We start from the raw sequence: 57,671 nt of genomic DNA, 5'->3' as shown, positions 1-57,671 counted from the left end.
GCGGTTCGAATTGGCTTGAACCGAGTAGGCCGGTTTGCTCTCCGGGTAAAATATATGACGTCACGCCCAACATGAGTGGTACATAAACACCGGTTATGTTTTCGAGAAGCGTCGATAACGGAAGCAGCACTAAGTGCGAGTGCGCCGCGCTGTTTACTGCATCGGCGAGCGACTTCGCCACCAAACACAAATGATCATTGCTTAAACACACGCCTTTAGGCTGACCAGTCGAGCCAGACGTAAATGTGATTTTTCCGGTTTCTGGTAGATAAGCTACCTGTGTACCTTCATCTCCCAACTGGTTACGACGCAGCAAAGGCAAATTTGCAATGGAAAACGGATGGTCTTGCTGGTTAAAGCTTTGCTTAGGATGAGAAGCCAACCATGCTTGCCAATCGCCAACTAAAGCATCGACGCCTGATTGCTCTAACGTATGTTCAACTTGTGCATCAGAGAAAAAAGTCGGAATAGGTACGACGACTATGTCTGCCGCCATCGCCGCCAAATCAACAATGGCCCAATTGATGCTGTTTTCTGCGCGTAGCGCGAGTGATTTGATGTTCTGTGCAATAAGCTCGGCGGCAACGAGTTCGATCTTGTTTAACAATTCAGAGTAAGTCAGTTCAACCGTTTGATTCGCTTCGTAGCCGACAAGTGCTACTCGATCTGGTGTCGTTTTTGCCCATTTTGTAATGGCATCGAGGAGAATATTCATACATCACCTATATTCTGGCGTTGTGTTTAACCAAGTTGTTCTGGCTGTGTTTGCGGTTTTAACGACGTTTACTTTTCTATCTAGGCTTGTTTGCGTTTTCTTTCTTGGACTAATCGAAGGCGCTCTAGTCCTTTTTGCAAATTACCAGCTAACACACGCGGTTGATGTTCGTAGTACGAACCCCAAGTGGACTTGGCATAGGGGACTTTATTTTGATCGGCCTGCGCGATGATATGAGGCTCCAATCCTAGACGCGCCATCATTGCGTGAAGAGGGTCTGTCGCGGTGAAGATGCACCATTCAAAACCGAGATTGACCAGCATTTCTGCGATCAGGTAGAAGTGCAGAGATGACATGCCCTTAGCGAAAGATGCCAAGTGACCAAACTCCACTAAGTTCGAACGTTTTACGTCGCAGTTAAATACGTTAGAAACCAGCTTTTGAGCGTCGTCTTCTAAATACTGTTCAAGGAACAAGGGCTCATCTTCGGCGATGCGAAAGCCGCATACGGAAATAATTTGAGCGCCTTCAATGAGGGTTAAATACGCCGGCATAAATTGTTTCAGCTCGGCAAAGAATGCTTCTTGATAACGCTGAGAAACATGCTCGATAACTTGGCTCCAAAGCGGATGCATTGGATAGACGATGTCTAAAGTAAAGCCATCTGCAGAAATTTGTGCATGGTGTTTCATGAGCGCTTCCTTTGTTTGATTGGTTATCAACAAAATAAAACGCGAAACTTAAGAAATTCTTAAGGAATGAAATTAAGTAGAAACTTTAAGAAAATACTGAGGAGCAAGGCTCAGTATTGTTGCAATCCTTTTTACTAATGTGAATAAAATAAGAGCCAACCGATGTGATCGGTTGGCTCTAAAGTTAGGTGTCACGTATTTTAATGGTCGTGCCGATTACATGGCTGCTTTTTTAGCTTCGTCTACCCATGCGTCGAACTTTTTCTGGTTCGCTTTAATCCAGCCATTTACATGAGACTCGATGTCTGCTGAGCTGTTCTTACCTTGGCTCATCATCATATTCTGCGCACTAACATCATTGATGTTTAGCTTGATGATTTCAAACAGCTTCGCTGCTGCTGGGTTCTTTTCAGTAAACTCTTTGTTCGCAACGATGCGCATAGAGTTCATCTCAAAGCCGTAATTCTTACCGTTCTCTAGCGTTGTGTCGATGTCCTTACGCTCACCAGGAAGTGAAGAGAATGGCACTTCTAACCACACAACATCTTTACCCGGAACTAAGACGCCACTTACCCAGTAAGGTGTCCAAGTGTAGTAAAGAATCGGATCGCCTTTTTTGTAACGAGAAATCGTGTCAGCGATAATCGCAGCGTAGTTACCTTGGTTGTGCGTTACTGTGTCACGAAGCTTGAACGCATCCAACTGATGCTCAACGACCATTTCACAACCCCAACCTGGGTTACAACCTGTTAAGTCCGCTTTACCGTCACCGTTGGCATCGAAAAGCTTCGCCAGTTTTGGATCTTTTAATTGACCAATATTTGTGATGCCATATTTTTCAGCGGTTTTTTTATCGATCAAGTAACCTTGCGCAGCACCACTTACATATTGACCTTTGCGGAAAAACTTATCATCACCGCCAGACATTGTGTACTTATCGGCGTGAAGAGGGAACCAACCTACTGCTAAGAAAGTAGCGTCGCCTTTAGCAATAGAGGTATAGCCTACGTTGTAATCCACTTCTTTAGTTGGTTTTACATCGTAACCAAGCTCTTCAAGTGCACGGTTTACGATCAATGTTTGAAACGTTTCCTCTGCAACGGTTGATTGAACTGGCTGAACAGTCACACCTTCACCCGGTAGTTCGCTTGCCACACCATAAGTTGAAAATGCGATAGTACTTAGAGCTCCAACAGAGAGCGCTTTCTTCCATGAATTATTCATTGATGTTTCTCCTAAGTTTTAGATCGTCTTGGTTCGTCTTTGTTTTCAGTTTTAATAGGTATGAAACAGGACCTGTGTGATACCAGCGAAGCTTGGTGTTACCCGCATTAACCCCTAATACTTGGGTAATACGGTCTAATAAAATGGCAAGAATTACGATGCCTAAGCCACCGACGGCAGCAAGACCCATATCAAGTCGGCCGATACCACGAAGTACCATTTGGCCCAAGCCGCCAACCGCAATCATTGAAGCGATCACGACCATAGAAAGTGAAAGCATCAAGGTTTGGTTTACCCCTGCCATAATCGTTGGTAACGCCAATGGCAATTGGATGCGGTAAAGCATCTGTTTTTTGTTTGCCCCGAAAGAGTGGCCCGCTTCGATTAGCTCTTCAGGTACTTGCTGAATCCCTAAAATAGTCAGGCGCACAACGGGAGGCAGTGCGAAAATGATGGTTACTACAACGCCAGGAACGTTACCAATACCGAATAGCATAACGATTGGCACTAGATAAACGAACGCGGGGGTCGTTTGCATTGCATCGAGTATTGGTCTAACAAATTTGGCTGCGGTTTGGCTTCTCGCCAACCATATCCCCATCGGTAGCCCGATAAGCAAACAGAAGAAGACGGCGGTTAAAACCAGTGCGAGCGTTGTCATCGCCTGTGACCAAGCACCAATTAGGCCGATAAAAACAAGGGATACAAGCGTTGAAAAACCGAGTTTTACATTGGAAAACTGCCACGCCAGCAAAAATAAAATGAGCACCATGATGGGCGCAGGTGTGGACACCAAAGCAGTTTCAAACGAGGTAAGAATAAAGTCGATTGGAACTCGAATTGCTTGGAAAACAGGGCGACCATGTTCCACCAACCAGTTCAATCCCGATTCTACCCAGCTATCAAGTGGTAGAACCGCATCTTGGAATGGGTTCATAATGTCGAATGGCGCTTGCTCTACAGTTTCTGAGCTTAACCAGTCATTACTTGGGGCAGCGTCAGCACCTGCACCTTGTGACCAAGGATCATCTTGTGCAGGAGCGGTATTCGACCAGGGATCATTGTTAGTTTGCTCTGAAGACATCGTGTTAATCCTTATCTAGTGTTTGTAGAAGACGTGATTTAGTCACGACACCAAAGTAAGTACCTTGCTCATCAACGACAGGTACGGCATAAGGAACGCCTGCAACTAGCCCCAAAATGTCATTGATTGACTGCTCTGGCTGAAGAGTGACTTCATCCGTCAATTGAGCACTGGCTAGAGAGCGGTTTTCTTTGTGAGCCAAACGTAGTGAGTCAAGAGACACGATGCCGGAGTATCGGCTAGATTTATCGACGACAATGCCGTAATCACGGTCATGATCCATTAGAATCTGCATCGCAGAGCCCGGGCCATCATTTTCCGATTTCTTAAAGACGGCGGCTGGTTTCTTGCGAGCGATATCTTTTGCTGTCAAGACACTTGCGATGTTTACGCCGCGGAAAAACGCTTCGACATAATCATTTGCTGGGCTGTGCAATATTTCATCAGGCGTGCCAACCTGAACAACCTCACCGTTTTGCATGATGGCGATACGATCACCAATACGCATTGCTTCATCCAAATCATGAGAGATGAAGACAATTGTGCGTTTGTCATCGTTTTGTAGACGAATAAGCTCATCCTGCATCTCAGAACGGATTAATGGGTCTAAAGCGGAAAACGCCTCGTCCATTAATAGAATGTCTGGGTCACAAGCCAATGCCCTTGCTAAACCCACGCGCTGTTTCATACCACCGGATAACTCGTCAGGGAAAGATTCTGCATAAGGGTCTAAGCCAACTCTTTCCAAGGCGGAAAGGGCACTTTTCTGACGTTCATTAACATCAATGCCAGCAAGTTCTAAACCGAATGCAGCGTTTTCGATCACCGTCATGTGAGGCATAAGTGCGAAACTTTGAAACACCATTGAGATATTGTTGCGACGAACTTCTCGAAGTTCGTCTTCAGAAATATGGGCAATATCTTTCCCTTTGAGATAAACACTGCCTTTCGTTGGCTCAATGAGTCGGTTTAGGAGTCGAACGAGAGTAGATTTTCCCGAACCAGAAAGCCCCATGATTACGAAAATTTCACCTTCGTTAATGGTGAGAGATACATCGTTTACGCCGACTGTTAAACCTGTCTGTTCAAAAATACCGTCCTTATCGATACCTTTTTCGATAAGCGAGAAGGCTCTTTCTGGGTCTTCTCCAAACACTTTATACAGTCCCTTAACTTCCAGTATGGGATCCATGTTATCTGTCCTTTTTTGTGTGTTTATAACTGTTTAACGATTTGTACTCTAATTAATTTTAGTTCAACTTTCAACGAATGGGGTTCGGTTAACTGGATTTTATGTGCATACAATGAACAATGAAGGAGGTGTGGTTAAATAGTATCTTTATTAACAAAAATAGATGCTTATGGTTTGTTTTTCCTTTGTCTAACTTTTCCATGACATTGGTTTGAATTTATTTTGAAGTTTTTAGTACATTTCAACTCAGCCCACCTGCATAGCTATAAGGAGAAATAGATTAGAGGTCTATATTTAAAAACATTAGAGCTCTAATTTTTGGTTGGAGTTTTATTCTGTGAACTAGGTTAGGTGTTGTTATTCTTAGATTTATTCATTGATTGATTTCAATCTTGGTGATATTTATCGCTGTAGTTTAGGCAACGTATGGAATAAAAGATGGAAGCCGAACAGTTAGAAGTGCTCAACTTCATTAGCCAGTACCCACCTTTCGATGATCTACCCGAAGAGCAGTTAAAAAAGATCGCTCTAAATGCCGAGGTTGCATACTTTCGGCAAGGCACAGAGATACTCAATTTTGGAGACACGATCCGCGACTTATATATGGTGAGAAGCGGCGCTGTGGAGATCTACCGACGTAAAGGCGAACTCTATAACAGGATTGACGCTGGTGGACTGTTTGGACAGATGGGGTTGTTAATGAACAACCGTGTGCGTATGCCTGCCAAAGCGATAGAAGACACCTTGGTTTACTGTATTCCGGAGGATATTTTCAACGAGCTTTGTGACGAGTTTGAAAACTTTGCTGACTACATGGAACTGGAAGACAGCGCGCGCTTGCGAAGCGCAATATCCAGCCGCTCAGAAAGCAATGACTTTACCACTGCCAAGGCACGTAAGATCTTAGCGAGAGATCCGGTAACGTTGGAGGCGACGGCATCGATTCAAGAAGCCGCGATACTGATGGCGGAGGAAAATGTCACCTCTTTGCTTATTGTTCGCCCAGCAGAAGAACTCACAGAAGAAGACGATGAACAACTACTTGGAATATTGACTGATCGCGATCTATGCATTCGCGTATTGGCTCAGGGCATTGATACCAATATTCCAGTGAGTGAGGTCATGAGTTATGACGTGGTGTCTCTGGATTACAACGCTTATGTCTTTGAAGCCATGTTAACCATGTTGCGCTACAACGTGCACCATCTCCCAATTTTAAAAGATAAAAAGCCGATAGGAATTATTGGCATGACGGATATTGTCCGTTATGAATCTCAAAACAGTTTGTTACTCGTTAGCTCTATCTTCCAACAAACCAGCGTTGAAGATCTCAAGCAAGTTTCTGAACAAGTGAAAGACTGCTTTGTACGAATGGTGAATGAAGATGCCAACGCTCATATGATTGGTCGAGCCATGTCGGTCATTGGTAGTAGCTTTAAACAGCGTTTGGCTGAATTAGCAGAGCAAGAGCTTGGCCCTGCGCCAATTCCGTATTGTTTGGTCGCTATGGGATCGATGGCCAGGGATGAGCAGTTAATTGTAACGGACCAAGACAACGCCCTTATTCTCGACAACAGTTATGATGTTGAGATGCACGGGGAGTACTTTGAAAAGTTTGCCAAATTTGTTTGTGATGGTTTAGCAGCATGCGGCTATGCTTACTGTACTGGCGACATTATGGCAACCAATCCAGAGTGGCGAAAAACCCGAGCGGAGTGGGAGGAGTGCTTTGGCAACTGGATAGATAACCCAACTCCTGAAAGGTTGTTAAACAGTAATATCTTTTTTGATTTATTAGGTGTTCATGGGCGAGTGAAGTGGGCGGAACAATTAAGCAGCTTTATTGTTAGGCGCGCGAAAAGAAACAACCGCTTCCTTGCATGTATGGCTTACAACGCGATACGTCGTACACCGCCATTGGGCTTCTTCAAAGATTTTGTTATGGAAAAAGATGGTCGTCACCGCAATTCTATTAACTTGAAAAGAAGAGGTACTGCGCCATTGGCAGATTTGATTCGAGTACATTCATTGGCAATTGGTTCCCGTTCGCAAAACTCGTTTGATCGATTAGACGATATTAATGATGCGGGCATTTTACCTAAAGGTCGAGGAATGGACTTGAGGGATGCAATGGAATTGATCTACATGGTTCGAATTCGTCATCAAGCACTCGATATCGAAAATGGAGATGAACCAGATAACAACATTGAGCCAGAGAACATGTCAGAGTTTGAGCGCCGAAACTTAAAAGCTGCTTTCCAAATCCTTAGTAATGCACAGAACTTCATCAAGTTCCGATACCAGAGAAGTAGCAAATAATGTGGTTCTCAAAAAAGGCAGCAAAAGATCAGCCGTTGTTGGATACGTCTCGGACGCCAGAGTGGTCAACGTTATTCAAACAGCTCGCGAAAGAAGCAAGAGACGAGAGGCTCAAACGTTATTACTCGACACCGATGGTTAATGGGGAAACACCAATTGAGGAAGTGCCATTTGTCTCGGTAGATTTTGAAACGACAGGTTTGAATGCGGAAGAGGATGCAATTCTCACGATTGGACTTGTGCCGTTTACCATTGATCGTGTTCAATGTAGTGGCTCTGCGCATTGGGTTGTTAACCCTAATCGTGAGTTAAACGAAGAGTCAGTCGTGATTCATGGCATCACTGATTCTGAAGTCAAAAACGCGCCCCAATTAACCCACATTTTAGGGGAAATATTGGATGCGCTGTCAGGCAAAGTTGTGCTTGTTCATTATAAAAATATCGAAAGGCAGTTTTTTAATAACGCGTTGCTAAATAGCATTGGGGAGGGGATACAGTTTCCCGTTGTCGATACGCTAGACATTGAACACGCGATACAGCGCCGTGAATGCAGTGGCCTATTCAATAAGTTAAAAGGTAAGAAGCCAGGCTCTGTCAGGCTGGGGCATGCTCGTGAAAGGTATCACCTTCCTGCTTATCAACCTCATCATGCTTTGACCGATGCGCTGGCAACTGCTGAACTGTTTCAAGCACAGTTGCAATATCATTTTACTCGAAGCATGCCAATCTCTTCGATTTGGCAATAAGCGTTGTTTATGATGAAGACAATAAAATGCAATGAAAGGTAGGGGGCTTTGCGATTATGATGGCGGACTGAGTAACCGCTTATAAGAACTATGTTTTTTGAACATGTGCTTGGTAGTGATGGGAGGTTTCATCACTCAAACTCCGACGAAAGTAATTTAAATTTGGTCACGTATTTTTAAGGAGATTATCCGTGAGCACCGATAATAACGGTGGCATTCAACGCCCCGATGGAAAGGTAAACGCGATAGACACTGACTATCAAATTGGTCAGGATAACGTCGCGTTAAAAGTAGGCCCGTTTGGCCTTGATATTCATAACCGTGTTTTTGCAATTTCTGGTTTAGCAATCATCCTATTTGTTGTAGTAACACTATTATTTCGAGAACAGGTAGAGCCGTTTTTCGCAGATCTAAGAGCGGGTTTGTTACACCATTTGGATTGGTTCTTTCTCGCATCTGGTAATATTTTTGTCATTGTCTGTGTTGGGTTGATTTTTACACCGCTAGGTCGTGTACGAATCGGCGGTACAGAAGCGACGCCAGATTATTCCTATGCGGGTTGGCTGGCAATGCTCTTTGCAGCAGGTATGGGTATCGGTCTGGTGTTCTTTGGTGTATCAGAACCTATGTCTCATTTTAGTTCTGCTATTGGTGGCGTGAACGTTGAGAATGGTGTTCGTACTGACTGGGCCCCTCTAGGTGGTGCAGAAGGCGATGCAAGTGCTGCATCTGCACTAGGCATGGCGGCGACGATTTACCACTGGGCGCTTCATCCGTGGTCAATCTATGCGCTATTGGCTCTTGGTTTGGCGATTTTCTCGTTTAACAAAGGCTTACCACTTACCATGCGATCCATTTTTTACCCACTGTTTGGTGAGCGTGTATGGGGTTGGACTGGTCACATTATCGACATTCTTGCCGTTGTCGCGACAGTTTTTGGTCTGGCAACGTCTCTAGGTTACGGTGCGTCTCAAGCCGCAACGGGTTTGAACTTCCTGTTTGATGTTCCAATGACGAATACTACGCAGGTACTATTGATTATTGGCATCACCGCACTCGCTTTAATCTCAGTTGTTGCGGGACTAGACAAAGGCGTGAAAATCTTATCTGAGATCAACATGGGTCTCGCTGCGCTTTTACTGCTTTTTGTTATTGTTGTCGGCCCGACGATCGCGATTTTAACGGGCTTCTTCGAAAATATAGTGTCATATGTGGCTAATATTCCTGCCCTATCAATGCCATTTGGACGAGAAGACGTAAACTATTCTCAAGGTTGGACAGCATTCTACTGGGCTTGGTGGATTTCTTGGTCACCATTTGTAGGTATGTTCATTGCGCGTGTATCTCGTGGTCGTTCAGTTCGTGAGTTCATTATTTGCGTTATCCTTATCCCTTCTTCTGTTTGTGTGTTATGGATGACCGCTTTTGGTGGTAACGCTATAAGCCAATACGTGAGCGATGGTTATGAAGCCGTGTTCAACGCGGAATTACCGTTAAAACTATTTGCCATGTTAGATGTGATGCCTCTAGCTGAAATTACATCTTTCGTCGGTATTATTTTGGTGGTGGTATTCTTCATTACCTCTTCAGACTCTGGTTCACTGGTTATTGATACTATTGCTGCGGGCGGTAAGGTCGATGCGCCAACGCCTCAACGCGTGTTCTGGTGTACGTTTGAAGGCTTAGTTGCGATTGCATTGATGCTTGGTGGTGGCCTAGCGGCAGCTCAAGCAATGGCCGTGACCACAGGCCTACCATTTACGATTGTTCTGCTTGTTGCAACGGTTTCCCTAGTAAAAGGCCTGATGGATGAACCTCGTCCAAAAGCGGTTTCTAAGAAGAAATCGAAATAACCAACATCAGCAGTTAAATATTTGAATAAAGCGGCATGCGAAAGCATGCCGCTTTTTTTTATTTTTGAATTTTTGCTGAGAAATGAAGACCATGGAGGACAGTTTTCTCTGTTCGTTTTTTATACTTATTCTTTAAGTGATTTTTTAATAAATTAGACCTCGAACTATTTTAAGATTTGGTTAAATGGCATATTATTGTGATCTCTATCACAAAAATATCGATAAAAAGGCGGATTATTTGATTTTTAGTCGCGAGGAATGCCCATAATAAAAAGGAAATTTAATTAGACCTCAAAGGATATGTATTTCCACATGATCACATCAGCACCTTGGGTTCTTTATCCAGAGATTGGAGAAGACTCAAGTAAAAAATGGATTTTTCGTGAGCCTAAAATCTCTGATGGTGACGACATTTACAGCTTAATTGCAGACTGTCCTCCATTGGACATGAACTCATCTTATTGCAATTTCCTACAGTCTACGCATTTCAGCAAAACCAGTATTTTGGTTGAGCAAAAAGGCGAAATCGCAGGTTTCATTTCCGGTTATCAGAAACCAGACGAGCAAGACGTTTTATTTGTCTGGCAAGTTGCAGTCTCACCTCGCTTTAGAGGTCACGGTTTAGCATTCCGTATGTTGAAAGAACTTCTCACCCGAGAGGAATTGGGCGGTGTTAAATCGGTAGAAACTACCATCACTGAAGATAATAAAGCCTCTTGGGCATTGTTCAAAAAGTTAGATGCGATGAACGGCAACTCTGGCCAAGTAAGCACATTTTTGGATGAAGAAGCCCACTTTAAAGGCAAACACGATACAGAATATTTGTATCGCATTCCTCTCAAATAATCCTCAAACAATAGGAATTAAAAACGGTCTCATCATGGATATTTTCAAAAAGCAGGAATCCAACGTACGCTCATATTCAAACAATTTCCCAGTCGTTTTTCGTAAAGCGAAAGGCTGCTGGCTGGAAACAGAACAAGGTGAACGATACTTAGACTTCCTTGCTGGAGCGGGATCTCTAAATTACGGCCATAACAACCCAGTACTTAAGCAAGCACTGCTTGAGTACATTGAGATGGACGGTATTACTCACGGTTTGGATATGCACTCAGAAGCGAAAGCATCGTTTCTTGAAGCGTTGGATACTTACATCCTTAAACCAAGAAACTTGGACTACAAAGTTCAGTTTACTGGCCCAACCGGTACTAACGCCGTTGAGGCAGCACTTAAGTTAGCGAAAAAAGTAAAAGGTCGCGACAGCGTCGTTGCATTTACCAACGGTTTCCACGGTTGTACAGCTGGCGCTCTAGCTGCAACGGGTAACCAGCATCACAGACAAGGTAACGGTTCTAGCTTAAGTAACGTCACTCGTATTCCATTTGAAGGTTACGCTGGCGTTGATGGTCTAGCATTGTTCGAAACCATGCTAAACGACAACTCTGCAGGTATGGATAAACCAGCCGCTGTACTTCTTGAAACTGTGCAGGGCGAGGGTGGTTTAAATGCTGCTTCAAACGAGTGGTTACAACGTTTGAGCAAAATCTGTAAAGCCAACGACATTCTTGTGATTGTCGATGACATTCAGGCTGGCTGCGGACGTACAGGTACTTTCTTTAGCTTTGAGCCGTCAGGTATTCAACCAGATATCGTGACGCTATCGAAATCGATCGGTGGTTACGGTTTACCAATGGCCGTCGTTCTACTCAAACCAGAGCTAGACCAGTGGAAGCCAGGTGAGCATAACGGCACGTTCCGTGGCAACAACCATGCATTTATTACCGCGGCGAAAGCATTAGAAATTTATTGGGCAAATGATGATTTTGAAACACACATCAAGCAGTGTTCAGACAAAGTAAGTGCTATTATTGATCGCTGCGTTCGTCGCTTCCCACAAATGTTTGTACAGAAAAAAGGTCGCGGCATGATGGTTGGTATTGAGTGTATCAACGGTGATATGGCATCTGAAATCGCGAAAAACTGTTTCGAAAACGGAATGGTAATTGAGACAGCTGGCCCTGACGACGAAGTCGTTAAGTTCTTCTGCCCACTTACGATTAGCGAGTCAGAACTAGACCAAGGACTAAGCATCTTTGAAAGTGCAGTGGAAACCATTGCTGCGAAACATTTCAAACAAGCATCTTAATAAGGATTATTAATTATGATCGTCAGAACACTCGATGAGTGTCGCAACAGTGAGCGACGTGTGGTTTCAGATAACTGGGAAAGTGTCCGTATGTTGTTGAAAGATGACAACATGGGTTTTTCTTTCCACATCACTACGATTTATGAAGGTACTGAAACACACATTCACTATCAAAATCACCTAGAATCGGTTTTTTGTATGAGCGGTGAAGGTGAAATTGAAGTCGTTGGTGGAGAAACTTACCCGATTAAACCGGGTACGTTATACATCCTTGATAAACACGATGAGCACTACTTGAGAGCTTATAAGAACAAAGAAATGGTAATGGCTTGTGTATTCAACCCACCAATTACCGGCGCTGAAGTGCACGATGAAAATGGTGTTTATCCTCTCGTTGACTAAAAGATAGAGGTGGGGTGCTTGTCGCCCCACGATCAACTATCTCTTCTTTTTTCTTTTAAAGTTACCAATCAAAAAAGGCTTATCATGACATTTACCGTAGAAAAAATCGGCGGTACATCAATGACAGCATTTGATGCTGTTCTCGACAACATTATTCTTCGTCCTAAATCGCCATACAATCGTATCTTTGTCGTCTCTGCATACGGCGGTATGACCGACGCGCTACTCGAATGTAAAAAAACCAGTAAGCCAGGTGTTTATCAGCTTATCGCGAAACGTGATGACAAATGGGAAGAAGCGTTAGCATACGTTGAAAGCCGTATGCTGCTCACAAATGAAAATATTTTCGCGGACCCAATGAATCGTATCCGTGCAGATAAATTCATTCGCTCACGTATTGCTGAAGCGAAAAACTGTATTGCGAACATTTTAGAAACTTGTCAGTACGGTCAGTTTTCGCTACGTCAGTATTTGCCTCAAATTCGAGAGTTTCTGTCGTCTATCGGTGAGGCGCACAGTGCTTACAACACGGCACTGAAACTAAAAAATATGGGTATTAACGCTAAGTTCGTTGACCTGTCCGGTTGGGACAATCAAGCGCCAAGGAGCCTTGATGAATCGATCAGTGATGCGTTTGCTGATATCGATGTGTCAAAAGAACTGCCAATCGTTACAGGTTATGCTTACTGTAAGGAAGGCCTAATGCACACTTATGACCGAGGTTATAGTGAGATGACATTTAGCCGAATTGCAGCGATAACAAAAGCGGATTTAGCGGTAATTCACAAAGAATATCACTTGAGCTCTGCAGACCCGCGTGTTGTTGGTCCTGAAAAAGTTTTGCCAATTGGTAGTACAAACTATGACGTAGCAGACCAACTTGCTAACCTTGGCATGGAAGCGATTCACCCAAATGCAGCCGCAGGTTTACGCGAGAGTGGTATTGAGCTACAGATTAAAAATACATTTGAACCTGAACACGAAGGCACTTTGATCTCTTCAAGCTACCGCCCAGGAGAAGACAAAGTCGAAATTATCGCAGGTAAAGAAAAGGTGTTCGCACTGCATTTGTTTGACCAAGCGATGGTGGGAAAAGCCGATAACGTTAGCTACGAATTAATGGAAATTATCTCTGATGCTCGCGTAAGTTTAGTTGGTAAAGAGATGAACGCGAACTCTATTACTTACTATCTAGGTGGCAGTACTGATAGCTTGAACAAAGTATTGTATAAAGCTGAAAAACGCTATCCGAATGCGTCGATTAAAGGCCGTATGGTCGCGCTGATTTCAGCCATCGGTTCTCAAATTGACACTAACAAGACACTAGCGAAAGGTGTACTTTCTTTGATGAATAATGGCGTAACGCCAGTTGCACTTCACTCATCAATGAGAAATGTAAACGTTCAGTTCGTCGTGGGTGATAAAGAATATCAGCGTGCGATTTGCGCGTTGCATGATGAATTCTTTCAGAGCAATAGTTTAACTAAATCGGTTAACGTAGCTTAGTTTATTCACGGTTAAAATATAAAGGAGAGCAGGTTTGCTCTCCTTTTTTGTTTTTCTGTGTTCTCAATATGGGCCCGCTTTGCATGGAGTAAACTACCGAGCTAAGTGTGTTCCCATCCCGAGATACAGATAAGCCAGCAGAACTCTGCTGGCTCAGTAACGCAATCTAGAGTGATTAATTAGATTACTTAACTTTATTCACTTCCTGTTTAAGCATTTCTAACTGCTGCATCTTTTCTTGCATCTGCAAAGAGTCGTAATTTAAAGAAGCAGGGTTCATAGTTGTACCGCGTTGCATTGGGTATTCAGGTAACGTTTTAAAGAAGTCGCCAACAACGTCTTGAATTGGTACAAACAACCACATGTTGTCTGCCATCCAACGTAGATACATTTGTGACTCGCTAGGACCTTTTTCAAATGGGTCAGCGCGTAAGTGAATGATTTTAGGCCAGTTTGGCACAGATCGCACGGCGTCGCTTAGGTTTCCTTCTAGAGTTGCAAAGTGAAGTTTCCAGTCATTCCAGCGTACTGCGTTTAGTTCACCATTTGAGGTGAAGTAGAGCAGAGACTCACGTGGTCCTTTCTCTTCTTTGCCCTCGAAGTATGGCATGAAGTTGTAGCCGTCTATATTGACACGCCAGTCTTTACCATTTGCTTTGTAACCTTCAGCAAGCTTTTCTTTCACGTCAGGAACGCCAGCTGCCGCCAACAATGTTGGCAACCAGTCTTGATGAGCCATCATTTCGTTGATTTTCGTTCCTGGCTTAATGACACCAGGCCAACGCACAAGTTGAGGCACACGCATACCGCCTTCCCAAGTCGTGCCTTTCTCACCGTGGAATGGGGTTGCGCCCCCATCAGGCCAAGTCATGGTCTCTGCGCCGTTATCTGTTGTATAAATAACGATGGTGTTGTCAGCAACGCCTAACTCATCGAGCTTGTCGAGCAATACGCCGACTTGATCGTCATGCTCTAACATGCCATCAGCGTAAATGCTAACACCGGATTTACCTCGGTACTTCTCTTGTAATCGGGTCCACACGTGCATGCGCGTAGAGTTATGCCAGATGAAGAAAGGCTTATCTGCTTTAACAGCTTTCTCCATAAACGATAAAGTGCTTTCGAGGAACTCTTCGTCCGCGTGTTCCATGCGTTTACGCGTCATTGGGCCAGTATCTTCAATCTTACCGTCGGCATAAGATTTAATTACACCACGAGGACCATAGCTTTTACGGAACTCTGGGTCTTTAGGGTAATAGTAGGTTTCGGGCTCTTCTTCTGCATTAAGGTGGTACAAGTTACCAAAGAATTCATCAAAACCATGATTGGTAGGTAGGTGCTTATCTTGATCGCCCAAGTGGTTTTTACCGAACTGAGCTGTCATATAACCTTGGTCTTTTAGTAAGTCAGCAATAGTTGGTGCCCAATCTGGAATCCCATGGTCGGAACCCGGCATACCAATCGTCAGCAAGCCAGTGCGAAATGGTTCTTCGCCAGTAATGAATGCTGCTCGACCGGCAGTACAAGATTGTTGGCCGTAATGGTCTGTAAACAAAGCCCCTTCGTTCGCGATACGATCGATGTTAGGGGTTTTGTAACGCATCATACCTTGGTTATATGCGCTGATGTTCCAGTAACCGACATCGTCACCGAAAATTGCAAGTATGTTGGGTTTGTCTGCCGCCATCGCTGCGCTGGACGTTGCTAACAGTCCGACGCCTACTGCGATTTTTCTCAATTGGTTTGCCATAAAAAACTCCAGGTGGTTGAGAGTAACGAGAAGCACAAGTAAACCTTGTGCTTAGGTGCTGCATAAGTTAATGATGTGTATAGAAAAATCCTCTTATACTCTTTATAACTATAAGTTATTGAGGGTGTTTAACTATTTGTTTCTAAATAAAAATACTTGTCATTCTGATGATTTGGGGAGGTTTTAAAAATAGAGATGGGTCACTAATGAACACCAGAGCAGGTTGCTGGTGAGACGAATAAGGTTTCAGCAAAAACACCGAGATACTCCCTAATCGGGGGACAAAGAATGGAGCACTCATTTTGACGGCCTTTCACTTCTAATTATTTGTATAACCAAGGGGTTAGCGACTATATTGATTCAAGTTGCACCATCTAAATACTAAGGATAGTTATGAGTCAGTGGGCAGGTCGGTTTCGGTGTCTATTTCTGGGCATCGTCATGGTGAGTGGTTCGTTTTTTTCCCAGGCATCAGTGATAGAGAGTCCCCAAAATACCACGAAGCTTGGGTTGGAATATGTTGGCACGCAAACGTGCGCGGAATGTCACCAACAAGAGGTGGAGGCTTGGAAGGGCTCTCATCACGATATGGCAATGAAACATGCAAACTCAGAATCTGTTCAAGGTAATTTTGATAACCGCACAGTGACGCATGATGGGCAACCCAACCGTTTTTTTAGACAAGGCGAGGAGTATTGGGTCAATATTCAAGGCCCTGATGGTCAATGGCATGATTATAAAATTAGCTACACATTTGGCTGGAAGCCGTTACAGCAATATATGGTGGAGTTTGAAGACGGTCGTGTACAGCTCATTCCTTTTGCATGGGATTCAAGGACGAAATCGGAAGGTGGTCAGCGCTGGTTTCACCTCTATCCAGAGACAACAACGACAGATGAGTTTTACTGGACTAACACTGGGCAAAATTGGAATTTCATGTGTGCAGACTGTCATTCGACCAATGTAAAGAAGAACTATGACGCAATCAAAAATACCTACAACACGTCTTGGTCCGAGATCAATGTTGGTTGTGAAGCGTGTCATGGCCCTGCAAATGGACACATCGAGTTGGCGAAAAAGTCCGCATCTACAGGAGGCTCTTTCGATACAGATAGTCACTATGGTTTTGACCGAAATTTATCTAAAGCGGTAACCGATTGGGTATTTGAGAAGGGCCACAGAACGTTACAACCAAAAGCAATCGCAGAAACAAACCAAGTTCAGACGTGCGCACAATGTCACAGTCGTCGAACGCAGTTAAATGAGACAGGTAATCACATTCAAGGCTCATTTTTCGATAAATACCGGTTAAGCCTGATCACTCCAGAACTCTACTACCACGATGGCCAAATTTACGATGAAGACTATGTTTACGGTTCATTTCTTCAGTCTGAAATGGCTGAAAAAGGCGTAACATGCACCAATTGCCACGATCCTCATTCGGCAAAGCTAAACATCCCAGAAGAGGCGGTATGTTCACAATGTCATATTGCGTCAGAATATACCCCGGAAAACCACACCTTCCATGAAGCGGGATCCAAAGCGTCACAATGTACGACTTGTCACATGCCAGAAACGACTTATATGCAAGTCGATCCTCGTAGAGACCACAGTTGGCACGTACCTAGACCTGACTTGAGTAAACACATCGACACGCCCAATGTATGTACGTCTTGTCATGAGGATAAGAATAACCAGTGGGCGGATGCGCAGATAGCCGAATGGTTTCCTCACTCTCAATACCGCAATCAACAACACTTTGCTGTCGCGTTTTATGCCGATGAAATTGGGCACAAAGGGGCGGCGAATGCTCTGGCTTACTCTGCTCAGGATTCATCATTAAAAGACATCATACGAGCTTCTGCATTAGAGCGAATGGGCGGTAATACTGACCAAAATACGACAGTTTCGCTCGCAAGGGCCGTTAAAAATGAGAATGAAATGATTCGGCTCGGCGCAGTCGCTGGCTCGTCTGGTTATGAGTTTCATGATCGATGGCGAATTTTAGAACCACTGCTGGATGATCCCGTACTTTCAGTTAGGGCGGAGGCGGCTTCGGTATTAGTGACCAGCTATGCGCAAATGACGCCGTTACAAAAAGATAGGATTCAACCATCACTTGTAGAGTACATGGACATTCAAAAGTTTAACGCCGATCGTGGTTTCGGCAGAACCAATTTGGCAAATGTATACCGCAGCTTAGGCGAAATCGATAAGGCAATTGCGTTATACCAAGAAGCGATAAGTATCGAGCCTTATTTCGAAAATAGTTACGTGAATTTATCGGACCTGTATCGACGCCTCGGGAAAGAAAAAGCTGCGCTCTCGGTGTTACAACAAGGGATGAAAGCTCAGCCTAAATCCAGCTCATTACCTTACAGTGCCGGTCTTTCTTTGTTACGCCAAGGCAAGGAAGATGAGGCCAAAGCTCTACTTAAACATGCCGCAGAACTAGGAAAGACTAACGCTCACTACTGGTATGTTTATGGTCTGGCTTTGGAAAAAAGTGACGTTCTGGAAGCCAGTAAGGCATTGCAGACTGCGTTTAAAGTTGGTGGGAACCCTCAACATTTATATGCTCAATGCGAAGTTCTAGCGAGAAATCATAAAAAAGGTGCTGTCGCTTTTGCTTTCGATAGGTGTCTAAAAGAGCTGAGTAATTATGCTCCTAAGCAGGCTATTGATCAGCTGAAAGCATCTATTGCGAATCTGTAGAGATTAAACACCAATAGTAAAAAGTGGAGCCTTTATCGCGCCACTTTCTCTACTTAGTTTAGTCTACGTCTTTCGCTAGTCTAAGGCCCATGTCAGACATAATGACGGATTGGCTAGCAAAATCGCGGCGATAGTTTTCAGATTCGTCTGCGTCATAAGCAAAGCTGCCGCCACGTACAGACTTGTGTGCAAGGCTTTCTTTTTCCTCTTTTGCGTTTACCGGATTATCACTGGGCGCTGTTTTGTAATAACCTTCGTCAAAAGCATCAATCACAAACTCGCCTACGTTACCTGTCATGTCGTACAACCCGAGCTCGTTTGGTTGCTTTTGACCTACCTTATGAGCCTTATTGTGCGAGTTATTCGCATACCAAGCCACATCGTCAATATTGTTTGATCCAGAAAAAGTGAAGCCTTTGCTTAAAATTCCGCCTTTAGCGGCAAACTCCCATTCAGCTTCTGTTGGTAGACGGTAATGCTCTCCCGTTTTTTCATTCAATTTCTTAATGAAATAATTGGCTTGTTGCCAACTAATATTATTGACGGGTGTATTTGGATCTCGAAAGTAGCTTAGAGAGGAGCCAGTGACAGCTTCAAAGAGCGATTGAGTTACCTCGAATTTTGACAAATAGAATCCATCAACGTTAACAGTGCGAGCTGGGCCCTCTGACTTTTTGGCTGATGGATTATCTGCGCCCATCGTAAACTGCCCACCTTCGACAAGAACCATATCTTGATCGATTTTCTGAGCGAGAGAGTTTGGTGGGGTTGTTGCACACCCATTAATTATCAGCGTGACCGATATGGCTGAGACAAGGGAAATAATCTTACTTTTGGGATGCTTCATTCGGCAACTCCGTCAACGACTTTGGTCTGAAAGTCTAGCAAGCAAAACCATAACAAACGGTTATACACACTATAACAAGCGCCGAGAATAATTGAACATTATCATCACCCTAGGCGATTAACTCGATGATTAGGTTTGACATCATTGGGGACAGGTTAGCAACTAAGAAGGTGATGAATGCACATAACTCAAGGGCCGCAGTTCAACGGAAAAGCATCTAAGCGTTTACATGTGATGGCAAAGCCCATTGGTGCTGCTTGCAACATCGATTGCACTTATTGTTATTACTTAAGCAAACAAGATTTGTTGGAATATAAGCAAGGGTGCTCGCCAATAATGGATGACGAAACCTTAGAGAGCTATATCCGCCAATACATAGAAGGGCAGAACACACCTGAAATTATCTTCTCTTGGCAAGGTGGAGAGCCGACCATGCTGGGGTTGGATTACTTCAAAAGAATTGTTGAACTACAAGATCAATACCGCCCTCATGGTATTACGATCTCTAATGATCTTCAGACTAATGGCACGCTTCTTAATGATGAGTGGTGCGAGTTTCTAAAAGCGAACCACTTTCTTGTCGGTTTAAGCATCGATGGCCCTGAGATGATGCACAACGCTTACCGAACAAATCGAGCGGGAAGAGGCACATTTAAACAAGTGATGAACGCCGTTGAGCTATTACATAAGCATGAAGTGAAGTTTGCAACGCTCACGTGTGTGAACAACTTGACCAGCCGTAACCCATTGGAAGTGTATCGCTTCTTACGAGATGAAGTACGTTCCCCTCAAATGCAGTTTATTCCGATTGTTGAGCAGAAAACTTTCAGAACAACAGCGCCACAAACTTGGAAGCCCAATGAGCAACTAATGCAAGGTGATAAACGTCTGATTCCCGGCCATAAGGATTCGGTTGTCGAGCCATTTTGTGTGGCGGATGAAGCATGGGGTAACTTCCTTATCGCGATATTCAATGAGTGGGTCGTGCATGATATTGGTAACGTTTTTGTACAGTATTTTGAAGCGAGTTTGGAAACATGGATGGGAAGAAAAAACCCACTATGCACGCTAGGTGAAATCTGTGGCAAAGGTTTAGCAATGGAACCAAACGGTGATGTCTTTGCGTGTGACCACTATGTTTACCCGGAATACAAGGTCGGGAATCTTCACCGTGAAAAACTCGATACTCTCGCTTATAGCCCTGACCAGCAGAAATTCGGGTTTGCTAAAAGTCGTACACTGCCTCAGCAGTGTGTTAATTGCGATTATCAGTTTGCATGCTTTGGAGAATGCCCTAAAAGCCGCTTTATTCGAACCAGAGAAGGTGAGCCCGGCCTTAACTATCTATGTGCAGGTTGGAAGAAGTTTTTTGCGCATGTCGACAAATCAATGGCGTACATTTTACGAGCGATGGGCAACCCTGTGGTACACGGCAAATACAGTGATAAGGCTTTGCACCTGAAAGCGTCTAATCAACCTGTTTTTGACACTAAGTTCTAAGATTCAACTGGTCCAGTTTTATAAAAGTAAGGTCTCATCAATGCAAAAGATAACGCATTTTACGAAGTCACTTTTAACGTTCACGATGAGTGTAGCGTTAAGCCAAGGCGTTTGGGCTCAAGATAAACCTCTGCTCAATTCAGATAAAGTTTCACCCGTTGAGATAGCATCTCAAGAAGAACCAATGACGCTAGCACAGCAAGTCGAAAAGCTGTCTTATGATGCACAAAATAAAAAGTTGTCTTCAGAAAAGCGTATTGATGCTTTACGTGAACTGGCCAACTACCCCAGCCAAAACGCTTTGGTTGCCGTCGCTCGTGGTTTGAAAGATGCAGCTGCTGGAATTCGTGAAGCGGCAATTGTAGGAGCTCAACCCTATATGATAGAGCATCGCTGGCGTCTGGTTTCCCCTTTGCTAAGTGATGACGATGCAATGGTTCGAATTACCGCAGCGATAAACTTGGTTCGAGATTACGCCAGTTTAAGTTCGGAGCAGCAACAGTCACTTGAAGGCGCGGTGACTGATTTAACATCCTACTTGTCGCAGAAAACTGACAACGTTTCTAGATTACTCCTTGCCGATGTATATCGTTGGCATCGAGAGTGGGACAAAGCGGCATTGATTTATCCAGAGCTAACCAAGCTGATGCCAAGTAACCCGCAAGTCTGGTTAAGCTATGCGGACAATTTTCGAGCGCAACAAAAAGATCGGCAAGCTATCCAAGTACTTGATGAAGCAATCACACTTTTTCCTGATAACGCTGCTTTGCATTACTCGAAGTCATTGGCGCTAGTAAGACTTGGTGAGAAGCATGATGCCGCTAGCGAAATTGAAAAGGCCGCTAACATGGCAAAGAACAACAGTTATTTTTGGTACTTGAATGGTGTTCTGCAAGAAGAGTTAGATCTTAAAAAATCTGTGCACGCTTTTGAAAAAGCTTATTTGATCTCTGGCGCGCCGGAGCAGCTTTATGCAGTGTGTGATATCTACATTCGGTACGATAACCCCAAGTCTGAACAGTGTTTAGCGGAACTTAAGAAAGTAGCTCCGGATTACGTGATTGATGAGCTTAATCAGAAAAAGGGACGTCAAAGTACTTCAGAGCAGGTTGACGCCAGCTAACTCAACACTTTATCAGTAAGCTTCTTTAATTAAAGCGTGTTTCTAGTTACAAGGTCACTTTCTGGTGTCGTTACATATGTTGCTCTGAATTGCGCTTGTTAATCGTGAACTATACTTTCATTTGGATTTGCATCCCGTACCTCAATATAAGGAATTAAAATGGCTATAAAGTTAAAGGTGATTGTCCTTGCGACAAGTTTTGCTCTGTCTAGCTATAGCATTGCTGCTGATGTGCAAGATCCTCTGCCGTCATGGAACAACACTGGTGCGAAGCAAGCTATTGTGGCGTTTGTTACTAAAACGACGACTCAAGGCTCGGACGCTTATGTTCCTGAAAGCCAAAGGATCGCTACGTTTGATAATGACGGGACGCTGTGGGCAGAAAAACCCGTTTATCTACAGCTGTTTTTTGCGATCGATAAAGTGAAAGAGATGGCCTCTGAGCATCCTGATTGGAAAACAACAGAACCTTTTGCTTCGGCAATAAAAGGTGACTTGGAGGGGGTTGGCAAGCAAGGCCTTGAAGGTGTGATGCAGCTTGTTATGGCGACTCACTCTGGAATGTCGACTGATCAGTTCCATCAAGAAGTGAAGGAGTGGATGAAAACGGCCGTTCATCCTACGACGGGAAAGCCATACACTGAAATGGTTTATCAACCGATGCTTGAGTTACTCGACTACTTGAGAGCAAATGACTACCAGACCTATATAATTTCTGGAGGTGGCATTGATTTCATGCGTGTTTGGGCACCAGAAGTGTACGGGATCCCAACGCAAAATATCGTTGGGACGACATTAAAAGCGGAGTATCAGGTCGTTGATGGAAAGCCAACGATTCAACGCTTGCCAGAAATTGATTTTGTGAATGATAAAGCGGTGAAGCCTGTCACGATCCAGAACTTCATTGGTAAGCGCCCGGTGATGGCATTTGGTAATTCTGACGGTGACTTACAAATGCTAGAGTGGACTAAAGCGGGGTCTGGCCCACGATTTTCAGCGGTTATCCATCACACGGATGACAAGCGAGAATGGGCGTATGATAAAGACTCTCACGTGGGGAAATTAGACAAATCATTTAAAGTGGGTGAAGAGCAAGGTTGGCTGTTTGTCGATATGAAACAAGATTGGAATCAAGTTTTTAAAGAAGCCATGAAAAAGTAGCGACCCAGCTAACGTAAACATTACACCAAAAAATTTTGTGATAGGGGGTGATGAGCAAAACGCTCTTCATCTCCTCAACTTAACAATTCTGTTTGGTATCAGCATAAGCAAATATTGCGTGCGTCCGTATTGGTTATTTGATTGCTGTGTGGCATTATTGCTTAAAACCACTTAAGTGAATTTAAGTAATGACGCAAGAAGAGCGATTGATAGAGCTCAGAGCCAAGCTAGAGCTACAAAACAAAATAACGTTATCGGAAGTTTGCGAGTATTTTGGCATATCGAGAGATTCAGCGCGTCGAGACTTAGTTAAGTTGAGCCAACTACCGGGATTACAAAGAATCCGAGGTGGCGTCATGCTTGCCCCGATATCTTCCTCTACAGAGGCGTACTCCAGTCGAGCAATTAGCGACACTAAACATCGCCTTGCTCAAGCGGCTGTTAAGCTTTTGGATGAGCGTGACCACCTTGTCATTGATACCAGTACTATCTTATCTCTGCTCCCACTTTACGTAGAAAAAGCACGCTGTGAAGAAGATAAGCTCAACGTGGTCACCAACAGTATTGACGTACTAATCGCTGCTGAAAAAAGTGAATCAATGGACGTCCATTTCTTAGGTGGACACTTTGACCCCTACGCCAGAGCGATCTTGGGTGCACAAGCAGAACAGCAAATGAAGCAATATCATGTGAATAAGGCGTTTATTGGTGTGTGCGCGTTGTCATCCCGAGGGTTGACGACAAATAATGAGCTAGAAGCAACCATGAAACAAACCATGATAGAGCAAGCTCAACAAGTCATTGTCGTTTGTGAATCCCGCAAAATTGGAAGCGACAATTTTCACCATGTATGTGATTTGTCAAAGATCGACGTCATTATTACCGATCATGCTCCTCAATCAGATTTTCAACAACTTCTCGACCACAATGATATTGAATGTATTGTTGTTTCACCGAAATAAGGAATCTTAGTATGGCTTACGATCCCGTAAAGACCGCCGTGATTGGTTACGGATATTCAGCAAAAACTTTCCACTTACCCTTCATTAAAGCACTGCCAAACTTGACGTTGAGCGCAATAAGTTCTCGTCAACAGGAAGCGGTCCAAAATGATTGGCCAGATGCTCAGTGGTTTGCTGATGCCAATACTTTACTCGATGACAGTGACGCTGAGCTTGTGATCATCACTGCGCCAAATGACGTGCACTACGAGCTCGCAAAGCGCGCGTTGAACAGTGGGAAACATGTCATTGTCGAAAAGCCGTTTGTAACGCGCATAGAAGATGGGAATGAGTTGATCGCCTTAGCAGAAGAAAAAGGATTGGTTCTGAGCGTTTTTCATAATAGGCGTTGGGACGGCGACTTTCTCACCGTTAAATCGCTGATCGAACAAGGTAAGTTAGGTGATGTGAGGCTGTTTGAGTCGCACTTTGATCGCTACCGTCCTGAAGTTCGTCAACGCTGGCGAGAGCAGGCTCAAGATGGCGGTGGTATTTTATTCGATCTTGCTCCCCATCTTCTCGATCAGGCCTTGGTGTTATTTGGTTTGCCAGATGCGATAGACGCACAGTGTCGAATGATGCGTCCGGGCGCGACGACGATTGATTACTACAACTTAGTGCTTCATTACCCAGACCATATTGTGCATTTACATTCAAACTTATACAGCCCAGAACCAAACCTGCGTTATAAAGTATTGGGTACTGAGGCTAAATATGAAAAATACGGATTAGATCCTCAAGAAGGTTACTTAAAAGAAGGCCGATTACCGGAGAACGATGCTTGGTCAGAAGAGGACGAGGCGTTATACGGTGTCCGCTACGACGAAGACGGTGCGCAAACTATCAAAACGGAGAGAGGTGCGTATCAAGCTTATTTTGTTGGTGTGGCGGACGCAATTCGCCTGGGTACTGATAACCCGGTTCCTGCCGTTCAAGCAGTACAGAATATCGCTCTGATTGAGATGGCATTGGAAAGCAGTAAAACGGGTAAAACGATTCAGGTGAAATCATGAGCTTAACGCTTGAGCTCGTCGCTCAACAAGAGCATGAGCTTCAATTGAAAGAGTTTAACCATCAAGTTGCGTGGTCTATTGGTTTAGCTTTAAAAGAAGCGGCGGAAGCCTGTGACGCGGCTGTGGCTATTGAGGTCTACGGTTTTGGACAAACGCTATTTCAATACGCGATGACAGGAACGTGCGCTGACCATTTGGATTGGGTTCGTAGAAAGCGAAACTCAGTATTGAGATATGGTCACAGCTCTTACTACCTCTCGCTATACAATAAGCAAAAGCAGCGTGATTTTGAAAATCAGCCACATCTCGATGCGCGTGAGTATTGTGCTCATGGCGGCGCGTTCCCAATTCGAATCTTGGGTTCTGGTTTAATTGGGGTTGTGACGGTATCGGGTTTACCGCAGTTAGATGATCATCAGCTTGTTGTCGATGTATTAAAGGCAATGGTAATGACCAGCACAGAGCTTGCTTAAAGTTGTGCGATATTACAGTGGCACGGCATTTATTTTGTGTCACTGAATTCTCTTATTAGCTCATTTTGCGTTCTATTATGTGAGAAAATATTTAACACTGCTCCCAACTTCCTACCTGAAAATTAAATCAATTTCATATAACCTATACGCTCATTCATACAAAAAGCCATCGAAGCTGGCAGTTGGCAAATGTCCTTTAGAAGAAAAGAAAAACTTAATCTTAGAAACCTTATTGTAATCCTGTGTGTTTTCAGCGTGCTTGTCACTTTGATCAATGCGTTTTATTCGATCTATCGAGTGCAACGAGATCTCATCATCAATAACACGTTAGAGTCCAACCGCGTTTATGCGCAAAAAATGTCAGAAATGACGGACTCTTTCATAGAAAGCTCAATGTCGCAGCTAAAATACAGTGCGAACTTGCTAAAAGATAAGATGCACGATGCTCAGTTTCTTGACGAAGAGGCGGAGAGGCTGAGAAAGCAAACCAAATCATTCAACTCTGTGGTTGTCGTTAATGCGAAAGGCGTCATTATTTCTGTATCACCAGAGACACTTCAGGTTAAAGGTGTAAAGCTCGTTGGTGAAAGAAAACGTCAATCTTTAAATGCTCAAGCGCCCGTTGTCACTGAGCCATTCATCTCACCCGCAGGAAATTATCTGTTAACGATCTCATACCCTATATTTTCTCAGTCCAATGAATATTTAGGCTATATCGGCGGTACTATCTATTTAGAGAAGGATAATATTCTTGCGGAATTACTTAGCCAGCATGCTTACAAAGATGGCTCTTTCCTTTACGTTGTGGACGAAAGCAATACGCTGATCTACCACCCAGATAAATCGCGGGTTGGTGAAGTGATCAACGATAATATGGCAATTAACGCCGTGACAATGGGTCAGCGTGGTAACAAAGAAATTGTGAACTCTCGCGGTGTTGAAATGCTAGCAGGGTATGCACCAGTTGAATCATCAGGGTGGGGAATTGTCGCTCAGCGCCCGAAATCAATGACGTTAATGGTGCTAGATGAGCAGATGTGGAGTGTATTTTTCAAATCGATTCCAATTGGTTTATTAACTCTGCTGTTGATCTGGTTCTTCTCTCTACTTATTTCAAGACCATTATGGCAATTGGCTGGCGCTGTTCGAGGAGTAGAAGAGCACTCCTCATCCATCGATGATTTGAAGCTGGTTAAGTCTTGGTATTTTGAGGCTTCACATTTGAAGCTCAGTTTTCTCAAAGCGTTTGGTATCGTTTCAAAAACCATTGATAAGCTGCAATTGGATACGCTAACAGACGCGATGACTGGGTTGTTAAATCGACGCGGCTTAGACAAAGTTCTAGGCTTGTTTAAGCAAGAAAACACCGCTTTTTCTATTTTAGCTTTGGATATTGATCACTTTAAGAGCGTTAATGATAACTATGGTCATGATGTGGGTGACAATCTACTCAAAGAATTCGCTCAGTTGATGAAAGAGCAAGCCCGAGCGAATGATCATCTTTGCCGTTCCGGTGGGGAAGAGTTCATGATGTTCCTTGAAGCGACGGATGTTCATCACGCGGTTGATGTCGCTGAGCGGATTAGGCATAACGTAGAAAAACACGATTTCATGGTCGTTGGTAAGGTAACGGTATCACTTGGTGTTTCTCACTGGAAAGGCAATGATATGCCAATTGAAGCGGTAATGAAAGACGCTGACAACGCTCTGTATAAAGCAAAGCGCAACGGAAGAAACAGAACCGAGTTGGGTGAAGACGCACAATAGGTATAGTGCTATGCGCTGAACGTAAAACGCGCCAGTTACCAAGCTTTTGTTTTACTCGTTGGCGTAGCCGCTACCAATTGCTCTAAATGGCAAGTCGAGTTCTAACTCCGGAATTTGCTTACCCACCCAAGCCGGGAATGTATTGCTATTTGGTCCTGGAAACAACGTGTATTCTTCAGCCCAAGGGTATTGGTTGATAACGCTTTGTATTTTTGGGATAAGTTTATCGGCTTTTTCACCTTGTATTGAGAGTATTTTTTCTGGCTTCGCACCATACCAGTAGCGATCTGGTGTGCCCGTTTGGTATTGATACAGAGCGGGTTGTCCACGATTCACGCGCCACCCGACCACTTCATACACGGTATATTCGTTCGCATTTTCAGGCTTTATCGCAAACCAAGTGTGCACCGCAAACCAGCCTCGCCAACCAAATGCATCTGCGGCATAAAACTCAATTACGGCATGTTTTACATTGGAAGGGTCGGGCGCGATACCGGCAGGTTCTCTGCTTGCGGTACGCCAATCTCCTTGAGTGCATCCACCCATCAAAGCTGCGATTGATATCAAGCCAACTTTTAATAGATGAGTAAAACTGAGAGAGTTTTTCATTGATCGCTCCTAGACCAACCGATGTTGGAAATGCTTTATTGATTTTAGCTATAAAATAGGTGCAAGCCTTATTGTTAAATCTTCCCTTCGTTAAAAAGAAGGGAAGGCTAGCGCCACAATATCGGATCATACGTAATAATGAGGTAAGCAGATTTGTAACATGTGGCATAGAAAATATTGTCTTTCTCTATTAACTCGCTTAGGTGCGTATGAAAAAGTAAGAGCTTGTACGTATATTGCTTACATTATTTATTACTTTTAAATTAAATAAAAAACAATTACTTGGGTATTGTTTGGGGCGATTAAATAGGCTGGTTTATCCTGAGCTGCATTGTGATTTCCCCATTTTTAGCGGAATTTCATCGTACATCCTTTTACTGTATTTAGAGACTTGCGCACACCTGTGGCACAATGGGCGATTACGGAAGGAGTGCTATTTGGTAATGCAAATGGCAGAAAAATAACTAGAAATTGAATAACCAATGTTTAAATCAAAAAGTATACTTGCATTATGCATGTTCGCATTTGGCTGTTTTGCCAATCAAGATAGTGAACCAACGTCCGTCGTACTGAACTATGGTGACTCTTCACTCAGCGCTGATATTCAAGCAAATCGAAAATTTCATGTGGTTCAAGATAATGAAAGTGAACATGTGGAGTTTTCTGGAGGAGTCACGAAGGAATATTCCGATTACATTGTTAATATACATATCATCAGAAAAAGCAAAATACGCAGATCAAGTCGAGAGCTGAATACCACCGTATTGATGAACAGCGATCAGCTTGAAAGGCCTTTAGTGGTTGGTATTGAAAATGATGAGTTCACCAGTATTACTTTGCGTTAATACTTGGTATTTATCGAATAGGAATGATTAAACCGATGTTCTCAATACGTCGCTACCGCACAGAGGATGCTCCAATATTGTGGACACTTTTTTACCACACTGTACGAGTCATTAATCGTCGCGATTATACCGAATCACAAGTTTCAGCTTGGGCCCCATCAGATTTTGATCTCAATTCATGGCAACGCACAATGGATGCTATTCAACCCTATATCGCGGAAATAGAAGGGCAGATCGTTGGCTATTGTGATTTGCAAAGCGACGGCTTGATTGACCATTTCTTTTGTCACCATGAATATCAAGGCCAAGGTATTGGTCGTGATTTGATGTCTTTTCTATTTTCACAGGCGAAAGTACAGGGGATAGAGCGGCTGTACTCTGAGGTGAGTATCACTGCACGACCTTTCTACGAGAAAATGGGGTTCACAGTTAAGGTTCAGCAACGTGCTGAAGTTAGGGGAGAAACCTTAACTAACTTTATGATGGAAAAGTATATTTCACTGAAATCGTGAGCATTTAGTGAGCTTGAACACAGATATAAAATGTTTTCCAATGTGAAAACAAGTTCATTGATCTCGCACCAAAGTTTTGTTTGAAAACAGTGTGCATAATCTTCTCTGGAACAAGCCATTACTGCATTTTTCGTCTCTGAAGGCTTAGTCAGAGCCTAAAAGCTTCGGTATTGCGGTGGGTAATGGCGTTCCAAACGCCAAACGTGTCTGGCTAACCATCTCAGGAAGAGAAGTAGTACTATGCGCCCTTATCTCAAATACATTATTCCAACATTGATACCATTGCTTATTTGGTTAATGCCCCTCTCTGCATTCCCATTTGATGGCATTACTATCGTCCAGCAGAGAGTGATCGCAATCTTCTTGCTTGCTGCACTCTGCTGGGTGTTTGAACCTATTCCAATCTACGCCACTTCGGTCGTTATCATTGTGCTCGAATTATTGCTGGTTTCGAATAAGAGCATCGTGCTTTTTCGCTTGCAAGAAGGGCAGCCACATTTTGGTGAGCTGTTGCAATATAACGAGATAATGGCGACTTTCGCTAGCCCGATTATTATGCTGTTCCTCGGCGGGTTCTTCTTAGCTATGGCGGCGACAAAGTACAGGCTGGATGTCAACTTAGCGCGCGTGTTGCTAAAACCATTTGGGCAAAACCCAAAGTTCGTTATGTTGGGTTTGATGTTGATCACCGCTGTCTTTTCCATGTTTATGTCAAACACCGCAACAACAGCGATGATGTTGTCGATTCTAACCCCTGTGATTGCGGTATTTGGGCCTAAAGATCCCGGTCGAATTGCGTTTGCCTTGTGTATTCCTGTTGCCGCCAACATTGGTGGTATTGGTACACCAATCGGCACGCCCCCGAATGCTATCGCGCTGAAATATTTGGTTGGTGACAATTTAATTACCTTTGGTGAATGGATGGTATTTGGCGTGCCATTCGTCATTGTAATGATGGCACTAGCGTGGTTTCTGATTGGCTTTTTGTATAAAGCCGAGCAAACCACCATCGATCTGAACATTAAGAGCAAGTTTTTGAAAACACCAAAAGCGATGATTGTCTATGTCACCTTCGCAGGTACGATTATTCTTTGGTTGATGGGGTCAGCACATGGGATGAACTCTTACACAGTGGCATTAATTCCGGTCGCGGTATTCTCATTGACGGGCATTATCAACAAGGAAGATTTGAAGAAAATTTCTTGGGACGTGCTTTGGTTGGTGTCAGGTGGTATCGCTCTGGGTCTTGCTCTGGATAAAACAGGGCTTGCGAAGCTGGTGGTACACAGTATTCCGTTTGATCAGTTCTCGCCATATGTGGTCTTGTTTGGTGCGGCTTTCTTGTGCTTGTTAATGGCAAACTTTATGTCGCATACGGCTACTGCAAACTTACTTATGCCGATTATGGCTGCGCTAGGTACCTCGATGACTTCGTTAACGCCATTGGGTGGAGAAGTGACGCTGATCTTAGTCGTGACATTTGCCGCTTCACTCGGTATGTCGTTACCAATCAGTACGCCACCAAACGCGTTAGCTCATGCTACTGGGCATGTCGAAAGCAGCCAAATGGCTCGTATCGGTGCAGTGCTGGGCGTGATTGGTGTATTACTTAGTTTTGTTATGGTTTGGATTTTACATACCGTTGGGCATATTGGGTAACCCATGTACGAAACGAAACTAGATGCGTTAGTACAACGCTATTTTAACCATCTTGAACGCCGATTAACGGTCCTATCCGGATCGGTGCTTATTGAGCAAGCTGGCTACAACGATCGGTTGTACTACGTGCTGTCAGGAGAGTTGGCTGGCTATTATGCGGAAGATGACAAGAAGCCAATCCAGGTATTTTCTGCGTCTCAAGGTGCGTTTATTGGCGTACATAGTTTCTTTTCTGGTACATGGACGGCCTCTTCGACAGTTATTGCTCAAACTGATGTTGAACTGGCTTGGATACAGCGTGATACGCCCGCGGTGGAAGAGGCGACATACGGACCATTGACGACACAATTTATGCCTGTGATGGTGAACGAGTTATCTCGGCGTCAACGGCGTGCAATGCAAGAGGCCTTGGCTAAAGAAAAAGCGTTACAAAAGCTGCATACCGCAGAGCAAATGACAACGTTAGGACAGCTTGCTGCGGGTATTGCTCATGAGTTGAACAATGCTATTGGTGTGGTAAGCAGTAAATCAGAGCGACTCGAGTCGGTCATTATGGAATTGCTTGAAGAAGTTCATCCGGAAGCGAGTCAGTTTTTTGATTTTGGTTTGATGCAAGGACAGAAAGTCTCTTCCAGCGAAGCGAGAAAGCGGGGGCGTCACTTCGAAAAATATTACGGCTTACCTAAGGATCTCGCGCGTGATCTCGCACGTGCCGTTCCAAATAATTTCCTGTCGGAGCATTGGTTAAAAAGACCCGAAGAAGCGATACGTTTCTGGCAAATGGGGCGAGACCTTCATGATTTGCGTATTGCCTCTAAACATACTGTTGGCATTGTACGTTCAGTGAAACAATTGGGGCGTACGGATATCGACCTGGATGAAGCGTTTAATATTAATGACTCAATCAATCGAGCGCTGGCCCTATTGCAAAGTGACTTAAGACGCGTGAGCGTACGTTTTAGCCCAGCGGACTTGCCGGACTTTGTCGGTTCTCAAACCGAACTCGTCCAAGTTTGGGTCAATATTTTAAAGAATGCGTGTGATGCACTTGGTCAAACCGAAGATCCGGGGATCGAAATACATACTCGAGAGAGTAAGGGGAAAATTTTGGTCACGATTGCTAACAACGGACCAGAAATCGATGAAGCGACACGCAGAAAAATTTTCCGGCCAAACTTCACCACTAAAAAGGGTGGGTTATCGTTTGGTTTAGGATTAGGGCTGTCGATTGTGAAACGCATTATCGCCGGATATAACGGCTCTATTGTGGTAAAGAGCGACAGTGAAAAAACAATTTTTAGAATCAAGTTACCAGTAGAGGGTGAACATGGAGAAGCTTAATGTAATTTGCGTTGATGACCAACGAGAGGTATTAAGCGCGGTTCTACAAGATTTAGAGCCGTTACATCAGTGGTTGAATATCGAAGACTGCGAATCCGCAGGTGAGGTTCTAGAACTGATGGATGAGCTTGATGCAGAAGGCGAGATGATCGCATTAATAATTTCCGATCATGTCATGCCAGGTAAAACAGGAGTGGAACTACTGACAGAGGTATCACAAGACAGTCGTTTTGTTCGCACACGTAAAGTGCTTCTGACGGGGCAGGCGACGCACACGGATACCATTAATGCAATTAACTCCGCAGGTATTGATCGCTACTTTGAGAAGCCATGGCAAGCGAGCCAATTGATTGAGTGCGTTAGAAACTTGGTGACTCAATATATCTTTGATATGGGCTTAGATTACACTCAATATCACGAACACTTAGATCAGAGTGTTGTTTTTGAGCGCCTACGTTAATCAAGGCTCTCTAAGGTTGTTTTCGTCACGGCCAGTTAGTGTCTGAAATTTACTGTGAGTAGTTCAGCATGCTTAACGTGGCCGTGCGGAATAGCGTTAATTCTGGGATTATTTCGCCGAAGAACGGTTTAGCTCAATGAATAGCGACTGGCACTGGCAACAGAGAGTGGTTTAGAGAACCAATAACCTTGCAAATAATCGACGCCCATCTCGGAAAAGAAGTCACACATTTTTGCGTCTTCGATGCCTTCTATCACCACTTCAATATTATTTTCCTGACACATAGTGATAAGAAACTTCAAATACTCTTGAGAAGAGCGATTGGTCAGTGTCTTCCATGCCATCGACTTATCAATTTTGATTTGTGTCATCGGCAAGTCGAAGAAGCTATTTAATGAACTGTAACCAGAGCCAAAGTCATCGAGCGAGAGTGCAAAACCTAACTCCCTGAGCGTGCTTAGGGGGGCAATAGCCGTCTGGTTATTATCCAAAATAAACGTTTCTGTCAGTTCCAAAACAATAGACTCGGGGTCAACACCTGCTTCATCCGCCATGGCTTTAATTCGCGTAGGGAATTCGCTGTTCATCAACTGAAGTACAGAAACGTTCACGTTAACACGAACTTGGTTTTGGTAACGTTCACGGTAGTTTTTGATGAATTCACACGCTTTGGCAAATACTTGATATCCCAGTTCGACGATCAATCCTTTGTTCTCTGCTACAGGGATAAACTCGTCGGGATAAATTTCGCCAAACTCTTTGCTACGCCAGCGCACTAGTGATTCGAAGCTCACCACTTTTGAGCTTTTGGCGTCAATAATTGGCTGGAACTTAACACTTAATGTCTGTTTTTCTAGCGCACTTTTAAGACCTTGCTCAATAAAGAAGTAGCGATCAACGGCATGCTGCGTTTTCTCACTGTAGACCGCGACGCGGTCTCTATTTTGTTCGCTCGCGTACTGACAAGTTCTTGCCGCTTTGCGTAAAATTTCCTCTGCGGAGTGACTAGGGTCAATACAAGGATACAAACCAATGCTAATGTTGCTACCTAGGTATTGGCCTTCTTCAATCACCGCTTCATGGTAGGTTTGTTTTAAACTTTCAGCGTAACTCTGTAGCGCTTCTATTGAGCACTCATCGTGAATCAAAATCGCAAAGTCATCATCATGCACGCGATACACCGAGCTGTTTGGAGAGGGCAAGTGACTGAGAGTTTGTAGCAACTTCTCTACTAATCCATCGACCAGTTCGCTGCCATATTGATTCAAGTAAGATTTGATGTCTTCGATCTGAATATAACAAATAGACGCGCAAGAATCGGTGGTACGTACACTGTCTTCGATATCCAGCAAGAGATGGGCGCGGTTAGCCATGCCTGACGCGTTGTCATGAAATGCGACTTGATGGATGTAACTTTCCATCAGCTTACGCTCAGAAATATCGCGATGGCTGCCAACCATGTAATGGCCGTGTTCTGTTTCTTTGGTCATGGCTACGCCTTCTATCCAGACGTATTGTCCGTTGGGTTTACGAACTCGGTAAGTGGTTGTAACCCTCGTATTGTTGGTCGTGATGTGCGCATCGACCCTTGTGGACAGCCTTTCTCGATCAAGAGGATGAACAAGTTCTAACCACTGCTCTAAACTGATTCGGCCAGCGTTAATACCGAGCTGTTCATAGAAGCCTTTGTTGTAAAATACCATGGTACCAAACTCATCCATGTAGAAGAGGCCTTCGTTAAATACGTCGAAGATATGAATGAATCGTTCTTCAACGATTTTCAGGAACTCTCGGTCACTATCTGAGGCTTGTTGGTCAAATATGGTGGTCAAGATATTTCCTCCTCGAGCGTTTTAGCATCAGAGATGAGTGTGGGGGTTTGATAACATAGAGTTGATCTGTTGGCGTACATTACAATCACAAAAGTATCAGTTCAAATTGTTTGGCTATCATTTTATGCGCTACTAGGTTAATAACATACTAAGATTAGGCGGCTAATCATCGACATTTATAAAAAATAGTCAACAGTAAAAATCATTTATAAAATACAGTTATTGATGCTGTCCGCAATCTATAAATATTTATGAATAATTATCCTCAAGTTATTTTAAGACGTGTCGGTTAGAGGTTCTGCTCTTGAGTGTCATATCTGTATATTTGCTAGGCTAAAGACCATAATAACAAAAAGGGCTTAGTGATCGCGATGGGTTATTAATTGACAGGATGCTCATTAATAGTAATCAATTCTAATTTATTATCACGCCAATTAATCAAATCTCTTATAATACTGCCGTTAATATCGAGTAAGCTTTCTTTTTATGCAGTACGATCCAAAAAATTCAATCAAAATTGCGCTCGCTGATGTCGGCGTTGGTATGTTTGTTACCGCGATAGAGCACAACAAGCGCGTAAATTTAGCCAATGCAGGGCGGATATCTAGCCCAGAGGGCATTAAGAAGCTTACCGCGAGCGGCGTGAAGTATGTTTGGGTAGATCAAACATTATCTTCTCAGAAGTGTGTCTTTAAGCCTGTGGATGAATCCATTGTTGCCGTAGAAGAGGAGCGAGAGCCCAAGTCCTCTGACTTTTCGAAGGTTCAACGCGCTTATCGCTCGAGAGATGTTCAACATAAACGAGCCAAAAAGCTAATTGCGGAAGCAAAAGATCTGGCGCAGAAACTATTGAATCAAACTTTTGAAGGCAAAATCATTGAAGTTGATGAGGTAGAAGCTTGGGCAGATGATGTCATTGAAAGCGTTTTTATCGACTCAGATGCTTTGCAATGTGTTTCTGCACTCCGAAAAAAAGACTCCTACTTGTTGGAACACTCCGTCAATGTGGCTTGCCTTTTAGTATCATTTGGTAAGTACTTGGGGTTAGATAAGCAGACATTAAAGCAGCTCGCTATTGGTGGCATCATTCATGATGTAGGTAAAATTAAAGTTGATGACAAGATTTTGCATAAACCAGCAAAGCTAACACCTGAAGAGTTTGAACACATGAAGCTACATCAAGTGTTCGCTGGTGAGATTATTCTCCATGTAAAGGGCCTTAGTGATGTGAGTCGCGATGTCTGTTTGATGCATCATGAGAAGTTAGATGGCAATGGCTACCCTAGAGGCTTGAAGGGCGATGAGATTCCGATTCACGGCCGCATGAGTTGTATTGTTGATATTTACGATGCATTGACGGCCGATCGTTGCTACAAAAAAGGCATGAGCTCAGCAGAAGCGTTTAAAATCTTGTTGAGTTTAACGCCATTTCATTTAGATGCAGACCTAGTCTACAAGTTCATTAATTGCGTTGGGATGTACCCAGTGGGCTCTATTGTTGAGTTGAGTGATGGGCGTGTTGGTATTGTTTGGTCCTCAAATGACTCTCAAGCTTTAAAGCCAGAAGTGAAGTGTTTTTACTCACGCAAATATCAGCGTTATATCGATGTGGCGATGGTCGATTTGAAAAATAGCCTACACAAAATAGAAAGAGCAGTCGCTCCGTCATCGTTAGAAATCGATCCCAAGCCTTTTTATGATTAAGAAAAATAAACATGCTTTACAACCTTGCATGCAGAGCGTATTTTGATTGCATAACTATCTATTAATGGTTTCTAAATTATGTAGGGACTAGGTGGTTATTAAAGAATCGAGTTTCATGGATGGAAACTGAGCTAGGAATATCTCAATAAAGATTGAGGTATAACCCTCTACTTTTTGCGGGAAGGGATGCCAATGCAAATTGATACATGGATTTTTTACACCCTGGCCATTTTGGTGCTCACTGCATCGCCTGGGCCAAGCTCATTGCTGTGTTTAAGTAAAGGTGTGAGTAGTGGGTTTCGTATTGCCCTCATGACTGCGCTAGGCAGTTTATCAGCGATCACTATTATATTAACGCTTTCTTTTACCGGGTTAGGGGTTGTGATTGCCTCATCTGAGCTGGTCTTCAATATCATCAAATGGTGTGGTGCCGCTTATTTAATCTGGTTAGGCATTCAAGCGCTGCGCTCTTCTCAAACGGATTTTGACAAAACGGCAGCCGTCCAAAGCTCCTCGAATGCGCTCAGCGCGTTCACCAGTGGTTTTATTGTTGGCGCTAGTAACCCGAAAGCGATTGTCTTTTTTACCGCTTTGTTTCCTCAGTTCATTGATCCCTCTGCGCCTTTGTTGGCTCAATACGCGATTTTTGCATCTACATTTGTGGTGTTTGAGCTAAGTTGGCTAACATTTTATGCATTATTAGGTGTAAAAGCTTCAGACTGGCTGTTTGTCGCTGGAAGAGCCAAGTTGTTCAATCGCCTGACTGGCGGAGTATTTATTAGCGCGGGCGTCATGTTGTCGACGGCAAACCGATGAGAAAGCGCGTGTTCGGTGCATGGTTGGGTTATTTCAATAGCGTAAGTTGCAATAACCTAATTTAGCGTTAGCTTATTTCCATTATGGAAATAGACGTTTTGTTTATTTTCATTAGTGGCAACAGGTAAGCCGGAGTAAAATCACGTTACTCTTTAGGGGTAGAATCCATGTTTTATCTTGTGGGTTTGTGGTTACTTTTTCAGGGACATCTCAGATGAAAAGCCTTTCTGAACTACAACAACGTTTTCTAGACATTGCGACTGATGTTCGTCTTTCTCCAAAACAAAAGTCGAACTTTTTGGCCTTGGAGGCGGAAGCATGTATTCCTTACATGTCGATTTCCCCATCGCTAAGACAAGCAATGGATGAAGGAATCATCTGTGATATGTTTGAAGGCCATGCACCTTTCAAACCACGCTATGTGCTGCCTGATTACGCTAAGTTCCTATCGCAAGGCTCTGAGTATCTAGAGTTGCTTCCAGCTGCCGATTTCGATGATGCGCTGAATATGCTCACCATCATTTACCATCATGTTCCATCGGTAACGAATATTCCGGTGTATTTAGGTCAGTTGGATCATGTCTTACTGCCTTACATAGGCGACCTGGCAGAGAATCAAATTTACAAAAAGTTAAAACATTTTTGGATCATGTTGGATCGCACATTGCCAGATGCGTTTATGCACGTGAATGTCGGACCGACAGACAACATTATTTGTCGCACTATTTTAAAAGTGGACGCCGAGCTCAAGCAGATTGCGCCAAATCTTACGTTCATGTACGACGAGTCGGTCACGCCTGATGATTTACTTCGTCAAGCGACGCAGAATATTTGCGAGTGTAGTAAGCCTCATATTGCCAATTACCCTGTGCACTCGAAAGCCTACAGCGGTTCACGTTTTGGTATTGTAAGTTGCTACAATTCACTGCCACTGGCTGGTGGTTCAAACACGCTGGTGCGAATGAACCTAAAAGAAGTTGCAGAACGAGCATCGGATTGTAACGACTTCTTAAACAGTGTTTTACCTCTATACCATCAATTAATGGTTGAGTTGATGGACGCTAGAAGTACGCACTTGCATGAAAAGTCCAATTTCTTTCAAGGATTTTTGACGCAAGAAGGGTTGATTGAAGAGTCCCGTTTCGCACCAATGTATGGCATTTATGGTATGGCAGAAGCGGTGAATCTTCTGTTCGAAAAAGAAGGCCAAACGGGGCAGTACGGAAAAGATGAACGTGCGAATGCCTTTGCTCATGATGTTTCAGCCACACTGGCGAAACTAGTGGAGTCAACCCCAGTGAAATATGGTTTGGATGGCAAAGCGCTCTTACATGCTCAAGGTGGTATTAGCTTAGATCTTGGCGTTACGCCAGGTGTGCGTCTTCCTTATGGCACGGAGCCAGACCCTGTCACTTATGTACAAGCAACAGCTGAGCATCACCAGTATTATCGTGCAGGTATCAGCGATATTTTGACGATTGATGAAACGGTGAAATCAAACCCAGAAGCGATGTTCAATTTGTGCAAAGGGGCGTTAAATGCTGGTTATCGTGAGTTTACCGCGAATGTGGCCTCAAATGATTTGATTCGCGTTACGGGATACATGGTCAAACTTTCTGATATCGCAAAATATGATGCAGAAGGTTCGAGAACCAATACGACGTTTCTGGGAGCAGAGGCGGCAAGAAATACTGGGATTTTAGAACGCTCACCACGTGTGGTGAGTCATGAAATGACACCGACCTACACGCAGGCGTAAAGGTCGGTTTAGGAAAGAACAAGATGTCTAGACGAAGTGGAAGCCTTTTGGCAAAAGTCACTCGTATCCTTCCTTTCTCTTGTGTTGATGGGCCAGGAAATCGTCTAGTCATCTTTCTACAGGGTTGTAACTATCAGTGTTTGAACTGTCATAACCCTCATACAATAAACCATTGTAATCACTGTGGTGATTGTGTGAGTGAGTGCCCGGCAGACGCACTGAAGTTCGACGAAAACAACAACGTTGTTTGGCTTAAAGAGGAGTGCACCCACTGCGATCATTGTATAGAGATATGTCAGAACCAATCTAATCCAAAAATTACTGACTACTCTGTGGTAACAATGCTCGATTTGATACGCAAGCATCGCTTTTTCATCAGTGGTGTTACAGTATCCGGTGGGGAATCTACCTTACAACTTCCTTTCATTATTGAGCTGTTTAAAGGGATGAAGCAAGATCCTGAGTTACAGCACCTTTCTTGTTTCATCGACAGCAATGGCTCTTTATCAGTGACAGGTTGGCAGCGTGTGCTTCCTTTTCTGGACGGTGCGATGATCGATTTGAAATCGTGGCAGACAGAGACGCACCAGTGGCTAACTGGGCGTGATAATCATCGTGTATTCAAAACGCTTCAGTACCTTGCAAAGCATGAAAAATTGTATGAAGTTCGGTTACTGCATATTCCAGGGAAAAGTGATTTAGATATAGAAATCGTAGCGATTGGGCGCTATTTGAGTACTTTACCTGAATCGGTGCTTATCCGTTTAAATGCATTTCAACATCACGGAGTCATGGGGGAGGCGCTAACCTGGGATGCGTGCTCTCGCCATGATATCGAACGCTTAAAATCAGAACTTTTACGTTACGTGAGTAACCCCATCGCAGTGCCGATTGTACTCACGTAATGCCGTTTTGATTCGTTATCTTACTCACGCATCGCACGCGTCTAGCATGGCACAGGCATCGAGCAATTGTTTTTGTAGCCATTTTAAAGCCGGATCGTTCAAGCTCGCTTTGTTCCAAACGAGGCTGTAGGCTACCTGTCCATAATCGAATGGAAGGGATTGTTCAACCAAGCCTTTTGCTTGCATGGGCGCCCTTGCCCAAAGTTTGGAACAGGTGAACAAGTAATCTGAGTGCTGACACATCACCGCAGCTGAACCAAAATCCGCTACACGCATAGCCATATTTCGCTTCGAGTGCCTTTGTGTGAGGTTCTGCTCGAAATAAGGTTGTGAGAGATCTTTATCATGAATCCCAATGTGTCTTGCACAGAGGTAGCTTTCAACAGACAAAGGCTGTTTAGAGAGTGGATTTGATGATCCCATTAAACAAACCATTTCGTCTTTCAGAATGGTTTGCCATACCAAGTCTTTGTTTTGCGTGGGCGGCTGACTAAGATCGTGTGGAAGCAGCAAAAAGTCCACTTGGCCTCTTACCAACGCATCGAAACTCATTTCCTCTTTTGCATGCACATTCAAATGTGCATGATTGCCGAGTTGCTGAGATAAATGCTGTAGAACTGGCGCAAAAAGCTCAAACGAACTTTCACGCATAGCTAATGAGAAACTGCCCTGATAGTAAGCTGGATTAAATGAGCCCTGATGTAATAATCCATTCATGCTAGAGAGTATGCCATGGATCGAGGGGCCAATGTGCAGCGCAAATGCCGTTGGTACCAAGCGAGTACCATCGCGATAGAAAAGGTCATCTTTCAGCGTTTCACGTAATTGCCCAAGTGTTTTACTGACGCTCGAAGGTGTTACACACAGGCGCTCTGCGGCAAGCGTAACACTGTGAGTGGTTAACAACATATGCAATACAGTGAGGTGTTTTAGGCTAATGCGTGAAAGAGCAATGTAGTCCATAAATAGCATGGTTTCTTATGATTTTTGGCAGTATATCAGGATGAAACAAATTTTTACTATTGTTTATCTCGTAAATGAGCATCTTTCGCTTTGAGCTCAATGTATTTAACGTGTTGCGTAAAAATAATTTGAGCTTTGTAAGATTAAAGAATTCTCTTGGATTTGTTAGATCTTTGGCATTTTCCTTTCTTCAATTTAAGAATTTCTATTTCATTTATCTTTCTAGTGCGAGGGCTGAATAGTTTGTGTACGAATGAAAAGCCGCCATTACCTTTAAAAAATAGCCATTGTGTTGTTGATTATTTGGTGATTTACTCAAGATCCTTAAGTAACAGAGGTATAAATAATTAATGGACGACCCCTTTAGTCGACAGAACCCTTCACCGTATGTCTTCCCATCACTGGAGGCGTACTCATGTTAGAACTTTTCATGCAACCAGAGGCTTGGGCGATTTTCGCCACTTTGTTTGCGCTTGAAGTTGTCTTAGGCGTTGATAACGTCGTTTTTATCTCCGTCCTATGTGAAAGATTGCCACAGCACCAACGTAAACTGGCAAGAAACCTTGGCATCGGCCTTGCCGTTATTGCTCGTATTGCATTGGTTTTTTCTATCTCTTGGATTATGCAGTTGACTCAACCACTGTTTTCCGTCGTAAACCAAGCGTTTACTGGAAGAGACGTGATCATGATCGCGGGTGGTGCATTCTTATTGGCAAAAAGCCTGAAAGAGTTGTGGAGCTGGTTAAATCACAATGAATCTGGCCACTCGACTCATGCTCGTACTGGATTAGCGGTAGTGCTGCTGCAGATTGTTGCTGTGGATGCGGTATTCTCAATGGACTCGGTGATAACCGCCGTCGGTTTGACAAGTGATGTCCCGCTTATGGTCGCGGCGATTGTCTCGTCTGCAATCGTGATGGTAATGACTGCTGAAAAAATCAATAATCTGGTGACGCGCTATCCCGGCTTTAAAACGTTGGCATTGCTGTTCCTCGTTTTATTGGGTGGCTTATTGATGGCAGAAGGCTTCGCAATTCATATCAATAAAGGTTATGTGTACTTTGCGATGGCATTTGGTTTGATTCTGGAACTTTGTCATATCCAGCTAAAAAACAAACAGCGTCCTAGCATTAAGCGTCTTCGTCCGTTGCGAATTCGAGCAACGAGATTAGAAGCTCGTCAATAATAAACGACATTGCCGCTCACATGAGCGGCATTTTTGTATCTTGTATCGTCTATTTTAATTCTCGTTTTGCTTCGTTGTCGTCTCGATAAAAAATCGCATTTGTTGTTGTGTCGCAGATTTTTTATATAGAGCGCCCAACTAACACGAGTGAACGAAAATAATGAATAAAATGATCGATGCGTTAGCAACCAATGGCTACTACATCTGGGATGATTTTCTTTCTGAACAAGAGGTGGCTCAACTGCGAGATTGCATTCCAAGCAATTGGAAAAAAGCACGTATTGGTCGTAACGATGATGTTACTCGTATTGAATCTATTCGAAGTGACAAGATTCAATGGTTATCGCCAAATATGGGGCATGCTGTTGCTTCTTACTTGGATAAAATGGAAGAGATCCGCCAAGAAGTGAACCGTCACTTGTTTCTTGGACTTTTTGAGTACGAAGCTCATTTTGCCAAGTACGAGAAAGGGGACTTCTACCAAAAACATTTAGATTGCTTCAAAGGTAACGAAAACCGTCGATTGACGACCGTTTTTTATATGAACGAATCCTGGACGGAAGAAGACGCGGGTGAATTAGTAGTATACGATTTGAATGACAATAAAATTGCAACCATTCCCCCACGCTCAGGGCGTTTGTTCGTATTCTTATCAGAGCAGTTCCCACATGAGGTGTTACCAACTAATGCCGAGCGTTTTAGTATCGCTGGTTGGTTCAGAATCAATGGTGTGCGAGATAATTTACTTGATATTGCTAGGTAGCTATTTATCTGCCTAGTTTTATCATCCTAAAAAAGGGGGCGTGTGTTCGCCCCTGTTTTGATTAAACGTCGGTTGAGAGTTCGTAACACTCTGTCATGTGTCGTTCTAATACCGCATAAACGTCAGAGCAAAGCTCCTCTTTGGCTATTTGCTCACCCATAATGTCGGCGATCTGTGTTTGAGTCATTCGTCCTCGATAGGGGCGATCTTGAGACAGGGCTTGGAAGACATCCGCGACAGCAATGATACGCGATGGAACATCGAGCTCGTCGCCTGTTTTGTGATAGGGATAGCCCGAGCCGTCTAAACGCTCATGATGATTGGAAGCCCACTCCGCTATTTTCGCGTTAGGGAAGACCTTATGCAATGCGAGCTGAGTATCAATGGTATGGCGTTTAATGCGTGTGTACTCTTGTTTGTTCAGAGAGCCTTCTTTGTGAAGGATTTCATCTGGTGTTTTTAACTTTCCAATATCATGCACCAGCCCTGCAATATATAACATTTCTTGGTCGTGCTCGTTTAGCCCAAGCTTAATTGCTAGATAACGAGATAATTCCGCTACTTTTTGTGAATGTTGATAAGTGAACGGGCTCTTTGCATCGACAATTTGAGCGATAAACATTCCCAAACTGTTCATATCTTGGATGGTTAATTGTTTTTGAAGCCAATCAATGCTTTTAAAATTTAGGCCTATGGTTTCAATATTTTCCGACTCCATCGCGAACCAAAACGCGTCGGTCATGACGAGTTTAACCATTGCTTCGGCCATACTTGGATTAAACAAGGTTCCAACGTTTGCCATGATGCACTCAGCAATCAATTCTTCATGAAGCGTGACAATGTCACAGTGGCAGTTCATGACGTATTTTGAGCGCATAAAATCAAGGCGGTCTGATAAGTAGAGCAGGGCGGCCACCTCTTTTTCAAAAGGCGGTAAATCGAGCTCTTTTAGTTCGCTCCAATGTGTATGGTGGTAAAGAACTGGTGTCGCAAATTGGCGCAACAAACGACATTGCTTGAGGCTTCGGTACCCTCTTAAGCAGTGTGTTTTCACGTCTTGTGGCACCAGCTCTCCAAGTAACATTTTATGTTCTTGTGTTTCGGAGACTCCACAGTCGTGGATCATACCTGCGAAGTAACAAAACTCCGCTTTTTCTGGCTCCCAACCCATGACGCGAGCACATTGGTAAGCGATATAAGCGACACGATGGCTGTGGTGAGTATCGTCAACACCGACATAATCGAGTGCTCGAGCAACCCAGATAAGTGCTTGTTTTAGATCGACTTCAAAGCCCGTGTCCGTATGGGAATGGCAAGAATGATTCATGGTTTATACCGACATTGCTAATTAGCCCACGCGAAACCCAAATCAGAAGGTGATAGGAAAATTGGGTACGACAGCGAATAGACCCCAAAAAGGTGGGCGTTTAGACGTAGTTTTAATTATGGGGCGGATAATAATCCTAGTTGCATAACAATATCACCTGAAGCTCATGATTAAGAGTCAGTTATTTGAACTAAGTATTAGTTTTGAAAGATTATTGTTGCTTTTATTGACTTATTTGAAAACGACAATAAATCATGATGTAACGCATTCTTATTTGTATTTTTATAAGTGATGTTCGGATTAGATTACTGATATACCGTACCGTTATGTGATTAAGCAGAATTCATATTTTTGAGTTTGTATGAATGATAAGGCACCTTCAATAACCACTTTATGATCGGCAAAGCCGAAGAGGGGTGAGTTATTAAGGTAACGCTAATGGAAAATCATAAAAAATAATTTTCTCTACAGCTCATGTGGTGTGGGGAGATCAAGATAACGGTATTGCTCCCTCTGCAGCATTTATGTGTTGATGGAATGACTTAATTAAAAAATGTGTGATTGCAAAGTAAGCATAGGTGATAAAAGTAGCTAGAATGATAGCTCTAAATGAAAAGGATTTCGTATGTTGAAGCATCGCTTATATCGGACTTACACCGCAGGGCTAAAAATAGCAGCTCTTATCCTTCCTATGCCGAGACCAACCTTGTTTTCCGGCCCTGGTTCGATGAATGAGCTATTAGAATCGATGACCGAACTGGGATTTAAACGCGTCTTATTAGTTACCGACGAAGGGTTAGTCCAAGTCGGTATTGTCGATAAGGTGCTCAAGGCGGCAGCACAACTCGATTTACAGTTAGATATTTTCTCGAAAGTGCAGCCCGATCCTACCTATGATCAGGTAGAAAGCGGTCTAGAGGCTTACCATCGTTTTCATTGTGAGGGCATATTAGCTTTGGGAGGTGGCTCGGCAATGGACTGCGCAAAGGTCATTGCTGCGAAAGTTACCAATAAACGGCCAATAAAAAAGTTAGCTGGACTATTGAAAGTATGGCGAATGCCAGCGCCTCTGTTTGCTATTCCAACGACCGCAGGAACAGGAAGTGAGGTCACCATCGCCGCGGTCGTATCAGATCCCTCCTCACACATTAAAACCCCTTTGATGGATCCAAAGTTGGTGCCACTAATGGCAGCTTTAGATGCGAACTTAATGATTGGTTTACCTCCTAAGATCACGGCTGATACTGGCGTTGATGCATTAACTCACGCTATTGAGGCGTATGTGTCGAGAAATGCTACTCAAGAAACTAGGGCTTATTCTGTTGCCGCCATTAAGTTAATTTTTAAGCATCTTCCTCGGGTCGTAGCACAAGGGGATGATGTTGAAGCTCGACATAAAATGGCCATGGCATCCTATTACGCAGGTTTAGCATTTACGAAAGCGAGTTTGGGTTATGTTCATGCGTTTGCTCACACATTCGGTGCGAAATATGGAATACCTCATGGCATGGCAAACGGATTAGCCTTGTTACCTGTGCTGCGCTTTTCATTATCAGAGATAGAGCCTCAACTAAGAAAACTCGATGCGTTGACGGCCGAAGGGCAGTCAGGTGAGGCGAGTGCTCAACACTTTTTGACGCATGTGGAGTCTTTGTTTGCAAGCATTGATATTAAGCAGAAAAGTGCACTCATTCAGCGCGAAGATGCTGATGCGCTTGTAGATTTAATTCTGAAAGAGGCGCACTGGAATTACCCTGTCCCTAAGTTCATGAGCAGGGAAGAATGTACTCAGCTATTGTTAGATATTAGTGATGTGTAAGTTTTTATTTACACTTGTGGTTTTTTATCCTTACACTTTGCTTGATCTTCTGCTGAAGATCCTACAATATCGACAGCATTACAAATATGGTATTGGTTTCGGTACGCCGTTACCCGATTTAATACCGATAATTCCTAATAAAGTGTAAAGATAAATATACAATGAGTCGTTCTAAAGTATTCGGTAGTACTCTAATTATCGCGGGAACTACAATAGGTGCTGGCATGCTAGCCCTTCCACTTGCCTCTGCCGGCATTGGTTTTTCAACTTCAATCATCATCATGCTCAGTTTATGGGCTCTGATGGCTTTCACTGCCTTACTCATGCTAGAGCTTCATCAGCATGCAGAAAGTAGTGCAACTCTTCATACTTTAGCGAAACAGATCCTGGGCCCAAAAGGCAAGTGGGTGGCAAGTTTTGCGATGCTTTTTCTGTTCTACTCATTGTGTGCAGCATACATCGCTGGCGGTGGTGCTCAGTTCGGAGACCGCCTTGCACAATGGTTTGACCTTGATATTTCAGGGCCTACATCAACGATAATCTTTACCTTGATTGTGACTTTAGTTGTGACAGTTGGTACAGGTACGGTCGATAAAGTTAACCGCGTGTTGTTCGCGATGAAACTTGTTGCGATGGTTGCTGTGCTTTCTTTTCTTGCTCCAAACGTTACGGAATCTTACTTATTGAGTATGCCGATTGAGCAAGGTCTTATTGTAGCGGCGATTCCTGTTATCTTTACTTCGTTTGGTTTTCACGGAAGTATTCCGGCAATTGTGAATTACTTAGATGGCGATACTTCTTCTTTGCGCAAAGCCGTTATTATTGGCTCGACGATCCCGCTCGTGATTTACATCTTTTGGCAGATCGTGACGTTGGGTGTGGTTAGCCAAAATACACTTATTGAAAACGGCGGCTTGAGCGCGCTTATTGGTCAACTATCGCAAACGGTGCACCAATCAAACTTAGGCAACATTGTCGGTGTATTTGCTGATTTGGCACTGTTAACGTCATTTCTTGGTGTGAGTTTAGGTCTATTCGAGTTTTTGGGTGACACCATCAAAGGGAGCAACGATAAGCCTAATCGCTTGGTTGCGGCACTCGTGACGTTTACCCCACCGCTGGGCTTCGCACTTTTTTACCCTCAAGGCTTTATTATGGCTTTGGGCTATGCAGCGATTGCCTTAGCGATTTTAGCCATCTTTTTACCTCTGGTTATGGTGATCAAGGTTCGTAAATCGGATGATTTTACAGGAGAGTACCGAGTAGCTGGTGGCCAAGGCGCATTAGTGATAACGGGTATCGCTGGCACAGGTATCGTATTAGCTCAGGTGTTAATTACTTTGGGTGTGCTTCCTGCTTTGGGCTAGTTGTTTAGAACGTTCTCTGAATAACCTCTAGTTACTGAATCCATCGTAATCAATCAGTATTGTTAAGCCAACGAGTTTCGCTCGTTGGCTTTTTTAATCTGGATCAAATTACCGTAAGATATTCGGTGAAAGAATTGGTAGAAATGTGCTTTTATTTCGTACACTTAAGTTGTGGTATATCGATAATTTAAGTGGAGAAAGCCGCTCAAAATACCATTGAATTTACAACACAATGAGCTTCTCTTGTTTCTCTGCTTGGGTGTGGAGGTGAAGTATGGCGCACCGGAGTTTTTACCCGTTTGCAAAACCGCTTAATGAGCAACTGCAAACGCTAAAGGGCAGGATGCAGGCGCACTTGCCGTGTATTGATAGGGTGTCATTTGCTAAATATCACCCAGACCAAGATGTGCTCAAATCATTTGCAGAAAGTGAGTTCGACACTTGGTGTTTAGCCCACCATGAGTCAGCATTCCGTAAACTCCACCACCTCAATATTGCCTCCAAAAACGCGATTCCTCGCATCGTCGAAGACCTTCACTATATTAATCACTGTCCTCGGGTTCAAACCTTACTCAAACACGGATACCAGTCGTCGGTTGCGATTCCTTGTTACGACAATAAAGCATTTACAGGCTTTGTGTTTTTAAATTCCACTCAGCCCAATGCGTTTAGCTTAGAAGCGTTGAATAGTCTCAAACCTTATTTCGAAATGATTCAATTTGCGGTTGAATCAGAAGACCACGTCGTTAGCGCGATAGAAACGTTGGCGAACCGAATGCAATGTATGATGCCAGGCTACTCCCCTGAGTTTTACGCGCATACCAAACGAATGAAGTATTACAGCCAAGTCATCGCAACGCAGTTAGCGGATCGTTATCACCTGAATGATGAAATGGTCGAAGATATTGGTATTTTTGCTCAATTCCATGCGCTCAGTGATATTCAGCTGCCAGTTGAAATTGCTAGTCGCCGAACAAATTATACTCAAGAACAAGAGGCGATATTGATTCAACATATTGAGCGTTGCATCGACTCGGCCGATGACATAGTGGCTCGTATCGGAAATCCGGTTCACCCGAGTGTGACTTTGTTTTTGCAGATGGTTACTTATCAATACGAAAACTTAAATGGTACTGGTTATCCGTATGGTTTAACCAGTGGCGATATACCAATAGCCGCGCAAATTACGGCTGTCGCGAATGCCTTTGATTTTATGACGACGCACCATCCGTACAGACAAGCGTGGTCCATCCCATACGCATTGTTAGAACTTGAAAAATGGGTATATCAGGGATGGTTATCTCGAGAATGTGTTAATGCTCTGCGAGAGCATCAAGGTTATATAAAGCAAATCATCCACAAATATCCGGAGCACTATACAGGCTTGGGGTTAATGTGAAGAGCAGTAACAAAGTTGAAATGTTGACGAGGAGGAATATTTAAACAATACTGTTTTTATATACAGTGATAAGTTTGGAGGTGAAGTATGTTGTGGGAAACCCTTGAAAGAGTAAACCGCTTACGCCAACAAGCACTTGCAAATCCTGAGTTTGTTGAGTCAGCAAAAGAGCACGAACAAGCACTTCAGGAGCAAGAATACCATTATCAAACGAAGAAAAAGCGTTCAGCCAAAGACAAACAAGGTAAAAAGTCGCTGGCCGATATCTATAAAGAAGTAGAGTTTGGCGCTGACGCTCGTCATTAATTTATTCACTGCGGCATTTCTCATTTCTTCATGCGCCGCAGTATTCATTTAAATTTATGCGAGGGCAGTGGTAGACCGCTGCTCTCGTTGACCTGCCGACAATCCACTAATGAAGTCATCCGCAACAAATAATCATTAACGCTTAGTAATTCTCTCAATGATCTTGCTGATGTAATGATAATGACAACGGTTTGCATTTGTATCTTTGTTGTTATATAAAACCTCCCTTATTAATCGTTCTGTTGAATAAGAACGGCAAACGTGATGAACGAATGAAAGCGATTGATTAGCTTTCATTTGTGAATGGCTATTAGGTGAAGTAGGGATGTTGGAAGCTAAAGCACTCCAGTTTGAGATTGAAGGCAAGTCATTGCTAAAAGCGTTTGATGTGACATTTGAACCTGGAAAAACATACGCTCTTGTTGGGCACAATGGTTCAGGAAAATCCACATTGTTAAAGTTGCTGGCACAGCAACAGCCATACACCGCTGGTGACGTGGTTCTGCATGGAACGAGCATTAACGATCTCTCAGCGAAAAAATTCGCCCAACACATTGCCTACTTGCCTCAGCATCTTCCGGTGACCGACAGTATTTTAGGTCGCGATTTAGTCGGATTTGGTCGTTACCCATGGCATGGTTTACTTGGTCGTTTGAGCAAGAAAGATCATGACATTGTTGAAGAATCAATGGCGATGACAGGAACACTAAAATACGCAGATCGCTTAGTTGATACGCTATCTGGAGGGGAGCGCCAACGAGTGTGGCTAGCCATGCTATTAGCGCAAAAAACCGAGTATTTGCTTCTTGATGAGCCTTTGTCTGCGTTAGATATTAGCCATCAAGTCGATATGTTGAAGCTCATCTCTAAACTCAGTAAAGAGTTGGGTTTGGGCGTTATTATCGTATTGCACGACATCAACTTAGCGACGCGCTTTTGCGATCATATCGTTGCATTACATCAAGGTGATTTGATTGCACAAGGCAATGTTGAACAGGTGTTTACTGAACCTAAGCTAAGGGACATATACGGGATAGAGATGAAGATCTCTGACCACCCTGCGGGTTATCCGGTGGCGATGCCAAGCTAGAGGTTGAATAATGAGCAGTACAAACACTCGACTTAAGCATTTCTCTTTCGCTCTCTCACTTAGTGCGCTTTTGGTCAGTTCCTTTCAAGCAGTAGCTGAGGCGTCACCTCGGGTGATGTCGGTTGATTGGACACAAACTGAAACGATGTTGGCGTTAGGGGTCGTGCCCGTAGGCGTCGCTCAAGGGCAAGATTACGATGCTTGGGTAAAATCGCCACCGTTACCACCTCAAACTAAGGATGTAGGGTTAAGAACTCAACCCAATATAGAGCGTATTTACGAGCTCAGACCTGACCGTATTTTTATTGCCCCGTATTTCTCCTCAATGAAGCATCGCTTAGTCGATATTGCCCCCGTTACCACGATTGACTTATATGAAAGCGGGATTACAGATTGGTCGGTACTTACTCGTTTCACTCGGAGGTTTGGTGAAGAGCTAGGAAGAGAAGCGGAGGCTGAGGCACTTATCCAACAATATGAAGAACGTTTCTCTTTACTAAAACAGCGCATAAACAAAGGCCAGCCGCCGCTTTTAATGATTCAGTTTATGGATACGAAGCACGTTCGTGTTTTTGGTCAGAATAGCCTTTACTCTCAGGCTATCGAAAAGATTGGGCTGAGTAATGCGTGGAACGAAGAGACAAATAGCTGGGGCTTCAGCTTAGTCGGCATCGATAAGTTAGTAGGTATAAGGGCCCAAATTGTTATCGTTGAGCCATTGCCTCACGGTGGCGAAAAGCGGCTCTCTCAAGATCCGTTTTGGCAATACGTTGTTCAACAGTCTGGTGAGGAGGTCATGCAAGTCGCGCCTGTTTGGAGTTTTGGTTCTATGCCTTCAGCGCTTCGGTTCGCGGAGTTAGTTACGGCGAGTAAGGTCGAGGAGTTAGAACAATGAAAACCATGCCTTTAAGCCTTGTGGTGTTACTTTCGGCATTTACCTTTTCTATTGGTGCTTTCCAATTGTATCAAGCAAGTTCATTCTCACTGGCTCTTAGCAGTTTATGGAAACCTAACTTTCAATCTATCGATTCCGTCTTACTTCACTTTAGCTGGTGGCCTCGAGTCTTCACCACGATTATTTCTGGTGCCGGATTAGCGGTTGCTGGGGTATTAATGCAACAAGTTCTGCGCAATCCTCTTGCTTCGCCAACAACATTAGGTGTGGCGAGCGGTTCAAGTTTTGCTTTGATGTTAGCTACGCTATTTGCCCCTTGGATGTTGGATATAGCACCTAATTTGGTTGCTCTCATCGGCGGTGTGACATCGATGGGGTTGGTGATGCTGTTGTCATGGCGACGAGCGTTATCTCCAACGGTTGTCGTCGTTTCTGGGTTAGTGATAAACCTGTACTTTGCATCATTAAGTACGGCTATTCTGATGATGAATACCGAAAAGCTGAATGGATTAATGATATGGGGAGCGGGCTCGCTTGTTCAGAGCGGATGGGGTGATTTCTCGTATCTTGCACCTCGAATCGCACTTGCTACGGTTATCGCGTTTGTGTTTGCAAAGCCGTTAAGTCTGTTAGAACTCTCCGAGCAAGGTGCCAAGAGTTTAGGTGTCTCGCTAGCCAAACTACGCTTTGTCTGTCTTGGGCTTGCGGTACTAATCACTTCTTGGGTCGTTTCTGCAGTAGGAATCATCGGTTTCATCGGATTAGCAGCGCCAGCGATTACTCGATTGATAGGTATCAATAAAATCCAGCATAAGCTTTGGGTATCAATGCTGATTGGTGCCATGTTATTGACTTTAACCGATTTGGTTATTCAGCAACTGCCGGGGCTAATGGCGAGTTTTATACCAACGGGAGCAGCAACGGCTGCACTGGGCGCTCCGCTACTGTTATGGCTGCTACCTCGCTTATCACAAAAGACGCAGGGTCATACTCAGACGGTGTTAACTCGGCATCGTCAACATGTTTACAGGCTAAACCCTAAAGCGATCTTATTGTCATTGTTCGGCACGCTAATTTCCGTTGTTCTTTTTGCCACAGTTGCTGTGCAAAATGAAGGGTGGACAAACTTGTTTGCTAGCCAAAATTGGATTTTTTTGGAATGGCGCGCACCTAGATTATTTGCAGCAGCAATTGCGGGGGCAATGTTAGCGATTGCTGGCACCATGATTCAACGCCTAAGTGGAAACCCAATGGCCAGTCCAGAAGTGATCGGCATCAGTTCAGGGACAGCGATGGGGTTGATCATCGCGATGTTTACTGGGTTAAGTTCGTCAATTTTCACTCTTTCTTTAGGCGGGCTTGTAGGTGCGTTAGCGACGGTATTGGTCATTGTGCTGCTAAACCGTAAATCAGGTTTTCAGCCGGAGCGCATTTTGTTGACTGGTATTGCTATTACCGCACTGATGAATGCAATACAGAGCTTTATTCTAGCCACTGGTGACCCAAGAAGTTATCAAGCATTGGCTTGGTTGTCTGGGTCTACCTACTATGTTTCGGTTGAAACGTTACTCCCATTGTCTTTATCTGCGCTTGTTTTTATAGGGTTGAGTTTTCTCTGCGTAAGATGGCTAGATATTCTTCCTGTTGGCGCCGCTTCCTCTAAAGCACTTGGAATTAGAGTTGATCGTTCACGCGCAATACTGCTTCTTTTAGTTGCTTGTCTCACGGTCAGTGCGACATTGGTTGTTGGTCCTATTAGCTTTGTTGGGTTACTGGCTCCGCATTTAGCTCGCTTATTTGGCTTTAACAAAGCGTCACAACACATGTTATGCGCCGCGATATTGGGTTCCGGCGTGATGTTGTTGGCCGATTGGTTGGGACGACAAGTTCTTTACCCACAAGAAATACCAACAGGGCTTATGGCGTCTCTCATTGGCGGTTTGTATTTAATGTGGGGTTTACGCCGTTTATAGATACGAGCTAAGCATCAACGAAGAAAGTACTTATACAACAAACAAGCACTCGCAGTGGCATTGGTAACCTATGCCACTGCGAGTGTCTTATGCAAAACCTCTGGTTTGTCTTTTATGGAAACAACTGGCGATGCCGTAACTCGCTTTTCTTTCAGCGATCGCTGAAGTCATGAAGGGTTGGTTTGGCTGCCGACAAAAAAGGAGAATAATATGACTCGGCAGTTTATGCTGACACCAACGTCAATGGCGGTTGTATTAGCGTTATCAACGCCAAATGTCTTGGCTCAGGAAGATGAAAATATAGTTGTGATTGGACAGCAGCAAGACAGTGCTGTTGGTCCTGATTTTAGTTATCTTGGAGCGAAGAGTCGGGCAGCGACGAAAACTGATATTGCCATCAATGAAACCCCAAGAGCGGTATCTGTTGTTACGCGAGAACAAATGGATGATCGTGCCTCTATTAGCATTTCTGACGCGCTACAGTACACACCAAGTATTCAAACTAATTATTTCGGCGAAGATAACAAGCAAGATTGGTTTATTATTCGTGGTTTTAAACAGGCGAACAGCGGGTTGTATCAAGATGGTACCCGTTTATATTCTTCTGGTTTCTATAGTTGGCAAATAGATCCGTTTGCGTTAGAAAGGGTTGAAGTGTTACGTGGTGCAGCGTCTGTTCTTTATGGGCAAAACCCTCCTGGTGGGGTTATCAATGTCGTCAGTAAGCGACCTCAATTTGATGGGGGCTCAGGGCTTGTATCTTTGGAGTACGGTTCTGAAGACCGTAAACAACTTTCTCTTGACGTAAACTCTGAGGTGAGTGAGCAGTTAGCTTTTCGCTTTCAAGGGTTAGCGAGAAAAAATGGGACGAGAATTAGTGGGGTAGAAGCAGAGCGCATTCTTCTCTCTCCATCAATGACTTACAAATTTACTGAGACGTCTGAAATTACCTTTCTAACGAGCTATCAAAAAGACGACTCAGATCCTTATCTGCAATTTTTGCCAGTTGAAGGAACGTTAACGCCAAACAAAAATGGAAAGATCAGTGATAGTTTAGCGATAGGCAATCTCAACTGGGAGACGTTTGAGCGTGAGCAGGTGTCTTTAGGCTATGAGTTTTCTCATGCGTTTAATGATACCACTTCATTTGTTCAAGCAGCTCGTTACAGTGAAATGGATGTTAAGTTGAGACAAATGTATTCGTACGTTTACTCGGCTGATGTGCCTGGGTTGGGGCCGGTTTTAGATCCATCAAATGAACGCAAGACCATACTTCGGGGCGCTTCAACAGAAGATGGATCATCCGATGCTTTTAATATTGATAATCGTTTGATGCACCAAGTAAATTGGGGAAGCGTTGAGCATAATTTGATGTTGGGCCTAGATTTTCAAATGATCAGTATCGATGGTAAGGACTTTGCTAATGATCCTATCGTTGCTGATGGTAATGCGCTCTTAAACACACCAATGGGAGCTTTGCCTGACCCTAGGTTTAATGTATTTAATCCCACTTATTCGGATAATATAACGTTACTCGATCCGAATACGCTACAGCCATTGAGCGAAACCGATAAGCAAAGAACGAAAATCGAGAACCGACAGCTTGGTGTCTACTTTCAAGATCATATGCTGATTAACGATAAATGGGCAATGTTATTGGGTGCGCGTTACGACGATACAAGTAACGAAGTACATAATGTTACCACGGGTGCTCGCACGAAAGTCGATAATGGAGAGTGGACGTTTAGCGTGGGAACGGCTTATATTTCTGATTCTGGCTTCACACCATACTTTAGTTACTCTCAGTACTTTGATCCAATTATTCAAGAAGATAGCAATGGTAAGCCAGCGAAGCCGGAAAGCGGTGATCAATTTGAAATCGGTATGAAGTACCAACCGGATTCATTCGATGGCTATTTCAATATCGCAACGTATCGGGCAACAAAAGAAAATTTGGCTCGTATCTACTTGAGTGAATTGACGCAAATAGGAAAAATAGAAAATAACGGCATTGAGTTTGAAGTTGTAGCTAATGTGACACCATCCTTAACATTAATCGGAAACATAGCCTATGTTGATGCAGAGATAAAAGAAGACGTCAATAAGACATGGGTTGGCAAAACACCTTCTCAAGTCGCGAATACCGTATCATCAGCTTGGGCACATTATCGTTTCTTTGATGGACCTCTTGATGGCGTTGCTGTTGGCTTAGGTGCGCGCTATACAGGTGAGTCATACGGAGATAATGAAGAGAGACTAAAAGTACCAAGTTACTTTTTAATGGATGCGACGGTCAGCTATCGCATTGGAGATTACAAGCTACAAGTCGCAGCCAAAAATATCACTGATAAAGAGTACATAGCGACATGTGATGGTTTTTGTTGGTATGGCGATCGACAAAATATTATTGCCAGTTTAACTTACGATTGGTGATTTAACGGATAAATAAACACCCCTAGTGTAGGGGTGTTTATTTAGAAATCGGCTTTGCGGACAAAATGTGGGTTTTTGTACTTTTTCTGCGGACCAAACGATGATACTACGAGCTTGTTCCATAACGTTTTGTCAAACTCACCCTTTGGAATCGAAGGGTAGAGGGTTTCCTCTTCTTCTCTTGCAAAGTTCATGTACTGTTTCTTCTTAATTTGATTGTACTTTTTGGCGATCTGGTTATGTTTTCTTACCCACTCCAGTTTGTAATTGTGGAGCACTTTTTCACCTTCTTCCGCACTCATTCGAGATAGGAATAATCGCTTGTACGAGACCTTTCTGTCCAACATTGTGCGCATGACGGTTTGGATATATTTACCGTGGTGCGTGACAGTAATATCTTTTTCGTCAACAGGAGTGACGCACCAGCCTTTAGGTAAAAAGTCTGGCTTCTTAAATTGCTTATTACGCTCCATTAGCGCCTGATGTAAAACTAAATCAGAGGTGCCGCGGAACGTTTTTTGCCATTTACCGATACGAATTTGAATCGAACCAGGCAAGCGATAGATGTTAGTAAACTTATCTTTGTCCATGGACTTGTGTCATGAGATTAATATGCATTATTAGAAAGTGAAAAACAGTCTAGTGCAAAGGGCACCAGACTGAAGTACCGTACGATTTTACAACGACCTTGCGTGATATAGCGAGGGGTTATGTCAATAATAGGTAAGAAATAGAAAATTAGTTCACATTATGAAGAAATTGGAAGCTAATCAGGCTAACTTTTGAAGTTGGGCCGATTATGCCCATGCCTACCAAATAAAAAGAAGGCATGGGTATAAAAATCACACCGCTTCTTCGAGTTGCTTGGTTTCTTCTTCAATCTGCTGTAAATGTCGGTTTGCTTGCTGTAACTGATACATTTGGGCATAACGACCATTTTGTTTCAACAGTGCTTTGTGTGTGCCTTTCTCTACTAACTCCCCATGATGAAGAACAATTATTTGGTCCGCATCCAAAATAGTTGAAAGTCGATGAGCGATAACGACTAGTGTCATGTCTTGTCTGAGTACTGCCAAGCTCTTTTGTATTAAAGCTTCTGTTCCTGAGTCAATATTGGCCGTTGCTTCATCTAGTATCAATATTTTAGGTTTTACCACAAGCACACGCGCTAACGCTAAGAGCTGTTTTTGTCCAGCAGATAGATTGGTTTCACCTTGACCTAACTGCGTGTCTAGCCCATTGGGATAACGGTGAATTTGCTCTGCCAAACCTACCTTGTCTAACGCATCCCATATTTGAGTATCGTCAACCGCTCGACTAAGAGAGATGTTTTCTCTGACTGAAGCAGGGAGAATATGTGGATCTTGTTGAACCATTGCCACATCTTTGCGAAGTACGTCTTTCCCTAATGTTTTAAGTGGACGACCATCTATGAGCAGTTCACCATATTGCGTTGGATAAAAGCCCATTAACAGTGACGCTAATGTGCTTTTACCGCTTCCTGTATGCCCGACAAGCGCAATAAAGTTTTGGTGGTTGGCCTTCAACGAAATGTCTTTTAGGACGTCCTGTTTACCATCGTAACTAAATGTGAGGTCTTTAAGTTCGATAGCACCTGACCTTAATGGCTGATGGTCGTCCCCATAAGTTTGTTCTTTCGCATCAATCAATTCAAACACACGTTCGCTTGATACTAACGCTTGCTGAAGTAGAGCAAGCTGCTGAGTCATTTCAATTAATGGCTCAGTAACGCGCGCAAGATAACTGATAAACGCATACAGTACCCCCACACCAATCAACTCAATACCGTTAAAGCCAAAGATCGCAACCAAGCAAAGCAACGCAAGACCTGCGAGCAAATCCATTAATGGTCTTAGCAGATAGCCGTTTAGCCGAATCACTCGTTTAGATGCCACCAAGTGCTCTGCGGTTAGCTCGTTGAACTGTTTATTAAAACGCTCTTCTTGTTGCATTAATTGAATGACACTCATCCCTTGAATGGATTCACTCAGATTCGCATTTATATCAGTCAATAGGTCACGCATCTTTCGGTAGCTTTCTGTACTTAGCTGCTTAAATAAGTACATAAAGCCGATGACGATCGGTAGCAATACAAGCACAACAAGCGTGAGTTTCCAGCTCATGAAAAACATAACGCCAAGCATCACCACAATCATGACCACGTTTTTCACCACGGTCGCGATCAAGAGCTCATAAAATTGCTGTAGAGATTCCGTATCGTTGGTGATTCGCGATACCAATTTCCCCGCAGGAGTGTAATCAAACGCAGATAACGGCTGCTTAATCACACCAGAAAATACTTGCTTACGAATCGTTTTGATCGTGTTTGCCGCGACAATGCTAAATTGCAATGACTGAAAATACTGGAATGTTGCCGATACAATCTGAAGAGCGATATAACCTACTGCTAGCGAAATCAGAACATTCTGTGAATAGTCACCTTTAGCGATGTGCTCAT

Annotated in this window: 47 protein-coding genes (2 of these 47 cut by a window edge); 34 read left to right on the top strand and 13 right to left on the bottom strand. The window is 43.6% G+C overall.

The window, feature by feature from the left end; genetic code table 11:
* From MSG33_RS10115 to proV, 5 genes are all read right to left on the bottom strand, one after another.
* Nucleotides 1-715, bottom strand: the 5' end (the start) of a protein-coding gene (locus tag MSG33_RS10115) for an AMP-binding protein (protein ID WP_248380901.1). 845 nt of this gene lie to the left of the window's left edge; the window shows 715 of its 1,560 coding nt (coding positions 1-715); its start codon is at nt 713-715; the stop codon falls past the left edge of the window.
* An 80-nt stretch (nt 716-795) separates the two neighbouring features.
* Entirely contained in the window at nt 796-1,407 is a 612-nt protein-coding gene (locus tag MSG33_RS10110) for a thermostable hemolysin (protein ID WP_006741595.1), read from the bottom strand.
* 216 nt (nt 1,408-1,623) lie between these two features.
* Nucleotides 1,624-2,631 carry a glycine betaine/L-proline ABC transporter substrate-binding protein ProX gene (proX, locus tag MSG33_RS10105; protein WP_005393392.1) on the bottom strand — a complete coding sequence of 336 codons (1,008 nt, stop codon included), beginning with the start codon at nt 2,629-2,631 and terminating at the stop codon, nt 1,624-1,626.
* The gene (gene proW / locus MSG33_RS10100; RefSeq protein ID WP_046874899.1) at nt 2,624-3,715 is read right to left on the bottom strand and encodes a glycine betaine/L-proline ABC transporter permease ProW; all 1,092 of its coding nucleotides are present in this window, start codon (nt 3,713-3,715) and stop codon (nt 2,624-2,626) included. The genes proX and proW overlap by 8 nt, the downstream gene beginning before the upstream one ends.
* A 4-nt stretch (nt 3,716-3,719) precedes the next feature.
* Nucleotides 3,720-4,907, bottom strand: coding sequence for a glycine betaine/L-proline ABC transporter ATP-binding protein ProV (proV, locus tag MSG33_RS10095; RefSeq protein WP_005393388.1), 1,188 nt, complete (start codon nt 4,905-4,907; stop codon nt 3,720-3,722).
* A gap of 438 nt (nt 4,908-5,345) precedes the next feature.
* Between proV and MSG33_RS10090 the strand changes: the two genes are divergently transcribed.
* The 7 genes from MSG33_RS10090 (at nt 5,346) to MSG33_RS10060 (ending at nt 13,879) form a co-directional block, all read left to right on the top strand.
* Entirely contained in the window at nt 5,346-7,226 is a 1,881-nt protein-coding gene (locus tag MSG33_RS10090) for a DUF294 nucleotidyltransferase-like domain-containing protein (RefSeq protein ID WP_006741594.1), read from the top strand.
* A complete protein-coding gene (locus MSG33_RS10085; protein ID WP_248380899.1) occupies nt 7,226-7,972 on the top strand; it encodes a 3'-5' exonuclease in 747 nt (248 codons plus the stop codon). Before MSG33_RS10090 ends, MSG33_RS10085 begins: the two co-directional genes overlap by 1 nt.
* Before the next feature lie 191 nt (nt 7,973-8,163).
* On the top strand, nt 8,164-9,825 hold the full coding sequence (locus MSG33_RS10080) for a BCCT family transporter (RefSeq protein ID WP_005393381.1): 1,662 nt from the start codon (nt 8,164-8,166) through the stop codon (nt 9,823-9,825).
* 312 nt (nt 9,826-10,137) lie between these two features.
* Nucleotides 10,138-10,671, top strand: coding sequence for a diaminobutyrate acetyltransferase (ectA, locus tag MSG33_RS10075; RefSeq protein WP_005393379.1), 534 nt, complete (start codon nt 10,138-10,140; stop codon nt 10,669-10,671).
* Between the two features lie 34 nt (nt 10,672-10,705).
* A complete protein-coding gene (gene ectB / locus MSG33_RS10070; RefSeq protein ID WP_248380896.1) occupies nt 10,706-11,971 on the top strand; it encodes a diaminobutyrate--2-oxoglutarate transaminase in 1,266 nt (421 codons plus the stop codon).
* Between the two features lie 15 nt (nt 11,972-11,986).
* Nucleotides 11,987-12,373, top strand: a complete 387-nt coding sequence (locus MSG33_RS10065) for an ectoine synthase (protein ID WP_005393369.1) — start codon at nt 11,987-11,989, stop codon at nt 12,371-12,373.
* An 84-nt stretch (nt 12,374-12,457) separates the two neighbouring features.
* Nucleotides 12,458-13,879 carry an aspartate kinase gene (locus MSG33_RS10060; RefSeq protein ID WP_193447123.1) on the top strand — a complete coding sequence of 474 codons (1,422 nt, stop codon included), beginning with the start codon at nt 12,458-12,460 and terminating at the stop codon, nt 13,877-13,879.
* A 184-nt stretch (nt 13,880-14,063) separates the two neighbouring features.
* On the opposite strand, the gene MSG33_RS10055 is transcribed toward MSG33_RS10060, so the two are convergent.
* Nucleotides 14,064-15,629: an arylsulfatase gene (locus tag MSG33_RS10055; RefSeq protein WP_248380893.1), complete on the bottom strand. Its 1,566-nt coding sequence runs from the start codon at nt 15,627-15,629 to the stop codon at nt 14,064-14,066.
* Between the two features lie 393 nt (nt 15,630-16,022).
* Here MSG33_RS10055 and MSG33_RS10050 point away from each other — a divergent pair, with 393 nt between their 5' ends.
* Complete coding sequence (locus tag MSG33_RS10050; RefSeq protein WP_248380890.1) at nt 16,023-18,344, top strand: multiheme c-type cytochrome; 2,322 nt, start codon at nt 16,023-16,025, stop codon at nt 18,342-18,344.
* A gap of 58 nt (nt 18,345-18,402) precedes the next feature.
* Here the strand turns inward: MSG33_RS10050 and MSG33_RS10045 are convergent, their stop codons facing one another.
* A complete protein-coding gene (locus tag MSG33_RS10045; RefSeq protein WP_248380887.1) occupies nt 18,403-19,191 on the bottom strand; it encodes an SUMF1/EgtB/PvdO family nonheme iron enzyme in 789 nt (262 codons plus the stop codon).
* 177 nt (nt 19,192-19,368) lie between these two features.
* On the opposite strand from MSG33_RS10045, the gene MSG33_RS10040 reads away from it, so the two are divergent.
* The 7 genes from MSG33_RS10040 (at nt 19,369) to MSG33_RS10010 (ending at nt 27,229) form a co-directional block, all read left to right on the top strand.
* Nucleotides 19,369-20,691 carry an anaerobic sulfatase maturase gene (locus MSG33_RS10040; protein WP_248380885.1) on the top strand — a complete coding sequence of 441 codons (1,323 nt, stop codon included), beginning with the start codon at nt 19,369-19,371 and terminating at the stop codon, nt 20,689-20,691.
* Nucleotides 20,692-20,731: 40 nt separating this feature from the next.
* Nucleotides 20,732-21,814, top strand: coding sequence for a hypothetical protein (locus MSG33_RS10035; protein WP_248380883.1), 1,083 nt, complete (start codon nt 20,732-20,734; stop codon nt 21,812-21,814).
* 159 nt (nt 21,815-21,973) lie between these two features.
* Nucleotides 21,974-22,975 (top strand): HAD family hydrolase, encoded by a 1,002-nt coding sequence (locus tag MSG33_RS10030; RefSeq protein ID WP_046875208.1) that lies wholly within the window; start codon nt 21,974-21,976, stop codon nt 22,973-22,975.
* A gap of 188 nt (nt 22,976-23,163) precedes the next feature.
* Nucleotides 23,164-23,937: a DeoR/GlpR family DNA-binding transcription regulator gene (locus tag MSG33_RS10025; RefSeq protein ID WP_248380880.1), complete on the top strand. Its 774-nt coding sequence runs from the start codon at nt 23,164-23,166 to the stop codon at nt 23,935-23,937.
* Between the two features lie 11 nt (nt 23,938-23,948).
* The gene (locus MSG33_RS10020; protein ID WP_248380877.1) at nt 23,949-24,989 is read left to right on the top strand and encodes an oxidoreductase; all 1,041 of its coding nucleotides are present in this window, start codon (nt 23,949-23,951) and stop codon (nt 24,987-24,989) included.
* Nucleotides 24,986-25,462 (top strand): heme-degrading domain-containing protein, encoded by a 477-nt coding sequence (locus tag MSG33_RS10015; protein ID WP_150918628.1) that lies wholly within the window; start codon nt 24,986-24,988, stop codon nt 25,460-25,462. Before MSG33_RS10020 ends, MSG33_RS10015 begins: the two co-directional genes overlap by 4 nt.
* A 189-nt stretch (nt 25,463-25,651) precedes the next feature.
* Complete coding sequence (locus MSG33_RS10010) at nt 25,652-27,229, top strand: sensor domain-containing diguanylate cyclase (RefSeq protein WP_248380875.1); 1,578 nt, start codon at nt 25,652-25,654, stop codon at nt 27,227-27,229.
* Between the two features lie 51 nt (nt 27,230-27,280).
* Here the strand turns inward: MSG33_RS10010 and MSG33_RS10005 are convergent, their stop codons facing one another.
* On the bottom strand, nt 27,281-27,838 hold the full coding sequence (locus MSG33_RS10005) for a DUF3750 domain-containing protein (protein WP_012841873.1): 558 nt from the start codon (nt 27,836-27,838) through the stop codon (nt 27,281-27,283).
* Nucleotides 27,839-28,320: 482 nt separating this feature from the next.
* Here MSG33_RS10005 and MSG33_RS10000 point away from each other — a divergent pair, with 482 nt between their 5' ends.
* The 5 genes from MSG33_RS10000 (at nt 28,321) to MSG33_RS09980 (ending at nt 32,655) form a co-directional block, all read left to right on the top strand.
* A complete protein-coding gene (locus MSG33_RS10000; protein WP_248380872.1) occupies nt 28,321-28,683 on the top strand; it encodes a hypothetical protein in 363 nt (120 codons plus the stop codon).
* A 35-nt stretch (nt 28,684-28,718) separates the two neighbouring features.
* Nucleotides 28,719-29,195, top strand: coding sequence for a GNAT family N-acetyltransferase (locus MSG33_RS09995; RefSeq protein WP_248381201.1), 477 nt, complete (start codon nt 28,719-28,721; stop codon nt 29,193-29,195).
* Nucleotides 29,196-29,435: 240 nt separating this feature from the next.
* Nucleotides 29,436-30,854: an SLC13 family permease gene (locus MSG33_RS09990; protein ID WP_005394158.1), complete on the top strand. Its 1,419-nt coding sequence runs from the start codon at nt 29,436-29,438 to the stop codon at nt 30,852-30,854.
* Between the two features lie 3 nt (nt 30,855-30,857).
* A complete protein-coding gene (locus MSG33_RS09985; protein WP_053807362.1) occupies nt 30,858-32,195 on the top strand; it encodes an ATP-binding protein in 1,338 nt (445 codons plus the stop codon).
* Entirely contained in the window at nt 32,182-32,655 is a 474-nt protein-coding gene (locus MSG33_RS09980) for a response regulator (RefSeq protein WP_047008729.1), read from the top strand. The genes MSG33_RS09985 and MSG33_RS09980 overlap by 14 nt, the downstream gene beginning before the upstream one ends.
* Before the next feature lie 128 nt (nt 32,656-32,783).
* Here the strand turns inward: MSG33_RS09980 and MSG33_RS09975 are convergent, their stop codons facing one another.
* Nucleotides 32,784-34,487: an EAL domain-containing protein gene (locus MSG33_RS09975; RefSeq protein WP_006741581.1), complete on the bottom strand. Its 1,704-nt coding sequence runs from the start codon at nt 34,485-34,487 to the stop codon at nt 32,784-32,786.
* Between the two features lie 486 nt (nt 34,488-34,973).
* Here MSG33_RS09975 and MSG33_RS09970 point away from each other — a divergent pair, with 486 nt between their 5' ends.
* The 4 genes from MSG33_RS09970 to MSG33_RS09955 all read left to right on the top strand — a co-directional run bounded on the left by MSG33_RS09970 (nt 34,974) and on the right by MSG33_RS09955 (nt 39,671).
* Nucleotides 34,974-36,191: an HD-GYP domain-containing protein gene (locus MSG33_RS09970; RefSeq protein ID WP_005394162.1), complete on the top strand. Its 1,218-nt coding sequence runs from the start codon at nt 34,974-34,976 to the stop codon at nt 36,189-36,191.
* 192 nt (nt 36,192-36,383) lie between these two features.
* A complete protein-coding gene (locus tag MSG33_RS09965) occupies nt 36,384-37,007 on the top strand; it encodes a LysE family translocator (protein ID WP_085343875.1) in 624 nt (207 codons plus the stop codon).
* Nucleotides 37,008-37,221: 214 nt separating this feature from the next.
* Complete coding sequence (locus MSG33_RS09960) at nt 37,222-38,766, top strand: YjjI family glycine radical enzyme (protein ID WP_248380870.1); 1,545 nt, start codon at nt 37,222-37,224, stop codon at nt 38,764-38,766.
* A 23-nt stretch (nt 38,767-38,789) separates the two neighbouring features.
* On the top strand, nt 38,790-39,671 hold the full coding sequence (locus tag MSG33_RS09955; RefSeq protein WP_248380869.1) for a YjjW family glycine radical enzyme activase: 882 nt from the start codon (nt 38,790-38,792) through the stop codon (nt 39,669-39,671).
* A gap of 24 nt (nt 39,672-39,695) precedes the next feature.
* On the opposite strand, the gene MSG33_RS09950 is transcribed toward MSG33_RS09955, so the two are convergent.
* Nucleotides 39,696-40,634, bottom strand: a complete 939-nt coding sequence (locus MSG33_RS09950) for a LysR family transcriptional regulator (protein WP_248380868.1) — start codon at nt 40,632-40,634, stop codon at nt 39,696-39,698.
* A 415-nt stretch (nt 40,635-41,049) separates the two neighbouring features.
* Here MSG33_RS09950 and MSG33_RS09945 point away from each other — a divergent pair, with 415 nt between their 5' ends.
* The gene (locus tag MSG33_RS09945) at nt 41,050-41,820 is read left to right on the top strand and encodes a TerC family protein (protein WP_048626350.1); all 771 of its coding nucleotides are present in this window, start codon (nt 41,050-41,052) and stop codon (nt 41,818-41,820) included.
* Between the two features lie 160 nt (nt 41,821-41,980).
* The gene (locus MSG33_RS09940; protein WP_005394168.1) at nt 41,981-42,583 is read left to right on the top strand and encodes a 2OG-Fe(II) oxygenase; all 603 of its coding nucleotides are present in this window, start codon (nt 41,981-41,983) and stop codon (nt 42,581-42,583) included.
* A gap of 61 nt (nt 42,584-42,644) precedes the next feature.
* Here MSG33_RS09940 and MSG33_RS09935 read toward each other — a convergent pair whose 3' ends face one another.
* Nucleotides 42,645-43,910, bottom strand: a complete 1,266-nt coding sequence (locus MSG33_RS09935) for an HD domain-containing protein (RefSeq protein ID WP_167426617.1) — start codon at nt 43,908-43,910, stop codon at nt 42,645-42,647.
* Between the two features lie 625 nt (nt 43,911-44,535).
* On the opposite strand from MSG33_RS09935, the gene MSG33_RS09930 reads away from it, so the two are divergent.
* The 8 genes from MSG33_RS09930 to MSG33_RS09895 all read left to right on the top strand — a co-directional run bounded on the left by MSG33_RS09930 (nt 44,536) and on the right by MSG33_RS09895 (nt 55,192).
* Nucleotides 44,536-45,729 (top strand): iron-containing alcohol dehydrogenase, encoded by a 1,194-nt coding sequence (locus tag MSG33_RS09930; protein WP_248380867.1) that lies wholly within the window; start codon nt 44,536-44,538, stop codon nt 45,727-45,729.
* A 161-nt stretch (nt 45,730-45,890) separates the two neighbouring features.
* On the top strand, nt 45,891-47,096 hold the full coding sequence (locus tag MSG33_RS09925; protein WP_248380866.1) for an aromatic amino acid transport family protein: 1,206 nt from the start codon (nt 45,891-45,893) through the stop codon (nt 47,094-47,096).
* Between the two features lie 274 nt (nt 47,097-47,370).
* Nucleotides 47,371-48,495: an HD domain-containing phosphohydrolase gene (locus tag MSG33_RS09920; RefSeq protein ID WP_237308830.1), complete on the top strand. Its 1,125-nt coding sequence runs from the start codon at nt 47,371-47,373 to the stop codon at nt 48,493-48,495.
* Nucleotides 48,496-48,582: 87 nt separating this feature from the next.
* Nucleotides 48,583-48,801, top strand: a complete 219-nt coding sequence (locus MSG33_RS09915; protein ID WP_005377723.1) for a hypothetical protein — start codon at nt 48,583-48,585, stop codon at nt 48,799-48,801.
* Between the two features lie 325 nt (nt 48,802-49,126).
* Nucleotides 49,127-49,891: an ABC transporter ATP-binding protein gene (locus MSG33_RS09910; protein ID WP_193447112.1), complete on the top strand. Its 765-nt coding sequence runs from the start codon at nt 49,127-49,129 to the stop codon at nt 49,889-49,891.
* A gap of 10 nt (nt 49,892-49,901) precedes the next feature.
* On the top strand, nt 49,902-50,786 hold the full coding sequence (locus MSG33_RS09905; RefSeq protein WP_248380865.1) for an ABC transporter substrate-binding protein: 885 nt from the start codon (nt 49,902-49,904) through the stop codon (nt 50,784-50,786).
* The gene (gene fhuB, locus MSG33_RS09900) at nt 50,783-52,759 is read left to right on the top strand and encodes a Fe(3+)-hydroxamate ABC transporter permease FhuB (protein WP_248380864.1); all 1,977 of its coding nucleotides are present in this window, start codon (nt 50,783-50,785) and stop codon (nt 52,757-52,759) included. Before MSG33_RS09905 ends, fhuB begins: the two co-directional genes overlap by 4 nt.
* A 210-nt stretch (nt 52,760-52,969) precedes the next feature.
* Complete coding sequence (locus MSG33_RS09895) at nt 52,970-55,192, top strand: TonB-dependent siderophore receptor (protein WP_248380863.1); 2,223 nt, start codon at nt 52,970-52,972, stop codon at nt 55,190-55,192.
* 41 nt (nt 55,193-55,233) lie between these two features.
* Here the strand turns inward: MSG33_RS09895 and MSG33_RS09890 are convergent, their stop codons facing one another.
* Entirely contained in the window at nt 55,234-55,782 is a 549-nt protein-coding gene (locus tag MSG33_RS09890) for a hypothetical protein (RefSeq protein WP_054867095.1), read from the bottom strand.
* Between the two features lie 252 nt (nt 55,783-56,034).
* Nucleotides 56,035-57,671, bottom strand: partial view of an ABC transporter transmembrane domain-containing protein gene (locus tag MSG33_RS09885; protein WP_248380862.1) — the 3' portion only. 139 nt of this gene lie beyond the right edge of the window; 1,637 of the gene's 1,776 nt are visible here — the last part of the coding sequence; its start codon lies off the right edge, out of view; it ends in the stop codon at nt 56,035-56,037.

Source organism: Vibrio sp. 1CM7H (genome assembly GCF_023161645.1).
GTDB classification, from domain to species: Bacteria; Pseudomonadota; Gammaproteobacteria; order Enterobacterales; family Vibrionaceae; genus Vibrio; species Vibrio diabolicus.
Note: the sequence above shows the minus strand (reverse complement) of the source record. Positions and strands in the feature narration are given on the sequence as shown.

Bases quoted from the DNA above. Each gene is read 5' to 3' on its own strand.
- MSG33_RS10045 (WP_248380887.1), bottom strand. From the start codon at position 19,191: ATGAAGCATCCCAAAAGTAAGATTATTTCCCTTGTCTCAGCCATATCG.
- ectB (WP_248380896.1), top strand. From the start codon at position 10,706: ATGGATATTTTCAAAAAGCAGGAATCCAACGTACGCTCATATTCAAAC.
- proV (WP_005393388.1), bottom strand. From the start codon at position 4,907: ATGGATCCCATACTGGAAGTTAAGGGACTGTATAAAGTGTTTGGAGAA.
- MSG33_RS09935 (WP_167426617.1), bottom strand. From the start codon at position 43,910: ATGAATCATTCTTGCCATTCCCATACGGACACGGGCTTTGAAGTCGAT.
- MSG33_RS10035 (WP_248380883.1), top strand. From the start codon at position 20,732: ATGCAAAAGATAACGCATTTTACGAAGTCACTTTTAACGTTCACGATG.
- MSG33_RS09925 (WP_248380866.1), top strand. From the start codon at position 45,891: ATGAGTCGTTCTAAAGTATTCGGTAGTACTCTAATTATCGCGGGAACT.
- MSG33_RS09990 (WP_005394158.1), top strand. From the start codon at position 29,436: ATGCGCCCTTATCTCAAATACATTATTCCAACATTGATACCATTGCTT.
- MSG33_RS10085 (WP_248380899.1), top strand. From the start codon at position 7,226: ATGTGGTTCTCAAAAAAGGCAGCAAAAGATCAGCCGTTGTTGGATACG.
- MSG33_RS10010 (WP_248380875.1), top strand. From the start codon at position 25,652: ATGTCCTTTAGAAGAAAAGAAAAACTTAATCTTAGAAACCTTATTGTA.
- MSG33_RS10020 (WP_248380877.1), top strand. From the start codon at position 23,949: ATGGCTTACGATCCCGTAAAGACCGCCGTGATTGGTTACGGATATTCA.
- MSG33_RS10055 (WP_248380893.1), bottom strand. From the start codon at position 15,629: ATGGCAAACCAATTGAGAAAAATCGCAGTAGGCGTCGGACTGTTAGCA.
- MSG33_RS09910 (WP_193447112.1), top strand. From the start codon at position 49,127: ATGTTGGAAGCTAAAGCACTCCAGTTTGAGATTGAAGGCAAGTCATTG.
- MSG33_RS09970 (WP_005394162.1), top strand. From the start codon at position 34,974: ATGCAGTACGATCCAAAAAATTCAATCAAAATTGCGCTCGCTGATGTC.
- MSG33_RS10015 (WP_150918628.1), top strand. From the start codon at position 24,986: ATGAGCTTAACGCTTGAGCTCGTCGCTCAACAAGAGCATGAGCTTCAA.
- MSG33_RS10050 (WP_248380890.1), top strand. From the start codon at position 16,023: ATGAGTCAGTGGGCAGGTCGGTTTCGGTGTCTATTTCTGGGCATCGTC.
- MSG33_RS09950 (WP_248380868.1), bottom strand. From the start codon at position 40,634: ATGGACTACATTGCTCTTTCACGCATTAGCCTAAAACACCTCACTGTA.
- MSG33_RS09965 (WP_085343875.1), top strand. From the start codon at position 36,384: ATGCAAATTGATACATGGATTTTTTACACCCTGGCCATTTTGGTGCTC.
- MSG33_RS09985 (WP_053807362.1), top strand. From the start codon at position 30,858: ATGTACGAAACGAAACTAGATGCGTTAGTACAACGCTATTTTAACCAT.
- MSG33_RS10030 (WP_046875208.1), top strand. From the start codon at position 21,974: ATGGCTATAAAGTTAAAGGTGATTGTCCTTGCGACAAGTTTTGCTCTG.
- MSG33_RS09905 (WP_248380865.1), top strand. From the start codon at position 49,902: ATGAGCAGTACAAACACTCGACTTAAGCATTTCTCTTTCGCTCTCTCA.
- MSG33_RS09915 (WP_005377723.1), top strand. From the start codon at position 48,583: ATGTTGTGGGAAACCCTTGAAAGAGTAAACCGCTTACGCCAACAAGCA.
- MSG33_RS10110 (WP_006741595.1), bottom strand. From the start codon at position 1,407: ATGAAACACCATGCACAAATTTCTGCAGATGGCTTTACTTTAGACATC.
- proX (WP_005393392.1), bottom strand. From the start codon at position 2,631: ATGAATAATTCATGGAAGAAAGCGCTCTCTGTTGGAGCTCTAAGTACT.
- proW (WP_046874899.1), bottom strand. From the start codon at position 3,715: ATGTCTTCAGAGCAAACTAACAATGATCCCTGGTCGAATACCGCTCCT.
- MSG33_RS09960 (WP_248380870.1), top strand. From the start codon at position 37,222: ATGAAAAGCCTTTCTGAACTACAACAACGTTTTCTAGACATTGCGACT.
- MSG33_RS09940 (WP_005394168.1), top strand. From the start codon at position 41,981: ATGAATAAAATGATCGATGCGTTAGCAACCAATGGCTACTACATCTGG.
- MSG33_RS10065 (WP_005393369.1), top strand. From the start codon at position 11,987: ATGATCGTCAGAACACTCGATGAGTGTCGCAACAGTGAGCGACGTGTG.
- MSG33_RS09930 (WP_248380867.1), top strand. From the start codon at position 44,536: ATGTTGAAGCATCGCTTATATCGGACTTACACCGCAGGGCTAAAAATA.
- MSG33_RS10060 (WP_193447123.1), top strand. From the start codon at position 12,458: ATGACATTTACCGTAGAAAAAATCGGCGGTACATCAATGACAGCATTT.
- MSG33_RS09945 (WP_048626350.1), top strand. From the start codon at position 41,050: ATGTTAGAACTTTTCATGCAACCAGAGGCTTGGGCGATTTTCGCCACT.
- ectA (WP_005393379.1), top strand. From the start codon at position 10,138: ATGATCACATCAGCACCTTGGGTTCTTTATCCAGAGATTGGAGAAGAC.
- MSG33_RS10005 (WP_012841873.1), bottom strand. From the start codon at position 27,838: ATGAAAAACTCTCTCAGTTTTACTCATCTATTAAAAGTTGGCTTGATA.
- MSG33_RS09895 (WP_248380863.1), top strand. From the start codon at position 52,970: ATGACTCGGCAGTTTATGCTGACACCAACGTCAATGGCGGTTGTATTA.
- MSG33_RS09890 (WP_054867095.1), bottom strand. From the start codon at position 55,782: ATGGACAAAGATAAGTTTACTAACATCTATCGCTTGCCTGGTTCGATT.
- MSG33_RS09995 (WP_248381201.1), top strand. From the start codon at position 28,719: ATGTTCTCAATACGTCGCTACCGCACAGAGGATGCTCCAATATTGTGG.
- MSG33_RS10090 (WP_006741594.1), top strand. From the start codon at position 5,346: ATGGAAGCCGAACAGTTAGAAGTGCTCAACTTCATTAGCCAGTACCCA.
- MSG33_RS09955 (WP_248380869.1), top strand. From the start codon at position 38,790: ATGTCTAGACGAAGTGGAAGCCTTTTGGCAAAAGTCACTCGTATCCTT.
- MSG33_RS09920 (WP_237308830.1), top strand. From the start codon at position 47,371: ATGGCGCACCGGAGTTTTTACCCGTTTGCAAAACCGCTTAATGAGCAA.
- fhuB (WP_248380864.1), top strand. From the start codon at position 50,783: ATGAAAACCATGCCTTTAAGCCTTGTGGTGTTACTTTCGGCATTTACC.
- MSG33_RS10040 (WP_248380885.1), top strand. From the start codon at position 19,369: ATGCACATAACTCAAGGGCCGCAGTTCAACGGAAAAGCATCTAAGCGT.
- MSG33_RS10025 (WP_248380880.1), top strand. From the start codon at position 23,164: ATGACGCAAGAAGAGCGATTGATAGAGCTCAGAGCCAAGCTAGAGCTA.
- MSG33_RS09980 (WP_047008729.1), top strand. From the start codon at position 32,182: ATGGAGAAGCTTAATGTAATTTGCGTTGATGACCAACGAGAGGTATTA.
- MSG33_RS10000 (WP_248380872.1), top strand. From the start codon at position 28,321: ATGTTTAAATCAAAAAGTATACTTGCATTATGCATGTTCGCATTTGGC.